Source organism: Streptococcus ovuberis (assembly GCF_012396585.1).
In the GTDB taxonomy this organism is placed as follows: domain Bacteria; phylum Bacillota; class Bacilli; order Lactobacillales; family Streptococcaceae; genus Streptococcus; species Streptococcus ovuberis.
In genome coordinates this window covers 115,344-173,014 of the sequence record NZ_JAAXPR010000002.1, presented here as the reverse complement: position 1 = coordinate 173,014, position 57,671 = coordinate 115,344, and the positions used below count along the sequence as shown (strand labels likewise).

Below are 57,671 nucleotides of genomic sequence, written 5' to 3'. Positions count from 1 at the left end.
GTGATCGTCTTCTCGCCGGCTTGTCCACCTGTTTCTTGACGGTAGTCTGTGTACTGGTCTAACTCTTCAACCGTCTTGGTGTCAAAGGCAATCGCTTCAACCCGTGTCTTGGTCACTTCCCCCTCAAGAGGCTTGGTCCCAACCTTGACAACAGTGGAGATCGGCTCCTTAGTGACCACTTCTGAAACGGTCGGATTTGGCTGACGAACACCATCAAGCGTCTCGTAAATCTTGGTGATTTCCTTCTCACCGTCTACACCTTGTAAGGTATCGGTCTCTCCGACCCAAAGGCTTGCATCATCTTCTGTCACCTCTGGAGATGCAATAATAACTCTTTCAACCTCAACCTCTTGCCCAGCAACGGGGACGACTGCTTTTTTAGTCCCTCTTGCTACGATCCGTGGCACAGCTTCTCTGATTGTTATTTGAGAAATAAGCTCTCCATCCCTTACAGTCTTCTCAACCAAACCAGGAACCCCTGCTTGGAGTTCTCTTACCTGACCTTCTGGCAAGGTCTCATCCTCTTGGTAACGCGTTTCAAAAGGGATTTCGTCTTGAGTTGTCTGAGCTGGAACTTCGGTAGGCTTGGTGCCACGTTTGACAATCTTGACCACCGGTTCCTGAACTATCTGACTGGAGATTAATTGACCATCTAGTGTCACCAATTCCCGAACCCCTGGAAGCCCTTCTTGGACAATCACTTCTTCTCCTAATGGCAAGGTCTCGTCTGCAATCACTTCTATTTCGTAAGGGACTTCCTCTGTTGTCCGACTCTCAATTGGTTTAGCTAACTCATCTGGTGTCTCTGGAACGGCCGGCTCTGTCTGGACTAGACTGCCCTTCTTGATAAGACGGTTGACTGGCGCTTGTAGCAAACGACTGCCGACCAGCTGTCCATCCATATAGGTATTCTCACGCAGACCTGGAGCCCCCTCTTGAAGAATGACTTCCTCACCTAACGGCAAGGTCTCATCCATAAGCATTTCTGTTTCAAAGGCAACCGCTTCTGTGACGACTGATGTGACTGGTTTCGGCGATTCAGGAAGTGGAGACTCCTCTACTGGTTCACTCTTAGTCCCACGCGCAACAATCTGGGCCACAGGCTCAACTAAGATTTCCTGAGAAAGCAGAGTATCCCCTCGGTACTGAAGCCGTTGTTGACCCAATTGGCCAGCCCGAAGAACCACTTCCTGGCCAAGTTCAAGCGTCGGATCTTCTTGGTAAATCGTCTCAAAAGCTAGTTCTTGGACAACTGCTGTAATAGCAGGCGTACTTTCTTCCACGATCGAAACAGGCGACTCGTTAGTCGTTACGACCTCAACTGGTGCATCAATCGGATTGACAGCCTGTTGATCCTCGACTTTTTCTCGGTCATCTTTTGCACTGTCTTGAGGCAGAGAGTTTGATTCCTGCTCTTTTTCCGGTAACAAGTAACCGACAAATTCATGATTTGGGATATCAATCACTGTCTCTGGAAGCTCATCACCTAGACGCAAAGCATACGATTGATCATAAACAGATAGGTGACTCTCCCTTGGCAACGCCGAGACCGAAACAGCTCCTCCCAAACTCAAGAGAGTCATGCTGACCACAATACGCTTTTTCTTCCCCTTCAAGGCAACAAGCCCTAAAACCAGTAAACCAGCTCCCAAAGTTCCCAAAGCAAAATCTGTTTCTTGGCCCGTCTGTGGCAGCTGTGTTACAGGACGGTAAACCATGTAGTATGTCTCATAATCACCCAAGTCATGCTCAGGCAATTGTGAAACAATCCTCTCCTTTTCCTCAGCAGTCAATTCCGCTTCCAAGACATAACGGTAATTGACCGGCTGACTCACTGCAATTTGAGCACTCTCTTGTGCAGCGACTACTGGTGCCATAACCCCTAAACCAGCTAATCCTACAACAGTTGACGCCACAGCTACTTTTAATTTCCTAATAGCAAAGCGCAGTTGCTTCTGTCTCCAATTCATCTTTACATACTCCTAAATAATGATACCTGTGCCATTTTACCATAAAGGCATTATCCCTCAAAGTTTTTTGAATCACAAACTTTTTCCTTTTCACAAAAGACTAAATCTGGTAAACTTTCCAACGAAGACGACAGATTCAAAGGATAACAAGGCTGATATTGAGCTAGAAAATACGATGGTTTTACCCTTCTCAAGTCCAATATTTTTTGATTTTTAAAGGTCTCCTCACTTTCTATCCATGCCAAATCCATGAAGAAACTTGGGTTTTCAGAGAGCAAGATTTTAGAAAAATGTATGGCACAATGCCAATGATGAGGCAAATTTCCGACCAAGATCCAGTTATTTGGGTGATCTTTTCAAAAAAATGTCTGTAACTCGAAAATGCTTGCATGCAGGTACTTCATGCTTACATCATGACTTTTTGTCATTCTTTCATTGTCTTTTTCCCTCCAATAGGATATGATAGAATAAATTATTCTACTTTATAGAAAAGAGCCCTATGCCTAACCTTTTAGATTATCTTGAAACTAGCCAGCACGATAGTTTTTACGATCAACCGATTAATCGCTTGGATATCCTCGCCTTGACCGAATTGTCCTACTTGCCGTTTGATCATTTAGTCGCCTATCCCTTTAATCTAGAGCAGGCCTGTCGTCTAGATGAACTCGCTCGTGCCTTCAAAGAACGGTTCACAGAAGGCTATCCTCCACTTTCGTTGGTGACCAAAGAACGCCTCAAGCTCCTGGAAAGAATAAGTTCCAGCAAGCGATTCAAGCACATCAAGGCTTTTGGCTATATCAATGATTATAATGTTGAGCTCCAAAAACAATTTGCTGCAATCTGCTACCAGTTCCTCCCCCAGAAGTTTCTGACGGTTTTCCGAGGAACTGACGATACTCTGATTGGCTGGAAAGAGGACTTTTACATGTCTTTTATGCCTGAGATTCCTGCCCAACGTTCCGCTAGCCGATATCTCCAAAAATTGATAAAAACCCTTCCAGGGGAATATACGATTGCCGGTCACTCTAAGGGCGGAAATCTAGCTGTCTATGCTTCTAGCAAGCAAGAACACTTTCTTCAAGAACAGATAACTGCTGTGTATAGTTTTGACGCTCCAGGTCTCCATGAAAGCACGCTAGTATCTCCCGGATTTAACGCTATTCAAGATAAACTTTGCACCATTATTCCTCAAGGCTCTATTGTAGGACTCATGCTCGAACCTCCAAAAGAGGCTCAGATTGTTAAGAGTAACGCTATCGGCTTTCAGCAACATATTTGCTTCACTTGGGAAATTATTGGTAATGATTTCAAAATGGTTGATCAACTCACCGATGATAGCCTTCAGCTAGATCAAGCGCTTAAAAATTGGACCTCCAGCTTAACTTCTGAAGAACTCAGACAATTTTTCGACCTCTTTTTCGACACCTTTATCGAAGCAGGAATCTACCGTTTTAGTGATATTACAGTAAACACCTTAGATAAATTGCAAAAAATAAATAGCCTTCACAAAAAGCGTACCCCTACCGAACGCCAACTGATGGACCGAATCGTCCGCTTACTCATCGAGACCCGGTTCCAGATTTGGAAAGATAACCAATTACAATCAACTGTCCAACGCAAAGAAGAGTTCTTACATTTTCTAGAAAACCTCAGCTTAAAAAATCCCAAATCTGACTAATCAGACTTGGGATTTTTCTATGCAGTTCTTAGTTGTTAAAACTCTCTGTCAACCGAGGAACAACCTGCTTCTTACGTGACACAGCTCCTGGTAGAAAAGCATGATGATTTTCTAGCTTAAAGTTAAAGGCAGCTTCAACCTTGTCCATATTAGCTCCAAGAGCAAGGATTTCTGAGTTTGACTGAACAATATCCGTAATCATCAGCACAAAGTCAGAATAATTTTCAGTTCCCATCGCCTCTACCATAGCGGCCTCAATCTCTTCTTGACGCTCCAACACTTCTGCAATATCAACAGTATTGACCTGAGCCACGCGGACTGGATTACCATTGAGTTCAAATGTTTTAGCATCAATATCAATCAATTCTTCTGCTGATTTGCTAGCGAGATTGGTTCCCGCCTTCAAGAGAGCAAGGCCATATTCTTCTAAGTTGACGCCAGCAATTTCAGCCAATTCCTTAGCTACTTGAGGATCTGAAGCATGAGTGGTTGGCGATTTGAGCAAGAGGGTATCTGAAATCAACCCTGACAACAGAAGGCCTGCCACTTCACGAGGCAAATCCACCCCTGCCTCCTTGGAAGCACGGTAGACTATTGAACTAGCTGAGCCAACAGGTTCCAAACGCATGTAAAGAGGATTAGCTGTCTCAAAATTAGCCACTCGATGGTGGTCAACAACTGCAAGTACTTCTAAATCACGAATATCTGCAATGGACTGTTGAAACTCATTGTGGTCAGTCAAGATAACTTGATTAACTCCTTCTACAGTAGCATTCTCAACCACACGAGGAGCCTCGACTCCAAAATAATGCAAAGCAAAAGCGGTCTCTTCATTAGGCTCTCCTAAAAGAACAGCTTCAGCATCACGTCCCCAAGCAGTCCGCTCCAAATAAGCCCAGCCATAAGCAGAAGCGGTCGCATCCGTATCTGGATTCTGGTGTCCAAAAACTAAAATCTTTGACATGTCATCAAACCTCTTTTTCAAATATAAGTACCTTCATTTTACCATATTTTCTATGACTTGTGAATGTCAAATTGGAATCTAACCACGCCGTACGCATGAAAAACAACGTTTCAATAAATGCTTGAGAACCTGTATTCACAATAGGGATATTAAGTTAATTAGGCTAGTTTTTTGCCAACTGAGGACAATTTTTGCGGGAATAATAGCCGTATTACCAGAACATCTGATAGTGAGTCAGCTAAAATTAGCCCAATCTAGTCAGTGTTTCTATTGTGAATACAGCTTCTGAAATACAAAAATTTATTCTGAAAAGTTTGGGATTAAAGTACACTAGTTACCGAAAGCAATTTTTTAGGCACTATTGTATAGAACAGTAGACAACTATTTTTGCGTAAACTTTCTCGAATTGCCTAAAAACTAGGGGTTGATGGTTTCAAAACTTTTTCAACAATTGATTTCCTTCATGTGCTTGTCGTAGGAAGTCAAGGGGAGCCCCCTAAAACTATAAGCTTTCTGCTTAAAAGGCGTTCAAATAACCGAAAAGGCAGATAAAACAACCTATAAATAGATTGTTTCATGCCACATCTCATCACCACATAATGCAGTTATTACATATCTCCTATGACTAAACTATTTGCCCCTCCTATTTTATCGAAAGAAAAATCGCTATCTCAGCGCGTTATCCCTCGCTCTACTAATTCTCAAACATTGAAAAAAGATTTCTGAACCCCAAAATTTCCTGAGATTATCCTAGGTAGTTCAGATTAACTTTCAAGCGCTCTGTTTTAACCCTTCAGCCCCATTCGCTTCTTTAATTCCTTGACTTTACGGCGCGACACCAGGCAGTCCAAACCATTTGCAAAATAAAGGACATTGTTAACGGGATCTATTTCTTGAACCTTGATCGGATTGACTAAAAAAGCTTTGTGAGCCCTAAATAAACGGGGTTCTTTTTGCTCAATACTCTTGATGCTATCATAAAATTCCAACCGTTGCTTATCTGTGATGAGAACTAACTTATGAGGAATCTCCGTCGTTTCTATCAGGCAAATATCCTCAAAAGGGACGCGCACATGCCGTGTCTGTGTCTTTATTTCAAAGATATCTTCTTGAAGAAAAGCTTGACGTTTCATAATGGCCTGAACATAGTTAGCAATGTCTTTTGTCAATTCCTGGGTCTCTAGCTCTTTGTTCACAAAGCCTAGGGCAGACACTTGGTAAAAATAAGTGATCGCCGCAAATTCTGTATGAGTCGTCACAAAAATAATAATCGCCTCATCATCCTTTTCTCGAATCTGATGCGCCACCTCGAGCCCCTTCTTCTCCTGGCCCTTCAGTTCAATGTCCAAAAAATAAATCTGGTTTTTTCCAAAAGTTGTCATACTACTTAACAATTCCTCTGGTTTCCCTGTCACCAATTTAATATCCAGCTGAACACCAAATTGACGAGCAATTTCCTGCAACACTCCTTGCAAACGATTCTGATGATAAAGCTCATCTTCTAAAATATAAATATCCATTGCTCAATCCCCTATGTAAACAATCTGCGTAAAAAAAAGATCTGTCACCTCTGTTTCAATCGCGACTTTGCAATAGCGCTTGATAATTTGACTAACGGTAAACAGCCCCTCTCCTCTGCCCTTCCCCTTACTAGAATAGCCTTGCTTAAAAATCTGACTCACTGGAATAAGACTTGACTTGATGCTGTTTTTGATATGAATAATATAGCGTGTTCCCTGCCTGATAATAGCAAAAAAGACTTCTGGCTTCAGTGTTTCTTTAGCAGCCTCAATGGCATTGTCAACTAGAATAGATAGCACTCTTACAAAATCCAACAATTCCATCTGAAGCCCTGTCACTTCATCCTTAATTTCTAAATGAATCGTCACCCCCTCTTGGCGAGCCTGATTAAATTTATGATAGAGCAAACTCTTAAGAGCTGGACTTTCCAGACGGGACAAATCATCAATATTTTCCCCTTCCGACAAGCTAATATCAGCGGAGACGAGAATATTTTGATATAAATACCTCACATTCTCAATATCTCCTGTCTGAATACTGTCCCTCAAGGTGATCAACATATTTTTATAATCATGCTTAAAACCACGAACGGTCTGATAAAGGGTCTGAATCTCATTCGTATATAATTGCAAGCGCCGATACTGCTCCTCCTTCTCCCGCTGAAAAATCTCCTCCTGATAAGCTACAATTTTATTATTAAGCAGAATTAAGACACTGACAATCATGAAAAGATAGGCAAAAATCAGATATTTAGAATACTGAGAGACCGTGCCAAAATCAAAATACATTTCTAGGTAATGAACACCCAACAAAACTGAAACAGCAACTAGTAATGTCTTATTCAGCGGCTTAATAATCTTTAAACTTACAAACGGATCATCATCTTTTAAAGGGGTTGTATCTAACTTTATAATGTGAAAAATTAGACGATGCAAAAGGATAATCATTGAAAATGCAATTAACCAAAATGTTGTTATGTTTCGGTTAAACAGAGACTTATTTATGAATTCTTGAAATGCTAAATCAAAAAAGTTAAAAAAAGTAAATACAAAATAGAAAGTATATACAGCGTAGAAAAGTGATTTTTCCTTATCCTTATTTTTTAGGATCTTACGATCCAAAGTATATAATTCCACTGGTAGTAATAACAGAGACAATGCACCTCCCAAGAACAAACCTCTTAGAAGTTCCATAACTATAAATCTGATAATAATTTTTACATTCATCTTTTCACTCTTAATCCGTGAAAAAACATACATATAACTGAGATATTGAACTAGCAAAGCAATAGCTCCAATGATATTTCCGTAATTCATAATTAATACTTCTCCTTAAGGTTTTCGACCACCAAAGATAGGAAATAGTTTTCCCCAATCAAACATATCATCTCCTCCTTTCTTTTGAAAGAAGCGAATATTCTGAATGAAATAACTATACCATTTTTTGCTATTTAATTCAATATTTTTTCGCTTCTTATGGGATAATTTTACCTTTTTACCAAAAATTCCGGACACATATTTCATAAATGGTCATTTTTTCATCATAAACGGTTCTTTCCCCTTTAACAGCTATTCCTTAACACTCTGAAAAACTTAACCCTGATTCTCCTTGTTTCATTCCCCGCAGACAAAAAACCCCAGCTAGTTATCCATAGAACTCTAGCTGAGGATTTCTGATGTATCATAATAGGTTACAACGAACTAGGCAAATCTTGCTTCCACCCTATAAATAGGCTGACCTTTTTGAGAAAACTTTTCCTCATACTCTGTCATAACATTCCCTTCAAGATTTGCTGCATGTAAGTCCAGCCAGATACCTAATAAGGTCATCCCATACTGGGAAAAACTGACCAGACTATATTCAAAGAGGCCTCTGTTATCCGTCTTGAAATGAATCTCTCCTTGAGCAGGCAAAATCTGCTGATAGGTCTCCAAAAAAGACTTGTAGGTCAGACGTCTCTTTGCATGTTTTTTCTTGGGCCAAGGATCTGAAAAATTCAGATAAAGGCGATCAATTTCGGCATCCGCAAAATAGTTAGTCAAGCTAGAACCGTCCACTCGGAGCAGCTTGACATTTGGCAAGTCTTGCTCTAATACCCGATCCAGAGCATAACTTAGAACAGAGAGCTGAATATCAATCCCGATGTAGTTGATATCTGGATTGGCTGCTGCCATTCCTGTAATAAAACGCCCTTTGCCTGATCCTACTTCGATATGAATCGGGTTGTCATTGCCAAAGACCTGATGCCACTTGCCCTTGTACGCTTCAGGATCCAAAATCACATATTGAGGATTCTCCGCCAATAGGGCTTCTGCTCCCTTTCGTTTTCTAACTCTCATACTGCCCTCTTAATTCACGGAATCGACGAAGCGCATAGACTTCTTTGTTTACATTCTCAATATTATGGGTCTCAAAGCACTTGTTGATTTGATAAAGATAGGACAGTTGCCCGTACCATTCCACCTTGCTTAGGACCAATGCATTGTATTTATAACCATAACTTGTCAACCATTCCTTCCACTCTGAGCGAGGAATATAGTGGCTGAGGATATGGGCTACATCAAACATCCGATCTGTCAATCGGACCGTATCCCAATCTGTCAAGTAAACCATGCCTGATTTGGTCTCCAGCCAATTGGTATGATGGATGTCACCGTGTACAATCGTGGCATGTTCTTCATTAAATCGCGGCTGATCTTGTAAAAGTTCTTTAGCAATAGACTGCAGATAAGTATTTTCCCTCACCTGCAAAACAGATTCGGACTGCCAATAGCGAACCAGATCCGCTGGGGTCTCGTTTGTATGGCCTAGCTTGGTCAGCTGGTTAGCCAAGAGTTTAGACCGGTGAAGGCGCGTTAAAATGCTGATTATCTGCTTGCTCCCCATGTCCTGCTTGTCGAGGGTACGTCCGTCCAACCACTCTTGAGCACTCATAATCGAACCGGTCAATGTCCGCTTGCTCCATAAAAGCTTGGGAGCAATCTGCTCCTTAGCCAGAGCCGCTAAAATGGGCGTTGTATTCATCTTGATAAAGGCTTCGGTCCCATCAGGGTAAGTCCCCTTATAAGCTTGACCACTAAAGCCTGGAATAGGGGCCAAACTTAATCCATCATCTGTGTATTGCATGTTGCTCTCCTTAGAAATTCTCTACTATTTTACTAGTTTTAAGCGCCTTAGTCAATCAATTTCTCTATTTTATAAGGAAGATAACACACATTTAATACGATTTGTACCCCTATCAAGACAAGTAAGTAAACCCTGTCTTGGAAGAAAACAGCTGCCAAAGCAACTTGAATCGTTAATAAGAAGAAAAAGAAGCCGTTTAAAAAGAGTCTTAAGCTCCTTTTCTTCTCGCCACGTGTCACCGGAAAAAGACTGGTCATGTATTGATAGTCGTAATGGTTGTAGAGAGCCATGAGTTGAAAAAGAAGGAGGTAGTTAAACAAAATGGCTAGCACTGTCGCAACTAAGTCTTGACCAATAAGACTAAGACTGAAAAAACTGAGCAAGGCCAAACGAAGGCTCAGCCTTAAGTAATCACCCGATCTTAAAAAGGCTCGCGCAAAGAGATAAAGCCAAGTCCCTTGCTGAAAAAGAGTGAGGACAGGATCCAGAAAAGCTCTACGTCTAACGCTTTGAGAAATTCCCTTGACCTGTGTAAAAAGGGAAAAAAACTTGAGAACAGCTTGTTTTTGATGGCGATCATGGTTAATCGCTGCATCCCAAGAGACGCGTTGCTGACTGGTTAAAGCTACCAGTTTTCGGCGAAAATAGGCTACATTAATGACAATGGACAGGAGCACCAAAATCACGTAGGACACTAGAGAAAGTTGAGCAGCCAAGGCCAGGGGATAAAGAAAAACAGCCGTTACTAACTGGATGATCGTCCAAATAAGGAAACCTTTTCGATGAGCCCTTTCTATTTCTCGAGCAACATGGGCTTCCTTGCCTAAGAGAAACTGCTGATCCGGCCTCTCTAAATAAGCCGTAAAATCCCCCATAAAGCTAGCTCCCAATAACAAAACAATAACCACCATTCGTAAGACAAAAGTATCCTGAGGAGGGTGTTTAATCAATTGGCTGTATTGGACCATGACAAATCCCATACCAAGCAGCATAAATAGGATAAAGTGATCGTTCAAGACATATTTTAGGTACCTGGCGCATTGCTTATGAAACAGTTGGCGCCGTTTCAAAAATAAAGCTTTCATTCAGTCTCCTCCGTCAACCGTAGGTAGATGGCATTCAGATCAGCTTCTGGCATATCGAAAGCTTCTTGGAGATCCTCTAAACGCCCCTGAGCCTTGATTTCACCATGGTGAAGAATGATGAAGCGGTCGCACATTTTCTCTGCAGAATCCAGCACATGAGTGGACATCAAGATGGAGGTGCCTTTGGCCTTTTCTGCAACCAAAAGGTCTTTCAGGTCTTTTATAGCCAATGGATCCAGCCCCAAAAAGGGCTCATCCACAATCAAGAGACTCGGCTCAACAATCAAGGCACAGATGATCATAACCTTCTGTTTCATCCCTTTGGAAAAATTGACCGGAAACCAATCGAGACGCTGGTCTAGACGGAATAACTTCAAGAGGACTTCTGCCCTTTCCAAGGCCTTTTCAATGGGTATGTCATAAGCCAAAGCGACTACTTCCAAATGCTCTTTTAAGGTCAACTCTTCATAAAGGCTCGGCGTTTCAGGAATAAAGCCTATTTTTTTTCGATAATTCTCAGCATCCTGCTTTAGACTTAGGCCATCAATGGTAATCTCCCCCTTATAAGGCGTTAACAGGCCAATAATTTCATTGATTGTGGTAGACTTTCCTGCACCATTTAACCCAATGAGCCCCACCAACTCACCATCGGCAATCTCAAAGGAAATATTTCTAAGAACTGGGATATTGGCATAACCTCCCGTTACATTTTGGATGTTTAACATTCATTTCTCCGATTTTTTTGATATAATTTATTATAACAGATTCAAGAAAAGAGGTAAAACCATGACTGACTGTATTTTCTGTAAAATTGTCTCTGGCCAAATCCCATCCTCCAAAGTTTACGAAGATGATCAGGTCCTTGCCTTTCTGGACATTACCCAAGTAACCCCTGGCCATACTTTGGTTATTCCTAAAACGCATGTCGCAGATGTCTTTGACATGGACAGCGATACCGCAGGTTTGGTCTTTGCCCGCATTCCCAAAATTGCTCGCCAACTCAAGGAAAAACTGGGGGCCAAGGGATTAAATATCATCAACAATAACGGAGAAGCAGCTGGGCAAACAGTTTTCCATAGCCACATCCACCTCCTACCACGTTTAGATAAGGAAGATGGACTGGCGATTCAGTTTGAGACTCATGAACCCGATTTTACCCAACTCGCTCAACTCGCTCAAGAACTCTATTTGGAGGCATAACCTATGAAACTTAGAAGATTACTCTGGACAGGTACAGCTGCCTACCTTACTTATCAAGCTATTAAGCATCGTAAAACAATCAAACGTGAAGCACTTGAAACCAAGGAGTTAACCCAAGAAGCCAGTGGCCACCTCAAGGATATCCAATCACAGTTAGCCTTTATCCAAAGCCAGATTCCAAAAGTGACTGAGATGGCTAAAGACCTCAGTTATAAAGCTCAAGTCTTTCAAGGCGAAGTGGAAGCTCGAACCGAGCAAATGCCACTGTTGCAAAGAGATGCCCCCTCCAATCAAGTTGAGGTTGAACTGTAAACCAAAGGCATACCTGAATCTAGACAGGTATGCCTTTTACCATTCGTTTGGCATCAGAGAGTTTATTGGGCTGTTGCTCCCTCAGGGATCGTTTCTGTCCCAACTGGCTCCACAGCAGGTATTGCTTCTGTTACGGGTGAGAATTCCTGCACAGGTTCTAACTGAGGTTGAACCTGGGGTAGGTTTTGCGTCTCTCCACCCCAGACCTCAGTGCTACTGTATCCTGTCTCTTCCAGACTAGAACCATAGACCTCTTCGTAGAGAACCGCTGTCGTTTTCAGCTCTTTTCGAGCAGACTTTCCAAGTGATGTCTGTAAGGCATTTTGCATGTGAAGTAGGTGCTCAGAAGTTGCCACCTGATAGCTCACCTCACCGATCGTTGCATCTTCACCTGCCAATTGATAGGTTTGTATCTTTTTTAGAGCATCCCGATAGCCTAACCATTTAGGAATCGTTTCTCTGGTCAGCGCAATGTTTGTCCTAACATTCTTTGAAACAGCTTTTAAAATCGCCTTATACTTGCTAATGCTATTCATGCTCAGGAGCTTTTTGATAATCAACTGAATTACTTCGCGCTGGCGCTTCTGCCGGCCATAGTCTCCCTCAGGATCCTGATACCGCATGCGAGCATAGACCAGAGCTTGCTCACCGTTAACGGTCTGTTTGCCTGGTTCGATGGTTTGGGTGTACTCAGGCTCCTGTTCCTCAATGGAGATGGTAAATCCCAAGGTATTATTCACCGTAATTCCACCAACAGCATCTACTAGGTCAATCATCCCTTGCATATTGATCATAACATAACGGTCAATCGAAATGTTCATCATGTCCTCAACCGTTGCAATAGCCATTTCTGGACCGCCCATAGCATAAGCCGCATTTAATTTCGCTTCTGTGTCTGTCGGTTCACCTTCTTCGTCCGATAGTTTGACCAATATATCACGTTCTAGACTCATCATAGAGGTCGTCTTGGTTAGGGGATTCACTGTCACCAATAGCATGGAATCACTGTTCCCGACCCAATCATCTTCCCGCGATCCTGTTCCTGTATCTACCCCCATAAACAAGATAGTGAAAGGATCTGTCGCTTCAATAACGGAAAGTTCTTCTCCCTCATGGATAGGACGAAACGTTTTCCCTAACTCATCGGCTGTCGCTCCATACAAGGTGAAAAAATAGGCTCCTCCTGCCATCAGTGTTGTTGCTAAGATAGCGGCCAGCATGGCTGCTATTTTTTTTCCAATTGTCATTCGCCTTCTTCATCTATCAGTTTCCCCATCAGGTAAACGTCAAGAAACTCTCCATTCTCTGTCTTAGCACCTCTTTTTTGAGTGCCTTCAATCTCAAATCCAAATTGTTCATAAAGGGCAATCGCGCGTTGATTACAGACTTGAACTGTCAATTCCAAGCGTCTAATAATACCAGAATGAACCGCCCAGTCCACAGCCTCTTCCATCAGAATATGCCCGATGCCTTTTCCCCAGTAACTCTTTCGTACAGCGATAAAGACATCACCGATATGTTCTATGCGAAGTTGTCTACCGGCCCTGATATTAAGCATACCGATGACTTCTTCGTCCACAAGAGCGAGCAAGCACAGCTGGTTAATAAGCTTCAAACTGTCTTCTAAAGACTTAGCTAACGCAGTTTCTGTCCCTTTATAGCCATTGTCATCCATGATTAAATAGTCAGACTCTCGCCCGACATGATTAAAGAAGGCAATGATGCTTGCGGCATCTGCTTGACTAGCTTCTCTGAAAACAACTTCCTTCTTAAGCAATAGTTAAATCCTCCATTAGCTGCTTGGCCCTAGCCCCTTTAGCTTCTAAGGTCAGCTGTCTTCCCTCACCTGAGACAGCCAATTTAACCTCCAGATAGTCTTTTGGCAAAGACGACTCCAGCAGCCTGCCCCACTCTATCACCGTGACGCCTTCTCCAAAAAGAAATTCATCCAGATCAATCGAATCTGGATCATCACCAATCCGATAAACGTCAAGATGATAGAGAGGCAAATGTCCCTCATATTCACGAACGATGGTATAGGTTGGACTTTTAATCATTTGAGCAATCCCTAGGCCTTGGGCAATCCCCTTGGTCACAGTTGTCTTGCCAGTCCCTAAATCACCGGTTAGAACAATGACATCCTGGGCTTTCAACAATTCTCCTAACCGTTTTCCAAAAGCCACTAAGGCCGTCTCATTTTCGATATGCATGCTAGCATTATACCAAAAAGGACAGTCTCCTGTCCCCCACTAAGCTAACTGTTACCAAATTGTAACACAGTCAAAATCGGAATTTTGCATACCTAAATAGGCTGATACGACTGGGGTTAAATGCCCGCGATAGATTCCTCTAAAAGGCCAAGCGGTAGCTGACCATGCCAATGACTAATAGCAGATAGGTTATCCAAGCTAGATGGCGTTTATGAGACTCGAAGATAGTTTCTTCACCCTTAATCCGTAGAAAAATGGCACACAAAGCACCCCCAACAGCGCCACCCAGATGTCCAGCATGGCTGATCCCTGACGACATCCAGCCCAGCAATACATTCATGGCCAAGAGCATCAAGTAATTTTGTCCTAGCATGCGCAGGTAGGGATTCCTTGCCACATAGCGGAGCACCGCCATTGATGCCAAAAGACCAAAGATAGCTGTCGACGCACCCGCCGCCACAACTGTCGGTGTTAAAAAGAGAACAAACACATTCCCCATAATCCCTGACAACAGGTAAAATAAGGCAAATTTTAAGGAACCAAACAGCAATTCTAATTGATGACCCAAAAAGTAAATGGAGAGACTGTTTAAAAAAACATGCTCCCAGCCAATGTGGACAAAAATAGCTGTAACAAGCCGCCACAAGTTGCCAGGATTTTGCCGAATAGCCACTCCTAGCATGCCACCAAAGTCATAGACTGCTTGAGCGCTGGTCGCTTGGCTGAAACGCAGTATTTGCATGGCTAGAAAAACAAGCCAAGTGATCAACAAGATGCCACTTGTCACTGGGTAACGCTTATCAAATACGGTTTTTAACATCAACAATAACCTCCTTTACCGGCCAATCATGATGCTCCGGTACAAATTCCTGATACTGAAAATCATAACAAAGACTAACTGTTTCGCCTTGATAATTTGCCAGATAACGGTCATAAAAACCACCGCCAAAACCAATTCGATAGCCTTGGTGATTCCAAATGAGACCTGGTACCACTATCAAGTCAATCGCTTCTTTGAGCACTACTTCCTGATTGGTCGGCTCTAGCACCCCAAATGAAGAGCGTTCGAGATGGCCTGCTTGATAGGGTACGAAGACCATCTGTCCCCCCTTCAAAGTCTTTGGAACCAAGATTTGCTTGCCGTCTGCCCTCGCTGCCTTAATCAAGGAGGCCGTATTTACCTCAAAAGCTAAGGACAAGTATAGCGCCACTGTCGTGCTCTTTTGGTAACTAGAACTCGCCATTAAGCGCCTAATCAAGGCTTGGTCGCGTTCTTCTTTGACCAGCGGATCTTGGCCTTTTAACTGAGCCAATACTCTTTGGCGTAAAGCTGATTTAGACACTACTTGCTCCATTCAAACGGCTAGCTAGGAAATTGCCGACCTTTTCTACGGCAAATGGCAGAGCAGCTTCATCAGGCGACAGTTTAGGATTGTGGAGAGGATAGGGAGTGTCCACTCCCAGCCAAAACATAACTCCTGGTATCTTACTCAACAAGAACCCAAAATCCTCGCCTGTCATAGCCGGAAGGCAATCCAACATAGTCACCTCCGGATCATTTTCATAGAAAGCCATAAACTGGCCTGCCAACTCAGGATTATTTTCAACAGGCAGGTAACCGGCTTCAATCAAATCAATCGACACCGCCACACCAAAACTCGCTGCAATACCTTCTGCGACCGCTTTAACACGCTTCTGGACCAGCTGCCCCATCTCACGGGTCAAACTCCGAATAGTGCCATGCAAATGTGCCGTCTCTGCAATCACATTATTGGTGGTTCCAGCATGAAAACTGCCAAATGTCACAACAGCTCCTTCAATAGGGTCTACATTTCGGCTGACAATGGACTGCACCTGGGTGACAAAATAGCTAGCCGCGACAAGAGCATCATTGGCTGTGTGAGGGAAGGCCGCATGGCCGCCCTTGCCAGTGAAGGTAATCTTGACTTCACAGGTCCCTGCAAAAAGCGTACTTGTATTGGTCGCTAACGCTCCTACCTTGAGATCTGGACGGACATGCAGGGCGTAGAATTCATCTGGCTTACAATCCTCTAAGACCCCAGCTTCGTACATGAGCTTGCCACCCGCTAAATTTTCCTCAGCGGGTTGGAAAAGGATGAGGAAGTTGTTCTTGGGTTGCTGCTCTGCTATTTTTTCCAAAAGCCCTAGCGCGATGGTCATGTGAAAATCATGGCCACAGGCGTGCATCCGCCCCTCATGCTGGCTGGCAAAATCAAGCCCCGTCTCTTCAACGATGGGCAGGCCGTCAATATCAGTCCGCCAAGCTATGGTTTTTTCGGCAGCATAACCTGTCAAGGTCACTACGATACCCGTCCGCCATGTTTTGATGGACGCAAAGGAACAAGTGCTCAAAAGGCCCTCCAATTGTTGCAAAAGATAGGCCTGGGTCTTATATTCTTCCAGACCAATTTCAGGAATCTGATGGAGCTCTCGACGAATCGCAATTAAATTAAGTGTCATATCTATCCTCTATTAAAAGAGACCGACAAGCGGTCTTTCAGATTACAAATTACGCAAGGCTTCTTCCAAGGCTGTTTTTTGTTGGGTTTGAGCATCTATTTCCTTGATGATACGGGCCGGAACACCAGCAACAACCACGTTCTCAGGCACATCTTGAGTCACAATGGCACCGGCTGCGACAACTGACCCATTCCCGATTTGAACGCCTTCGATAACAACAGCATTAGCCCCAACCAAGACATTATCGCCCACGCGGACTGGCTCAGCAGAAGCAGGCTCGATAACACCGGCTAAGACAGCTCCTGCTCCGATATGACTGTTCTTGCCGACTGTCGCACGGCCACCCAGGATTGCACCCATATCAATCATGGTTCCTGCACCGATTTCTGCACCGATGTTGATGACAGCTCCCATCATGATAACAGCATTGTCACCGATAGCTACCTGGTCACGGATGATGGCACCTGGTTCAATACGGGCATTGATATTCTTTTTATCCAGCAATGGCACAGCTGAGTTGCGAGCATCATTCTCGATGACATAGTCCTTATTTTCCGTCAGTCCTGTGAGCAAAGGCGCCACATCCTTCCAGTCACCGAAAAGGACATTCCCTAACTTGGTCACAGATTCTGGAACTGGAGTAGCCAACTCCCCCTCAAAGGTGACCTTGACAGCTGTTTTCTTGACAGCATTTCCGATAAAAGCGATGATTTCTTGGGCAGACATTTTTGTAGCAGTCATAAGATTCTCCCTGATAAATAGATTATTATGCCTTATCACTTAGAAGAAGGTTCAATGATGGTCCTAAACCAAGCTCCTGCTGATTTAACCTATGATCCCCTTTTAAAGATTGATACAAGCGTCTCCACTATTATAGCAAACATTCAGACTATTTGACAGAAAAAAGACCCCCGAAAGCGAGGTTCCTCGGCTTAGTTTACAGGAGTAACGACCAAACGCGCTTCGTCTGTTGGTTTTTCAAAATCATAAGAGTTTGAGAAGTCTGTTGAAATAATCTCTCCTTCTTCCAATTGGATTGCCACATCAGAGTTGGAACCATTAAGCGTCTGACTTCTTCTGTCCTTCGTAGCCATGTTGATTATTTCAATGCGCCATTCCACATACTCTTTATCCAGAGAAACGTTACTACTTGAGTTCTAGGAGATAGTTGTTTCTCCGGGCGCTTGCCTGACTGCTGGGGTTAAGTAGCTCTGCTATTATCTTCAGGGATAGTTTGAATTAATAAAGTATCTAGCAGTCGCATCAAAGCTTCATCATCATAAAGTCGAAAGCCAATATCGAGGGTATAATAAGTCTTGTGCGTTTTCCACACAGCTCTAAAACTTTTACATCAATTCTTTCTAATTGCAGCCCCTCCTGTTAAGCGACAACTTCAAAAAAGAGTTTAGCTCCCCTACCTTTCAAAGTGTGCTATTTTCATAAGGGGTATTAGAGTAAAGACGGTCATAGCAGTTTGAATAGCCTGCTTAGCAATAACAAGCCAAGCAACCTGTGAGAGCACTAGCAATGAAGCAAGCGTTCTTACTAGATAGGAAATATGGCAGCTCTTTTTAAAACGAAATAACTATGAAAACCTTATCAAGAACATTGATCCCAAGACTTTGTATCAGTGATATTATCCTTCTCAAACCTAACTTTCGTCCAAGCTCCTAGCCCACTACTTCCCTTCCTGAAGTCTATCCCAAATAATAACTTGTTTTTGAGATAAAGAGGCTGGCACATCAATAATCCGCTGATTGGAGGACCCCCTAAATTGTAACATGAGGTTCTTTTTGGTACGGTCAAAACGACCATCAACCAGTATGTCAAGATAGCTCAACAGCTCCAACTTGTCCTTGGTCTCCAGCATCAGCTCTTCCCAGGTATAACCCGTCCAGGACCAGATGTCCTTATCAGGCAACTCCTGTCTCACCCGCTTGACCAAGGGTAAGAGAATACCCGTATTCAGAAAAGGTTCGCCACCAAGAAGCGTCAAGCCTTGAACATAAGGCTGTGCCAAATCTGTCATAATTTGCTCCTCCAACTCCTTGGTATAAGGCATGCCTGCTCGGAAGTTCCATGTGGCAACATTGTAGCAGCCCTCGCAGTGAAACAGACAGCCCGACACATACAGGCTACACCTGACCCCTTCGCCATCAACCATGTTAAAAGCCTTGTAGTCCATAATCCGACCTTGGCTCAGCTCCTCGCTCTTCCATTCTTGAGGTTTGGGATGGTTCATCGAAGACCTCCCATTCGGGCGACGACATACCTACCACACATCAGGGCAATCAAGCAACAAAATACACTCCCAAAACTGTAAACCAGGGCTAGCCCATACTCTTGTCTGTCCACGAAGCGAACTGTCTCAAGGGAAAAACTGGAAAAGGTCGTAAACCCACCACAGACACCCACCTTCCAAAAAAGGGTGGCGTTAGGTGATAAAAGTTTCATTTCTTCGGACAAACCGACTACTAACCCCATTACAAAAGCACCTGCAATATTGGTCAAAAAAGTGGCAAAAGGAAACGAGGAAGATACGGGCAAAAAGCTCAACCCATACCGACAGACTGCTCCCAGAGCACCTCCCAAAGCAACTAGAATAAGATTCATACAATTACACCTCCACCCAATACCGCTCTGTGCTCTCACGCACGTCTTCCAACACGCCGCCGTTGGCTAAAATCATCTGCCGACTTGGCTTGTTATCAGCGTCACAGACAAGCATTAGTCGTTTCAAACCGAATTGTTTGAGCTCAAGTAGCCCAAGCCTCAGCTGGATCGTCCCATAACCCTTGCCACGTTGAGATGGGCGAATCGAGTAGCCGATATGCCCATACATGTCAACAATTGCTGGGGTGGTATCCTTACTAAAGGAGAAAATACCGAGTAAGTCTCCGCTGTCACTGAAACTAAGCAAATGCACAAATCGCCCAATGCCCCTGTCTAAGACATCTGCTTGTTCCTGCTCTTGTATCAGCTGAAGCCAAGCTTCGAAATTTCCTTTTGCTGCAGTCCAGCTGCTAATCGCTCCGACAAATGGGCTATTGGCAGCTTCAAACTCTGCTAACATCTCTAAAAAAGCCGATTTATCCGCCAGACATGGTCGTCTCAGATACATCTCAACTCTCCACCCAATACCGCTCTGTGCCTTCACGCACGTCTTCCAACAGGCCGCCGTTGGCTAAAATCGTCGCTCGGCTGGCTGGATTTTCCATGGAGCACGTGATCAACACGCGGTGAATATTTTTCTGTGGGCACTCTAAAAGACCCAATCGCAACTGCTCCTTAGCGTACCCCTTACCCCGCTCGCTCGGTCTGATGGAATAGCCAATGTGCCCACCTTGTTGTAGCAGGAAGTCATTGAGTCGCAGACGAAGATGAAGAAAACCCAAAGCTCGTCCAGCCTCATCAAAAGAGACAAACTGGATCGCTGGTACCCAGCCATCAGGAATATTCAGCCCCATTTCTGCGTCCGCATTGCCAACAAGCCATTCTTCATAATCGAAGTTTTCCCCATTCCAAAAACCACCATCATGAGCTGAGCCAGCCTCCTCAAACTCACGCATCATATCGAAAACAGCTTCTCTATCAGCTATGGTCGGCCGGCGCAATTCCATAAAATGCCTCCAAATCTAGTATCCCATAAGGGGTTTCTGAACGGTTCATCTGGTCACAAACCCAGTGACTTAATAGACTCGACTCAAGTGAGACTGGATTGTTTCCCGTTTCAATCGCCTCAAGAAAGGCCTGAATAATGGTCTCAAAACCACGTTTATACAGGGTCGTATCCCAGGAACCAAAATTCTCACGTGTCTGATCAACACCAGTGATAATGGTCAGTTCATCCAAATTTTCCAAATGATAGGTCGCCTCGGGGGTTTGCACTTCCATGATTTCCCGACGACTACCTGACTGCAAATTCATACTGGCTACCAGACTTTCTGACGCTGTATGCAAGGTCACAGAGACCTGAGTCAACATACCATCCTCAAGCTGATAATGAAAATGACCACCCAAGAGCTTGCCATCCATTAGATAAAGCGCAGTATCCAATGGATGAATGAAGAAATCAAACAGCTTATATTGCAATTCTCCCTTGCTGTTGACATCATTTTTCTCTACTAAAATCCTTCGTTTGTGCTTGGCCTCTGCCAACACTTTCACCTTCGGTGCAAAGCGACGGTTAAACCCTGCCATCAAAAACGTGCCATTAGCTACTGCCAGATCATACAGTGCCTTGGTCTCTTCAAAATCCTCTGTCACCGGCTTGTCCATATAGACAGGAATGCCCTTTTTCAAAAACTGAGCAGCAATCTCCGGATGCGCCACTGTCGCCGCATGGATAAAGACCCCGTCTAAATCAGCATCTAGCAAGGTTGTCAGACTGTCATAGGATACTGCTTGACCAAATAAAGCAACCACTTCTTCGCGCACCTCTTCCTTACGAGTAAAGACGTGCCATTCAATGCCAGATAATTGCCGCATATAGGGCAAATATGCCTTCTGGGAAATCCCTCCGATTCCCACAATTCCGATTTTTTTCATCCATTTCCCTTCTAAAAACAGGTGACGCTTTTCACGCCACCTGCCTCTTTCGAGCCGGTTTATTTCTTCTTACCAGCTTTTTTCAAGAGCGCCTGCACGCGCGCCTTCTTATCATCTTTCACATTGGAATGCTTCTCATGGAATTTTTCCACTAATTGCATGCCTTTATAGTCTAATTGATATTTACCCATTAGTTTCTCCTTCATACCCATTAAATGACAGCAAAATAGGATCTTTCGCCGATAGTTTAGTATACCATACTATTTCCCCGGTGTCTTGATGGTGGAGCCATTCATGTGTTTGACACGGGCAGAGATTTCTTTGTGGCGGCCATTAACCATCGGTCTGGCCTGAGGATTGCCCAGGTAGCCACAAGTGCGTTTGACCACATCCACTGTCTTGGGATCACTATTGCCACAGTTTGGGCACTTAAAGCCGCGTTCTGTCGGCTCAAAATCCCCTTCATAACCACAAGCATAGCACTTATCAATCGGTGTATTGGTCCCCAAATACCCCACTCGGTCATAGGCATAATCCCAAACAGCTTCTAAAGCTTTTGGATTTTGTTGGAGCACAGGGTATTCACAATAATGGATAAAGCCCCCGCTAGCCCCTGATTCTGGGTAAATTTTTTCAAATTCTAACTTCTCAAAAGGTGTCGGATGTTTTCGAACATCATAATGGAAGGAATTCGTATAATATTCTTTATCTGTGATGTCCTTAACTTGCCCAAATTTCTCAGTATCCAAACGGCAAAATCGGTCTGTCAAACTTTCAGAAGGTGTCGAATAGACGGAGAAATGATAGCCATACTCATCCGACCATGCCTCACACAATGCCTTCATGGCTTTCACAATCTCAACGGTAAAAGCCTTTGCTTCAGGTTGCTTTTCCCATTCGCCACCATAAAAAGCTGTCGCTACCTCATAAAGACCGATATAGCCCAGCGAAATAGTAGCCCTACGGTTTTTAAAAAGGTCGTCGACATTGCCATCTCTGCTCAGCCTTTTCCCAAAAGCACCATACTGATACAAAATCGGTGCATTGGCAGGACTGGCTTCTTTGACACGATTGATCCGATAAACGAGAGCATCCTTGGCAATCCCCATCCGCTCACTAAAAATCTGCCAAAAGCGCTCTTGGCTCCCTTCCGATTCCAAGGCAATCCGTGGCAGATTGACGGTCACCACACCCAGGTTCATCCGACCGGAAGTGATATCTTGCCCTTCTGCATCCGTCCAGCCCTGTAAGAAAGAACGGCACCCCATAGGTACCTTGAAAGACCCCGTCAATTCAACAATCTTGTCATAAGACAGAATATCTGGGTACATCCGCTTGGTTGCACATTCCAAGGCCAATTGCTTGATGTCATAATTCGGGGAATCCGCTTCTAGATTGACCCCACGCTTGAGAGTGAAAATCAATTTTGGAAAAATGGCCGTCCGCCCTTCTTTTCCTAAACCGTTGATGCGGATTGTTAAGATGGCCTTTTGGATTTCCCGCTCAAACCAGTCCGTTCCCAAGCCAAAACCAAGTGAGGTAAACGGCGTTTGTCCGTTTGAAGTAAAGAGGGTATTGATCTCATACTCCAAGGATTGCATGGCATCATAGATGTCTTTTTGGGTTTTTTGGCGAGCATAATTCTCCCACTTGCCTTCAACCACCCACTGCTTAGCTTCTTTTAGGTGCTTGGCATAATTGAGCCTAGCATAAGGAGCCAAAACCTCATCGATCCGATCTGCCGAGCAACCTCCATATTGACTTGACGCCACATTAGCAATGATTTGAGACATTTGGGCAGTCGCTGTTTGAATTGACTTAGGGCTCTCCACATCCGCATTGCCAATCTTAAAGCCATTTGCCAGCATTCCTTTAAAATCAATCAAGCAACAGTTGGTCATCGGCGTATAGGGGCTATAGTCTAGGTCATGGTAGTGGATCTCCCCTTTTTGGTGACTGTTAGCCACGTGGGCAGGTAACATCTTCAAGCCAATACTTTTACCGACAATGCCTGCTGTCAAATCACGCTGGGTATTAAAAACATCACTGTCTTTATTGGCATTCTCATTGACCACTGCCTGATCCTTTTGGACGAGTTTCTCAATGGAATAATTGATATCCGTCGCTTGATGGCGCTCAAAATCTCGTTTCTTACGATAATTGATATACTCGTCTGCTAAGTCATAAACCTTACTTTCTAGCAATTCCTGCTCAACAATAGCTTGAATCTCATAAATTTTGATGTCTTTTTGGAAACGGCTAAAAATCTCAGCAACCACACGATCAGCTACCTTTTCTAAGACCTGCTCCAAGAGCGGTGTCATTTCTGTTCGAGCCTGAGCCGCTTTCCACAAAGCCTGTTCGATTTTCAAGCGATCAAAGGGAACCAGCCGCCCATCGCGCTTCCATACCAAAAGTTCCTGTGTCTGACTCATCTTTCTTGCCTCGCGTCTCTTTGATACTTACATTGTCTATTTTATCACTTATTCAAACAAAAAACAATATATTGTGGAATAAAATTTTAAAACCACAATATATTGTATTTATTTTAACTGATATACCTTAAACTGTTTTGCCTCCAAAGACATTTCTTGGTAATTTTCTTCCAAGTGATGGGCTACCGTCTCTGGCAAATCTAGGTCTTGATTAACCACCACAATTTTAGCACGATCATACCCTAAAGCCAAAGCCAGTGCTTTTTGTTGGTCCTCCGTTACCTTGTAAGTATCTGGCGTAATGATTTCTGCCGAGGCAAACCGTTGGCTCATGAGATAAATGGAAGCACTGTTGTCCCAGGCGTAAATCAAATCTGTCTTAGTCGTCTCTTCAGCAATCTTGCTAGCTACAGTCGCACGTTCTGCCTGAACAGCACCTTGATCAAACCAGAGCCAAGCAGGATAGGCAATGAGATAGAGCGAAGCCAAGATCGGTAAAAAAGCATTTAAAGCCCAGTAAGACGTCACAGGCTCTGCATTTCCAAGCCATTCCTCTGCCGTCTCTTCCCCTTCTAAATCGTTGGGTTGGCTAACGATTGACCGCTCTGCGATGTAACTAGCTGTCAAGGCGAGCCCATAAGGCAGGACTAGTAAAAGATGTGACGGCGAAAAGTGAGGGGTCAACAAGACAAGGGCTACCGCCACAAGCATCGTTAGATAAAGTAAGACCTTACTGGCACGATTTTCAGGTCTGATGAGACTAAACCCACCGTAGACCAAACTAGTCAACAACCCTGTCCCCAAGAGATAAACAGCTAACAAAAAGAAGAAAAACATGGGCTCTTCCTGCCAGTGCCCAAGTGATTGCAGAGGAACCAGCACTGTCTGCTCAATGGCTGCACCGACATTCTGATACAAAATGGTGTAGTACCCCACTGTATACAGGATTAAACTAAAGCCAAAGACGGTCCCTAAGAATTGGTAAACTCCTCTTGCCTTTCGCTCTTGTTTGATATTATAACCCACTAATACTAAACCGGCTATCAGCCACAAAAGACTACTTTTAGGATCAATCAAGAAGACCAGAGCCCCATTAATGCCATAAAGAACGAAGCCTTCATCCCTTGCCTCACCCGCAAAATACTCCAGTAAAAAAAGCAAACCATATAATACAAATGGCAAAGCAAAGAGTGGGGCATAAAGGCCTCCCCAAGCCAAAATTCCCAAACAAAGGTAAAAGACCAAGAGCATCTGGCGACTGAGCACATCTAGTCCTGTCAATCGAAAAAGACACTTGTAAAACGCAACACCTGCCACCAGGACCAGTACAAATTGGACTAACATAAGTGCAAGAGGATTGCCTAAGATACTTCCCAATAGGAGAAGAAAATGGTAAACCAAACCTCCTGAACTGTAGAAGTCCATGTAGGGCACTCGGCCTGCTAAAAAGGCTTGCCCGGTATAGAGAGCTTGAGTTTGAAGGCTATCTGCAAAGCTTATTAACAAGGGATTAGCCACGCTCAGTAGGCTCATCAACGCGCTCAGACCCAAGAGCAAGAACCACGGTAGTTTGACCCTCAGTTGTCTAAGCGAAGGCCTTCTTCCTTCTGGGTGATTTAAATGCTTGCCTTGATGCCGCAAGCGATTGGTACGACTGTAACTCATTTCACTTCTCCTTACTCGATACCCTCCTAGTATATCAAAAAGTAGAGACCGTGTCATGAACTTCCTGTCGCCTAAATCGGCTCTCTGTGTCTCCTTGCCTAGCTAAATCCTCCAATTCCCTAAATGTTCTAAAAACAAAGGACCTCTCTTCAATCTTCTTTTCGTCTCCCATCCTAAACCTCCTCCTACCTCTTTATCCGTAGTCCCTTTCTATTTTTTCGAATTTTTGCTATACTTTAGGTATGAAAAAGCTTTATACCCACCTTTATCGATTTGGTTTTTACCTGTTTTGTGCCTTGGCCATCTTAATTGAAATACTAGCCATTATCCTCTTTTTTATCTTCTTAGCGGATAAGGCACCTTTTTTATGGACACTTGTCGGTCTCATTTACATCGGATCCATCCTGTCCATTATCAACCGCAATACCGCACCTGAAAACAAGGTGACCTGGCTAGTCATCATCTTTGTCCTGCCCGGTGTTGGAAGCCTTTTTTATCTCATGTTTTTTGAACGACGAATTGATAAAACAGAGCGGCAGCATTTTAAAAAAATCGAAAATAGAGCCCTTCGACATGTGCTTCCGCCTCAAGAACACCCCATTCTGGCCAAATTGCAACAAACAGATCCTACAACCTACAACCACCTTCACGCCCTTCTGACTATCGATCCATCCGCTCAACCCTACCAGGAAACTCAAGCTTCCTATTTTGCCCTCGGCGAAGACCTGTGGCAACAATTATTACAAGACCTCAGAACAGCCAAGCACTTTATCTTCATGGAATATTACATCGTAGAACTTGGTCAAATGTGGGATGCCATTTTAGCAATCCTTCTTGAAAAGGTAGCAGAAGGGGTTGAAGTCCGTTTTCTCTACGACGATATTGGGTGCATGGTAACCCTGCCCAATGATTACGATAACCACTTGCGACAATTAGGTATCACGGCAGCCAAATTTAATCGCATGTCCCCTAGAGCTTCTGTCGTCTACAACAACCGAAGCCACCGCAAAATGACCATCATCGACGGCCAAATTGGCTATACTGGAGGCATCAACCTAGCTGATGAATATATCAATGCCATCGAACGCTTTGGACACTGGAAAGACGGTGGCATGCGCCTGGAAGGTCAAGCCGTGCAAGGGCTAACCAAGCTCTTCTTGCTCAATTGGGACATCAATTCCATTGAAGTGTCAGACTTTAACCACTATCAAAACATGACGCAACCCGTTGATAGCGACGGAGCCATCTATGTCCCTTATGGCTCGGGGCCTAAGCCTATCTACCCGCGTCCCGTCGGTAAAATTGTCTATCTCAATCTCCTCAAGCTGGCCAAGCACTATGTCTACATCACCACGCCTTATCTCATCATCGACTATGATTTGACAGAAGACTTGAAAAATGCGGCTCTCCGTGGCGTTGAAGTCATCATTCTCATGCCCTTTATCGCAGACAAGCCGCTTATTCAGATTGTTAACCGTTCGGCCTACGACGAGCTTAGAGGAGCTGGTGTTCGCATTTTTGAATATACCCCAGGCTTTATTCACAGTAAAAACTTTGTGGTTGATGATATCTATGGAGTTATCGGCACCATCAATCTAGACTACCGTAGTCTCGTTCACCACTATGAAAATGCCGTATTTATGTACAATTCTCCAGTGATTTTGGACAGCAAAAAAGACTTCCTAGAAGCCCTTTCGGTATCTCAAGAAATCTTTGATGATACTCTAAAAATCAGCAAACGCCACAAACTGATCAAGGGCATTGTCGAAGTCTTCGCACCTATGCTTTAGCAGTATCGAAAAAATAACTTGCCTTTTCCACCAAAATCGTGTATGATATTACTATCCCTTGCGGAGGTGGTGGAACGGCAGACACGCATGCTTCAGGCGCATGTGCCCGTACGGGTGTGAGGGTTCAAATCCCTTCCTCCGCATAAATCAAGAAACCCAGTTATCTCTGGCCCTATTGCGCTTGAGATAACTGGGTTTTTAGTTTGTCAACTCTTTCCAATGACAGTGACTTACTGTCACCTATATATAATGATCAGCATGCATCCCCTCAATGGACTTGTCCTATGCAATCTTGCAGCATTTTCAAAAATACTCTTTTTTACGGCTATGTAAGGAGGTTCTGAGAAAGATTATCTATCTAAACAATCCGTTAGGCTAGTATTCCCTCAAAAGAGCAACAGGCACTTGTCTTTTTAGCAACCTGTTGCTCTTTTTAGGATCAATTATAAGTTATGGTAACGATTATAGACTTCTTGTCTGGTCAGACCGGTCTGTTTGGCAACGCCTTTAATCGCCTGATTGGTCTTCTGTCCCTGGTCCACCAAGGCCTGGACAGCAGCAACGATATCCACAGGTTCTTCAGCCTCAGAACTTTCTTCTGAACCATCCCAGCCTGCCACAATTAACAAACACTCTCCCTTAAGCGGCTTTTCTGCCACATACTCTAAGACCTCAGAGATGCTTCCTCGCAAGAATTCCTCATAGAGCTTAGTCAACTCTCTGACAAGAACTACCTGGCGTTCCCCATAAACAGCTAACAGATTGGTCAGAGTATCTGCGATGCGGTAAGGAGATTCATAAAAAATCTGGGTCTCTGGATAGTTTTTTTTAGCCTCAAAAAATTGCTTTTGTTGGCCTGACTTACGGGGCAAAAAACCATAAAACACATGAGGTTGTGGTGCTAAACCTGAAGCAATCAGAGCAGTAATGCCCGCAGAAGCCCCCGGCAGAGCCACCACCTTGATCTCTTCTGCCAAAGCCGCACAGACCAAATCATGCCCCGGATCTGAGATTGATGGCAAGCCCGCATCCGATACTTGAGCTAGGCTCTTCCCCTGCTTTAAGTGGGCAATAAGCTCAGGAATCTTGCCGTAGGCATTGTGTTCATGAAAGGAGGTTTGCCGAGTCTCTATTTCAAAATGTTTCAATAAAATCCCTGTATTGCGCGTATCTTCTGCTGCAATCAAATCCACTGACTTCAGAATTTCGATGGCCCTGAAAGTCATATCTCCTAAGTTCCCTATCGGTGTCGGAACCAGATAAAGGACGCCTGATTCGGTTGGGTTGCGAAATGATTCTTGTCTGTGCATCTTAATCCCTATAAAGCAATTCTAAACACCAGGCACAATCTTCTCCATCATGCCTACGCTGACCATAAAACACATTACACACATGGAAGTCATCTTCATAGATTTTTTGAAGATTACTGATCCCTTGATTTCTTGGCTTGACCTCTGCTGGCGATTGGAGCTGATCGAGACGCTCTCTTAGCTTATCATTTTCCAATCGCAGAGCTGTATTTTCTTCCATCAGATCCTGTAAATATTTTTTAAGGTTTTCAACCTCAGCTAGGGTTGAAAACAAATCCTTTGAAAGGTTTTCTAAAGCCTCAAAATGGCTTCTTTTTTCCATACATTCCTCATTCTAACTTACTATCATAAACTCTAGTGCATTTTGAAAGGACACATTGGCCTGCCACATGGTTTTCGCTTTTAGTAAAGCCACCAAGGCCTCTTGAGCAGACTTAGCCGGTAATTCTTTTGCCAGAAGCAACGTCAACAAGTCAAAGACTTGCCCCTGTTCAGATTTGTCCTGGACCAGGTAGGCCATTTTAGCCACCGTTAAATAAGCCTTCGCCTGTCCCTCTAGCACCTGCATGGTCCATTGCTCACAAACCTTTAGCAGGTCTTGAAAATGAGTGCTCTTGCCAAGAGCCACAGCGTCTTCAACGGTTGGACACAAATCACTCAAGAGCTGGGCTTGTGTCTTCAGCAAACCCTCTTTTTCTAAATCTTCAATCATGACCGCTCGATTTTTCGGAAAATGAAAAACCTGACACCGGCTCCTAATGGTAGGCAAGATACTGTCCTCCCGATCTGTCAGGAGAAAAACCCTGATGTTGCTCTGAGGTTCCTCAATAAATTTCAAAAGGCTGTTAGCACCATTGAGGTGAAGCTTATCCGCTTCTTGAATGATCAAGACTTGGTGATCTGTTTCAAAACCTGACTGAGCAAATTCCTGCAAAATTTCCCTTACGAGGTCGGTTTTGATGATTTGATTGGTCGGCGCTAGCAGTCTAACATCCGAAAATTCTCCCTGAGCGATTAAGCGACAGGGCCTGCAGGTCTCACAAGGCAAGCCCGCCTCTGGCGTCTCACAGTACTGGGACTGGGCCAAAAACAAGGCCATCTCCAGCTGACCAGAAGCCCCAGCAAAGAGATACGCATGCCCCATTCGACCAGACTGCACCAAGTGACTAAAGGCTTTATATAACTGAGGCTGCCAGCGCTTCAAGTCTGCCCTAGTCATTTAAACGCTCCCCTAAGGTAGACTCAATCACTGACCAGGCATCTGCAATGACAGTTTCCAAAGGTTGTGAAGCATCTATCTTAACTAGGCGTTCAGGATTTTCCTCTAAAATAGCCAAATACCCCTCCCGTACACGTTCGTGGAGACTGACGCTCTCTAAGTCGAGACGGTTGACCTCATGCCCTCTAAACCGAGCAATTCTCGATAAGCCCTCTCGCACATCAATATCAAAATACAAGGTCAAGTCAGGCACCAGCCCATCTGTTGCAAAGCGATTGAGCCAGTGGACATCGGATGGGGCAAGGCCGCGACCGTAACCCTGATAGGCAACCGACGAATCAATGAAGCGATCAACTAAAATAATCTGGCCCTCCTCAAGGGCAGGTAGGATACGCTCTTTGAGGTGCTGGCGTCTGGCAGCGACATAAAGCAGGAGCTCTGTTTTGTCATCCATCGTCGTATGTTCAGGATTCAGGATAACCTCTCGAATTTTTTCTGCAATCGGCACACCTCCAGGCTCTCTGGTCGTCAAGACCTCCCCATAAGCCTCAAGCCTCGGCAACAAGGCCTTGACAACGCTGGTTTTTCCAGCTCCTTCTGGTCCTTCTACTGAAATCACGATCCCCTTTGCCATCTTGTCTCCTTCCATTCGTCTCTCCATTTTAACAAAATTTCACCAAAAAAGCATGTCTCTAGTGACTATTGCCGACCATATTTGTTTGTCAAATAAACAGCAAGCACTCCTTTCCCAGTGTAGGGTAGGTCTGTAGATGTGGTATAATAGTCTCACAGAGAGGAGTCCTATGATTTGCTTTAAACCTTTCACCTACGCGCAAGAAACACTGGCTATTCGACAGCTTTACGAAAGTGTCAGCTGGACCAACTATCTCGGCAATGATGAAGCCTTGGAGAGAGCATTTGAAAATTCGCTCTACCTTTTAGGAGCATTTAAAGAACAGACCCTGGTCGGCTTTATCCGCTGTATTGGCGATGGTGAACCTATTGTAGTGATTCAAGATTTGTTGGTTCATCCAGACCATCAGAAACAAGGTATCGGTCGGACGCTTCTAAAAAAGATCTGGGACCACTACAGCCATGTTCGGCAACTCCAACTCAACACCGACCTAAACGACGCGACTGCAAATCAATTTTACCGAAATTTAGGCATGAAATCATTGCAAGAAGGACAACTGATTGCCTATTTTCGCCAATCCAATAACAGAGGCAACTGACACCAATAAAAAGGAGAGCTTTATGAGCCTATACAGTGGTTTTCATAAGAAAACACGCCAAGAAAGAATCCATATACTCACTACAACGAAAACATTAACCCCTGACTCCATCGAGACCCTAACCATTGACCGTAACCTTCCTGAAGACATTGCTGGACAGATAGCGGAGAACCACATCGGAACCTTTGCCCTGCCGATGAGTGTTGTCCCAGAGATCGTCGTCAATGGTCGGACGTATACCCTGCCCCTAGTCACAGAGGAACCTTCTGTGGTCGCGGCCCTAAACTATGCCAGCCAGATTATCGGGAAATCTGGTGGTTTTACCACTAATAGCCACGAGCGCCTCATGATTGGCCAAGTTGCCCTTTATGATCTCCCTGATTTAGAAAAGGCTAAGGTTGCTATCCGCCAGCACCAAACAGAAATCCTGGATTTAGCTAATGCTTCGCACCCGTCTATTTTAAAACGCGGAGGAGGGGCTAGGGCTATTCGCTTAGATACCAAAGAAGATTTTTTAATCGTCTACCTGCTAGCTGATGTCAAAGAAGCTATGGGCGCTAATATGATTAACAATATGTTGGAAGGCATCAAACCCTATTTAGTAGAGCTATCTAACGGCCAAGCCCTCATGGCCATCTTGTCCAATTATGCTACCGAATCTCTCGTTACCGCCACTTGTCGAATCGCCTTTGATCAGATTCCAGGTGGACAGGAAACCGCCCGAAAAATGGCCCTAGCCAGCCGTCTTGCCCAAATTGACCCCTATCGGGCTGCCACTCACAATAAGGGAATCTTCAACGGCATTGACGCCCTAGTTCTGGCTACCGGCAATGACTGGCGAGCTATCGAAGCAGGTTGTCACGCTTATGCTTGCCAAGACGGTCAATACAGAGGCCTTTCCAACTGGACCATTGAGGATACAGAGCTGGTAGGCAATTTAACCGTCCCCATGCCAATTGCGACAGTCGGTGGCTCTATCGGTCTAAATCCCAAAGTCAAACTCGCCTTTGATCTTCTTCAACATCCTGATGCCAAGACTCTGGCAGGCCTAATTGCCGCTGTCGGCTTAGCGCAAAACTTTGCCGCTCTTAGAGCCCTCGTTACCACCGGCATTCAAGCTGGACACATGAAATTACAAGCCAAATCTCTCGCCTTATTAGCAGGCGCCAAAGGGACTGAGGTTGAAGCTATCGCTCAAAAACTAAGAGACAGTCAGCACACTAATCTAGAACAAGCGAAAACTCTCTTAGAAGAACTGAGAGCCTCCTACTCCGACTAGCACCATTTTTTAATCGGAAAATACCGAAAAAGCCTATTGCACAACGTAGAAACGTTGATACAATAGGCTTTTTAATGCTAAATTATTTAACAGCGTCTTTAAGAGCTTTACCAGCTTTGAATGCAGGAACTTTAGAAGCTGCGATTTCGATTTCTTTACCAGTTTGTGGGTTGCGACCTTTACGGGCAGCACGCTCACGCACTTCAAAGTTACCAAAACCGATCAATTGAACTTTTTCACCAGCTGCAAGGTAATCTGCTACTGAAGCAAATACTGCATCTACTGCTGCTGAAGAGTCTTTTTTAGTCAAACCTGTAGCTTCTGCTACCTTTGCGATCAAATCTTGTTTGTTAGCCATTGTGCTAATTCCTCCAAAAATTTTTGATGAGCTCTTGCTCTAACAGATACTATCATATCCTAAAATACCTATCAGGTCAAGTATTTAAAGCTGTTTTTCCTTTTTTAATTGGTTTTTCTAAAGACTTCGAAAATAAAGTGATCATTATAAAGATCAATGGTTTTAGCTGTCACAACAATGCCGAACTTATTGGTCAGATGGGGTAGATCGACAATGATCCGCCCTTCCTTGGCTGAAATTTGGATAAAATCTGGGAAGGGATAAGCTTTTTTGATATATTTCAAAACCTCAGACTTAGGCAAGGTCAAGGTCCCTGCCGACACCTCTGCTACATCCAGTACTACTGCACCATTCTCATCTTTGTAAGGCGTAAAATAAATATAAAGTGGAATCTTGGCTCCTAAAATTTCATAAGTTCCTTCAAAAACCACTTCTCTTTCCGTTACAAAGACCTCATAGGTAAAGGTTTTGGACTGATAAGCTCCAAGATAGGCCTTCAAGGTCTGATTGAGTTGATCCCTATTGGTTGTAAAGGTACCCATCTGAAGCTGGGCTTGATTATCAGAAGATACTAGCGTCAAGTCCTCTCGTTTAGCTTGTATCCGTTGCCAGACGACACGGACAAAAGCCAGCTGAGCTCCTAAATACAGGATAAAGAGCCATTTCCACCAATTAATCTTCTTTTTTTCTTTGCCAACTCTCACTTGTTTCATTCATTTTCTCCATTATTGCTGCCTTCATAATCTGATACCCATTATTATTCGGATGGAAATGATCCTCTTCAAAGAGCGCATCGTTGACCACCCTGAACTGTCCAGTCACATTCTCCGTCAGAGCCTGCTCGCCATTGATCCCTTTGTAAAGTTTGTCATTAATCGGGACAAAGTAAACCTGTTTATAATGCATCACCGTTTCTTCAGTAGTCTGGTTCCAATTATCGACAACTGTCTGCATTTCAGTCAATTCAGGAAAATTAAGGTAGAAAGGATTATAGATCCCCAGGACATAGATTGGTAGGTCCGGATTCTCCTGTCTGGCCAAATCAATTATTTTTCTTAAGCGCTCACTATATTCTTTAGCAGGTTTTTGAAAGGTTTTAACGGTTAATTTATCCAAGTTTTTACGAATAACATGCAGAATATCGTTACCTCCGACGGTCAACGTTAACAGGTCGGCCTCTTGAAGACTTTGCTTAATGGTCTTATCTTTTCTCATGCGTTTCAAGATCTGCTTACTCGTATTGCCAGCCACGCCATAATTGGCCATTGCCACCTCATAGCCCTGCTCATGGTAAATTTGCTGGGCTAGCAGAGGGACAAACCCGCCTTGCCCAGTCGAATCGCCGACCCCTTCGGTTAACGAATCACCAATTGCAACCAAGTGAAATGGCGGAGCCACAGCGCTCTGCAGAGAGGCTTTCGCTAATCTAGGAGTGGCCATCGGTATCACTGCTTGAAAAAAAGATGAGAAAACCAGAAAACTGATAAAAATACCCATTACGCCGCTTATAAAAGGCCATTTTTTCATAAAATTCTCCTCTCATCACATTATCACTCGTCATTTTCCTGTTGATGAGATTATTATACCAAAACCGAAGGAATTTGGCAGGCTAATGGCATTTTCTTGACAATCTACAAACGCAAAGAACCAGTTTTCATATAAGCGACTTAGTCCTAAATCATTACAACTTTTAGCCTAAAGAGGCACTTTTCACGACCACCAGAATTAGCCATGAAAAGGCAACTCTTTTCTGTACAATTTTTATAAAGCATTTTTGGTTAAGCGATGATTTGCTTATCCATTGCTCTTTGGTAGTTTAGACCGATTTGTATACACTTTCTGTTTTTAATCAATTCCCGCTACTCATCCGTTAGATGATTAACAGACTTGAAGAAACTATTTGTTTTGGCTGGTCTCCTCCTCTTTCAAAGGTCAATGGTGTTAACTCGTATTCCTTTATCAGCGCGCTTCGTTTTATACCGACATTGTGCAGATCAATGGTTCGTTGCTTAACGTTCGCGGTCAAGTAAGTGGCGACGTATTTTTTAGTCTAGAACACTTTATAAAATCTGTCTAGATTAGTGTAACCGATTCACTATCTGATGTGTATCATTCGATGTACCCTGATAAGAAATAGTTGGTTTCAAACGGTGTAGGGATAGTCGAGTATTTAGGTAGAGGAGAAAAACGCAATGTCGGTACTTAAAAAATTATGGCTTAGGACTTTTTGTACTCATTGTAACTATTTTTGGCTTTGTTTTGAAAAGGCAACACTTTAAGACGCTTGATGAGGTCATTGATAAGCGACAAGAGGTGATCCAAAGCCTGCATTGGTCTGTGTTGAAAACTATTGTTCATAGAAATTGGTTGTTTTCAGATTTTGATGTTGAATGCGTATTAGTGAACCATTCTATTTTACCAAGACTACCGCAACCATGCAAAAAGCAACGGCAAATCCGTTGCTTTTTTGGGTTAGTCAGGGAGACTATTGTCTCAAGCTCCTTCTTTTTCTGACTAAGGAGTCTACACTACCATCACTGAATAAGATTTTTTAATCCAAATCCTCTCCATTTGATGCGATAACTTTTTTATACCAATAGAAGGAATCTTTTGGAGTGCGGTCAAACGTTCCATTGCCAGCATCGTCCTTGTCAACATAGATAAAGCCATAGCGCTTGCGCATTTCACCTGTCCCTGCTGAAACGAGGTCAATACAGCCCCATGTCGTATAAGCAATCAAATCCACCCCATTGTCAATGGCAGCACCCATGGCTTTGATATGCGCTCTATGGTAGTCAATCCGATAATCATCGTGAATAGAACCATCTTCTTCGACCGTGTCAAATGCACCTAAGCCATTTTCAACAACCATCATTGGAATTTCATAGCGATCGTACATCTTTTCAAGGTAATATTGCAAACCAGATGGATCATGTGCCCATCCCCAATCCGAATAAGTCAAGTAAGGATTTTTGGTACCATGCGAGAAGTTTCCGCCTACTGTCTCATTACCGGTATGCGTTGTCACATTATTCGACATGTAGTAAGAGAAGGTGTACATATCTACCTTACCTTCACGTAGGTCAATTAGATCTTGCTCTGTAATATCTAGCTCAACATTGCGTTCTTTCCAAAGACGTTTCGCAAAGGTTGGGTATTTTCCTTTAGCTTGAACATCCCCACAATAGTAGATATTTTGCTGCCACTTATGTTCGTTGAGCAAGATATCGGCTGGGTCACAGGTAGCTGGATAATACGTAATACCACAAATCATATTTCCCACTTTATAGTCAGGATCGATTTCATGGGCTAATTTTACTGCACGGGCACTGGCTACAAATTGATAGTGAAGGTGCTGATAGGCATCTTGATAGGCCTTATCTGGAACATTGTCCCCACCAAACTCCATAAACATAATTGTTCCGTTGATTTCGTTAAAGGTGAGCCAGTATTTCACAAGACCTTTATACTCTTTGAAAATAGTCTCCGCATATCGTACATAAAAATCAATCAATTTACGATTGGTCCAGCCACCATAGCGCTCTTCAAGCGATAATGGCGTATCAAAATGCCAGATAGAAACGAGCGGCTCAATTCCATATTTGCGACATTCTTCAAAAACAGAACGATAGAAATCAAGACCTGCCTGATTTGGCTCAGCATCATCACCATTTGGGAAAATACGAGCCCAAGAGATGGACAAGCGAAAGACACTGTAGCCCATTTCGGCAAAGAGTTTAATGTCTTCTTTGTAACGGTGATAAAAATCAACACCATCATGATTTGGATAATAATAATCCTCTAAAACCGCAAATTTAGCTCCTTCAGGAATGTGCCCCATATGTCCCATGGAAGCTACTTTCCCTGGTTTGCCATCTTTATCAATAAAGGTAGTATAACGCGGAGTGTTGACCGAACCTCCTGTCGTTACATCGGTCTGAACGAGACCACGACCGTCAACGTTGTAAGCTCCTTCAGCTTGGTTAGCAGCGATAGCACCGCCCCATAAAAAGTTTTTGGGAAATTTAGACATCTTTTTCTCCTTTTTTCTTATGCTTCAATAGTCCTAATGATTTTAGCCGGTATACCCGCTACGATAGTGTTATCAGGCACATCTTTGGTCACGACAGCCCCTGCGCTGACGATGGCATTTTTACCGACAGTCACACCGGGTAGAATAGTTGCCCCTGCTCCAATCCAAGCGTTCTCCTTGAGATGAACCTTCTGAAGGAGTAGTCCTCTACGCTCCTTGGGAGAAACAGGATGATTGACTGACAAAATCTTAACAAAAGGGGCAATCAGGACATGGTCCTCAATCTCGATCCCCCCTAAATCCGTTAACATGACGCCAGTATTAATAAAAACATGCTTGCCCAAACGAATGTTTGCCCCATAATCGGTATACAAAGGGAGGTTAATGGCAACACTACTGTCAAGTGCTTGACCAGTCATGGTTAGAAAAACCTCTTCTACCTGTGAACGACTGGTATTCGCATCTTGCAAGATGGCAAAATAGGGGCGATTCGCTTCCACCTGTTCATGAATGGCGGCAAAACGCTGATCGCCTTGAGGGATAAATTCCCCTTTCCTCGTCTCCGTCATTTCTACTCCTTTTCATTAACGCAGGGCTAGCCACCCCAAATAGCCTTGGAAAATAGCTTGGCCACGCAAAATCAGTGACAGAGAATAGCCTGTTTCAGATTTATCAATCACTATTCTACTGAACTACTTCTAGTATAAGCCACGGCCGTTATTTTTTCTTGACTTATTCTCCTAAAAACTGATACTATTATCTTAACTAGAAGAAGAGGGAGGGTTTAAATGGCCATTCACGAATTTCTCCATGACTACCGTCAAGCTGTTCAGCATCAAAATCGGCTCCTGCCAATCACCATCAAGCACATTGAAGTCATCGAAGGCATTCCAGATATTCTCTTTCATTGGCACCAGGAAATGGAAGTGATTCTGGTTCGGGAAGGGAGCGCCAATTTCCACATTGACTACGACCGTTTTGTCAGTCAACAAGATGATATTATCCTCATCCGCCCCAATGGCCTTCATTCTATCCACCCGATTGCCGATAGCAGTCACATTACCGATAATCTCATCTTTCATCTAGATCTCTTAGGCGCTGCGCAAATGGACCAAGCCAGTATCCATTTTTTACATCCTTTGCAACATGCTCAGTCTAAGTTCGTTATGAGAATCCAGCCTAATGATCCTGGTTATACTGAATTACGACAAACCATTGAACAAGTTATTGTTCTAGAGAGAGAGAAGCCTGCCTTTTATGAACTAGAACTCAAGTCCCAGCTCAGCCATTTCATCTATACCCTCTATCGACACAACTATGTTCGCCAAAAATCAACAGAGGACTCCTATCGCAAAAACGACAAGATTCGAGCTGTCATCGAATTTATTCAGATTAATTACCACCGCCATCTGACTATCAAAGATCTGGCTGATTTTGCCGGCTATAGCGAAACGCACTTTATGACTTTTTTTAAGCAACAAACAGGTACCTCAGCCATGGACTTTATCATCCGCTACCGGCTACTGGTCGCCACCAGAGAATTAAAGGACACCGTCAAATCTGTCCTAAGAATCGCCGAGGAAGTCGGGTTTAACAACCTTTCCAACTTCAATCGTCAATTCCGCAACTATTATCACCAGACCCCAAGCCAATACCGAAAGGCTAATCAACTAAAAACCCCTTAGGTCACTATCTATCTGGACATACAGGACAAAAACACGATAACGAACATTTGGCGCCAGCTGTTCTCTTCTGAACTGTCAGAAAAGCACAACTAGCGCCATTTAAACACTTTTTAAGTTTTAAGTCGTGTGGAGCAACAACGATTGAAAGGCTTTATTAGGAACGAGAAGCGTTCAACTCTTAATGCGCTTTTAAGTAAGCCTTCACTTCTCCTATAGTGGCAGCGACCTTAGGATCATCAAATGATTGTTCTATGGTCCTACCCGTCCAATCCTGTCTCTTAGATACAGTATAACGGCCATCAATTGAGGTCAAAAATCCTCCCGATGAATCAGCGATGATTTTTTGATCATCATCAAACGCTTGAAAGTAAGCATCAACCTCTTCTTCGCTAGCGTCTCCAAGTTTTTCAGCCATGATCCGAATGGTTTGATTATCTGGAATAGTGTCTCCAGCCATTGCATTCGTAGAGCCTTGAACTTTTGATTGGAACATGATTACCCCTAAAAGAGTGATCCCAATCAGAGAGACGACCGTTACAATTCGATTTTTGTTCATTTTACCCTCCAGTCTTTGTGCCTTTCACACCTATAGGTAACGATATTAAATGGGATTAGAAACAATATCGTATGACCCATTAGCAGGATTATAGGTTTTGAAATATGTCCCGTTTTTACTATGGATCGCGAGGTAAGCACCGTCACCGATTGGAGCCGTAAACCCGTTACCATCTACACCATTTCCACTATCGCTAATGGCTTGCCAATAGAGAAAGCCTGCTGTTCCGGAAAATAGGAGTGCCCGTCTATGGTTGTAATACCACATCATCGAGACCTGAAGCAACTGGTTCAACCTTGCGCTGCGCGCCCGTAGACAATAGATTTAATCGCTTAAATGTTATTTTTTTCTAAAACATCTAAGCGCAAAAATTAACATAAAGCCTTTCAACACTCTTATTATACCGCCAATTGTATTTTGTTGCAAATAAAGACAATACAAAAACCCTCTTGTCTCTTATAAACATTCAAACCATTCATTTCAATGTCGTCCATTTGGGCAATCTCCTCACTGTCCAAGTCAGACAAACCGTAACTTAAGGGGTCATCCCTGTTTGGTCCTCCCAGTTCAGACCCACTAGGGCATTCATTTCCGCATAAGCCGTATCAATACGCGCTTGAGTATCAGGAGTCACTATCTCACGATGTGGCCCCCCTGAAATAAAGTCTTCCAGAATCAATGTCTTATAATCATAAAGCGCAAACCCTTCTGGGGAATAGCTTCCATTTTCAACACGGCTCACCCAAGTCGGATGGGCCTTTGCTGTCTTAATCCGCGTCCGATCTCCGACTTTCTCTAGTGTCACATCCATTAAGACTCCGCGCTCTGTCCATTGAGCATTTGGCGTCTCGCCCATAGTCTCAATCCTTTGGTTAGAAATAAAATTCCCCATAGAGTAAATAATCAGCTTTTGCTCCCCATCTTTTTCAAGGACTTCAGCGGGTTCAACCACATGAGGGTGTCCTCCAAAGACGATATCTGCCCCCCACTCCACCATCTGGTGATAAAGTTCCTCTTGCTCTTGCGTCGGTTCTAGGCTATACTCCACCCCCATCTGAGGCATGACAATGGTCACATCTGCGAGCTCTTCTGCAGCTTGAATCTCCTGTTGCATCTGCTCTAGAGATAGGTCCGAGAGATAGGCTGCTTGCTCTTCAAGTGTAAGATTGGCTTCCATGCCATTAAAGCCATAGGCATAAGCCAAAATTGCTACCTTAATCCCATTGACCTCCTTAATCAAGAGAGGTGCTGCCTCACGGTTTCCCTCTGGATAAACCCCTACAGTTGCAATCCCTAAGTCATTAAAGAGCTTAGCCGTTGAAATAAGCCCTGATAGATAAGAATCCAAAATATGGTTGTGAGCCAGGTCAAGCACATCATAACCAGCAGCTTTGATAGCTGTTGCGACACTAGCTGGGGCATTAAACAGCGGGTAGCCGGCTAAAGGAAGGTCAGGAGCAATCGTTCCCTCAAAATCCCCAATGACCAAATCAGCTTGGTCGAACCACGGTTTGACATATTCAAAATTCCCCGAAAAATCATAGCTGCCATCGGTTTGCAGGGCTGACATATAGAGAATATCATGATAAAGCAAGTCTCCGTGAGCCATGATACGCGCTGTTTGAGCAGTCTTCTCATCTTTGGTAGCTTGATTGCTACTCCCCTCCTGCTTTGATAGAGGATTAGGGCTGTCCTTTTGCCATTGGTGAAATAAAAAGCCATAGCCTAGGATAAGAACTGTGAGCATCCCTAAAGCCAGTCCCAAAATCCCCTTATCTTTTATCACATTCTTAGAGCGTCTTGAACTTTCCATAACGGCCTCCTTTTTCCCCTATTGTACCAAAAATCCAGAGATTTGTAAGCAAGAAATAGGGCCTAGAAAAGTCAAAAAGAGAATATCAAACGCCTAATAGCTGTCTCTTTGATACTTCTGCCATCTCCTTTAAACTCTGACCAAACTAGCGAAAGATCAGCCAGCGCGACGCTGACAACGTCACCTTTTTTCTAACTTCAAAAGATCCAACGGACCTTTTGAACAACGTAACGCTAGGTATGCAAGCCTTAATTTCGGTCTCATCGTGCTTCCTGTCAGACTGCTAACTAGCGAAGTACCATCAAAACGAAAACAACTCCTCAAATGGCAATGGTAACGATAGTTTTCTGAAAGGCTATGACTTTCTAAGCTCTTTATTCTAAAATCGTTAAAGCGGCTGGACCTACCGTCCAACCGCTTTAATTTGCGACTAAACAATGAAAGAATGTAAACTAACCTCTACCAATGATTCAACCATTAAGATTTACCTTCTTTTCCTAATCATTAGAAGTGGCTTCATCCAAAACTCGGCTAAACCATCGACCATTAAGAACTTGTTCATTGAGAACCTTTTTCTGCTCTGCGGTCAAGGTCTCATCTGCTTCCATCCGCGCCAGCACGTCCTCTGCTGTCTCTGTATCGCTCGTTAGGGCAATCATTGCTTTTTCTTTATCGGCATCAATCATGAGCACCTCTTGTCCTGCCTTGGTCCAAGCCTTCCAATCCTGACCTGGTTTAGCTGTAGCAATAAAATCTTTGAGATAGCCTTTAAAGGCCTTTGCCAGAGCCGCCTGCCCATCATTGTAAAAATCTTCTCCAATCAAAGTAGCATAATTAGATGGTGACTGCAAGAATGGTTCAAAGATGCCGTGATAAGCCGATAAGCCATTTGCTAAGGTCGGTGTCACCTCTGGATTGGCACCATATTGAATTTCCCCAATATAAATCGGTGATTGGTAGTGATCTGCTAATATCCTTGCACTCTCTACCCCGTTAGCTAAACGGTAAAAGTCCCCGCCGTAATTTCTTGCATAAAGAAATTCAGCCATCTTATCCGCGTTTTTAAAAAGATTACCACTAGTAAAATCTTCCATAAAATACTTATCAAAAGCTGTAAAAAGGGAAAACTCGCTGGTTCCTGTCACCAGTAACAGGGGAACATCATTTATCTTGGATGTTTCAAAACCCTCTTTTGGCAGGACAACACCATCTTTGTAAAGATGGGGGAAAACAGACATCCGAATACCGGCATTGCCCATTAGTGGCGCTAATCGCTCACCTTCTATCTGATGAAGGTAATCAGCGACAGCCTTGTCATCGGATAAGAGCCAAGTGATAGCCTCTTCTTCTGTTTCTTTCATCTTATCTTCAATCACTAATGGCGCAAACGCCTTAGCAAAGATTTCTTGACTATCCGTTTCATCTGCTAAAGTAATCCCTCCGCTAAAGGAAATCGCCTTATCATATTTATCTTTAAAAAGAGGGGAAATCAAGGTCGCCATCACATCACGACCACCAGCCGAGAAGCCTACAAGCGTCACATTGTCCGCATCTCCTCCGAAGGTTTCAATATTTTCCTTGACCCAGTCAAGACCAGCCGCCAAGTCAAGCAAGGTATAGTTCCCTGAATTCTCCTCATCCGTCCCTGTTTTAAGAGCTGGCAATGGGTTAAAGCCAAGAACCCCCAGACGGTAATTGAGCGAGACGTAAACAGCATTGACATCATTAACAAAGGTGTTTCCTTTGATTTCCTGCGCTAGTCCTGTCTGGTTATTGCCCCCATGGACAAAGACAATCACAGGCAGGTCCTTTGCAGCAGTGTCTGGCCTTACAATGTCAAGATTTAAGGCATCTTCGACACCCTTAATTTCACCGTTAGACAACTGGAGAGCAGGTTCTCCAGCCTTGGTCGCATCAAGTTGCTTTTTCCAGGATTCGACAGGCTTGGGAGCCGTCCACCGCTCGCTAACCGTTGCATAAGGAACACCTAACCATTGAAGCACCTTATTGTCTTCATCCTTTTGCCCCTTAATCGGACCACTTTTAATGGTTTGCTCGACCTCTTGGTTAAAAGCGTTGTCCTGTTTTGTTGCCGTACAGCCACCTAGGAACACTGTAGCCATTCCTAGTACTGTCGCCCATTTTCTAAGTATTTTTTTCATCTCTTTCTCCTATTTACTTTGTGCATTCATCCATTCAAAGATATTGCGATGAGTCGCTTGACTGCTACCACCAAAACTGGCATTGCTCGGTTGGTAAGCAGAAGCCATATCTGTTGCTGTTGTTACAGTCTCTCTATCCTGAACACCTGTTACCTGGTCATTGAAGAAATAAATCCAAGACCAGTGCCCCATGTATTGATTTTCGGGGATGTCTTTGCCTTTAACCGTTTCATAATAAGACAACCAAGCATTCTCTGCACCTGCCTGCAAAAGCGCCTGATATGTCGGCAAGACATAACGGTCCGGCATGACCACTTCGTCATCTGCTGACATGACAAACCAGATTGGTAAGTTTTTTAGAGCAGTTAATTTATCTTCCGTGACAAAAACTTGACCGTTTGGCATAAAGCTAGCCGTCGTCCCATCACTAGCTTCTTCCTTAGCATATGTTCCGTCTAGGTTTCTCTGATAATCATAAAAAGAGTAGGCTTCTGCTAGTGGGTAGGCTGCTGCAAAGTAGTCCGGGTATTCGATAGCCATGTTCATAGTCATATAACCACCGTTGGAGCACCCCCCTAGATAGATACGGTTTGGATCCACATCCGGATTGCTGGCCACATAGGCCTCAATCGTCGCCATCAAAGCTTCCGTGTAGCGTGATTTTCCAGCCCCAGCGCCGTTGGTGCCATCTCCTTCGTCCATCCAATAAGTCGGCGTCTGAACAGCAAGTACATAAGCCCCTTTTTCGGTTTCATGACCTGTTGCCTTGTAATAACTCTGGATATCCTCTCGGGTTAGGGCTGTCACTTCATTTCCCAGAAGAGTGATATCAATGTCTGTTCCGCCTTCTCCTTGACCATGGAGCCAAATAACCAATGGACTTTTCGCCTCAGTCGCTTTTAAATGCTCTGGTTCATAGGCGGCATACTGGAGGGTTACTTCTTCTGAATTTCCTGTCAGCGGATTGTCATAATGCCCTTGGTGCTGCCCTCTTATATTAAAAGCAGCTGTATCGTTCATGATCCTTTTATTGATGGCATCCGTACGGTAATCCAGAGCACTTCCAGCAATGGTAAGACCTGATATCTCGATAGGGTATTCTGTAGCCCATTCGTTCATCATGGTACTTAAATTAAAGGTGAAAGGTGACGCATTGTCTGGCGATGCAAAGGCATAGGTCACTTCTAGGTCCAAAGTGACATAGTTACTAGAACCGTCAACCTTTTGCCCCTTTTCATCTGATAGGTAAGCCGCAGAGACCTTACGGTCTACCCCCATGGTTTTAACCGAAATGTCTGCTGCCGCCAATTCTGACACCTCTTGATCCAGCTCAACCACCAGAGCTGAGACAGACGGCCCCCATTCGTATCCAGAAACCTCGACTTTAGCGTCTTTAATGGTCGCTTTCCCAGTCTCTTTTTTACTAGTCTGACTACAAGCTACTAGCCCTAAAATGGCTGTCGCCGCTAACAAATATTTCAACGTCTTTTTCATAAAACCTCCAATTATCAGTAATCGCTTACATTGTTTGGCAAAGGAAAAGGTAGACCGTTGCCGGCATACCTTTATGAAGTTGTTATTTTAAAATTTCAAGCAAATCATCTCCAGCTTGAACTGCTCCTGCCGTTGTTGCAGTCACGCTGGCAAAGTCTGCTGTATTTGTGACAATAACTGGCGTGGTCACTGGGTAACCAGCAGCCTTAATAGCTTCAATGTCAAATGATACCAATTTTTGACCAAGACTGACACGATCCCCTTGTTGCACATGAGCCGTAAAGCCTTTACCTTCTAACTCAACCGTATCCATCCCAATATGGATAAGGAGTTCTGCACCATTGTCCAATTGAAGACCGATCGCATGATTAGTCGGGAAAAGCAGGCTAACGGTCGCATTAGCTGGTGCAAGCACTTGACCAATACTTGGCTCAATAGCAATACCTTGTCCCATAGCACCTGATGAAAAGACGGGGTCTTTCACATCAGCAAGAGCTACCACCTCACCAGTCAATGGACTTGCCAAGATTGGTGATTCTGTAATTGTTGAAGACGCCTCCACAGCTGCTACTGGAGCAACTGCTTCAGCACTAGGCTTTTTTACAGGAGCCTCCGCTGGAGCTTGTCCGTAAAGAGTTGGGACTGGAGCAACCATTTGGATAACAAAGGAGATAACGACTGCTGCTACCGCCAAACCAACCATGATCCACATTGGTGTCAAACCAGTTTCTGCACCGACATACCCTGGGAATTGGAAGATACCAAGAGCACCAAATGCATAGTTTTTAATATCAAAGAATGAAATAGCTCCACCAATTAGCGCAGAAACTGCACATGAGATATAGAATGGAATTTTCATTGGAAGAGTTACACCATAGATGGCTGGCTCGGTAACCCCAAAGATAGATGAAATGAAGGCAGGCATAGCCACTGATTTAACTTTTTGTTCCTTAGTCTTAAGTAAGATAGCAAGCAAAACACCAGTTTGGGTAAAGTTTGGCAAACTAGCTGCAAGAAGAATGTCTGTCCAACCATTTTGACCGTACTGCAAGATAGCAAGAGGTACAAGAGCCCAATGCAGACCAAACATAACCAAAATCTGCCATAGGCCACCTAACAAGATACCGTAGAGTAGTGGACTAAAGTTCATAACTGCGGTAAAGCCATTGGAAAGAAGATCAGAAGCAAAGTTAGCTACAGGACCAACGACTAAGAATGTCAATGGCACAGTTACCAAAATAACCACAAATGGTACCACGAAGACCTTCACCACATCTGGTGTGATTTTCTTCATGAACTTCTCAATAAGAGAGGCTATCCAAACAGCTAAAATAACAGGCATAACTGTTGAGAGATAACTACCTGATGAAGGCAACACAAATGGAATCCCTAAAACATTTGAAACACCTGCTTCGGTTAAAGCTGTAACGGAACCTGGTAGAGTTGGATAAACCAAGGCCGCCGCAATCGCTGCTGCAGTAAATTCATTCATTCGGAACTTACGAGCCGCTGTGAAGGCAATCATAATAGGCAAGAATTGGAAGAAACCATCACCGGCTGCTTCTAAGATAGTGTAAAGAGCATTTGTACCCGTTGACCAGCCAAAGCTAACCGCTAAAATAGCCACAATCCCTTTAACGATACCCGCTGCAGCCAATGGACCAAGGTAAGGTTGGAAGATCCCAGAAATCAAAGCTACAAAGCGATCAAAGAGATTCCCTTTTGGTACATCTCCCTCATCAATATCCAAGCTACCGCCACCTGCAAGGCCTGCAACCTGAACCACTTCTGCATAAACGTCTGGTACATGGTTCCCAATAACAACTTGGTACTGACCACCGGCTTTAACGACAGTCACCACACCATCACGCGCTTTAAGATAGTCCGTATCAGCCTTTGACTCGTCCTTCAAATAAAAACGCAAGCGTGTGACACAGTGCTTGAGGTCAGTGATATTTTCTTTACCACCAACGTGTGCAACAATATCTTGTGCTAATTCAGTATACTTACCCATACTGTTAGCTCCTCCTTAAAAAATAATTCCAGATTTAGTCTATACAATAGAAAAAACCTAAATAAATGTCAAACAATACACCTTTTGAGACACCTCAAAAAGTTGGGTATTATTTCACATTTACTTAGGTTTTGCCTGCATGACCAGTAACAATCCATGCATTTATTTTACCACATCTTTTAAAAAATGCAAGCGCTTTTTAATTTTTTTTTTGTTTTTATTCCTTTAGATATTGAGTTATTCTAGTAAAACCACTTCTCCTAAGCTTTTCGAAGAAGTAAATGGAACGCGGAGCAACTATCAATCATTCGCTAGAATTCGATTTCTCTTCACCTCACTAATGTTTAGGATTTGGACTGAACCAGCCCTCTAGCCCCTTTTTAGCACTTGCTTTGCAAGCTTCATTTCCTAATAAAAAGGTCTCACAGACCTTTTAAACCCACCCCGGCATAGTTCAAAAGGTTTGGGAAGCCTTCTGAGGTTGGAGATTTGAGAGTGGGACAGCCTAACACCAGGCTGTCCAAGCTCCCAACCACTGCGACTTATCTTATTTCATTAGCAATTAGATTATAAAAGGAAGAAGCTAGGGGTTTTGTCCTAGCTTCTTCTCATTCTTATTCAATTGTTCTAAAGCCGTTAACATAAAAGTTCGTTTGATGTGATTAATAGATCTCACAAGGAGATGTCACTTTCTTAAACATTCTTTCATAGTAGCTTATCTACAACTCTTAGTTCAAACCGCTATTCTCTACAGATAATAGACAAACGTAGTAGCTACCTCTAATGGCTATTCATAATCTTATTGATAATCGTACTACCTCCGTCGTAGTCCCTATCGACTACTGCTTTTGGTAAGAGAAAATATCTAGATATCAAGGTCAATGGTTTAGTTATTCTAACAGGTGAACGACAATATTAACGAAAATGGCTAATAGTCACCGTTCTTGTACCGACTCATATTCATCTTAAGCATAGAAACACCTCCAATAAATACGACTGCATAAAGTCCAGTTGGCTGTACAAATAACCGTCGTCACTGAACACTCTTCCAACTCAACTCTAAAACTACATAGCTTGCCTAGGCTAGATAAAGACATCGTGTACTTAAATGACCTTATCTTTTTTACAATTCTATTATAACGCAAGCGTTTACAAATTGCAAGCGTTTTTATCTTTTTTTTTTAATTTTTTTGCCACGTCTTGTTATGAGAAGGATTGGCTATTTTTAATAATTTTCAGAAAATTATGTCTCTTCCTTGACAAGGTGTATGCTTTATGGTATAGTGTAACACATAGTTTATCACAGCTATTTTCTGAAAAAAGTGTGCAAACGAACAATCGCACATTTCTTATCTTTTGAAGATTATAGTGCTGTGATTTGATTATAAAAGAAGGAGTTTCAAAATGACCACTGCAAAACAATACATTGCACAAGCCTTTGAAAGTGTCAAGGCTCGCAACCCTCATGAAACTGAATTTCTCCAAGCTGTTGAAGAGTTATTCAACACCTTAGAACCTGTGATTGAAAAACATCCTGAATATATTGAAGAAAATATTCTTGAACGCATCGTTGAACCTGAACGCATCATCAGCTTCCGTGTTCCTTGGCTGGACAGAGAAGGCAAGGTTCAAGTCAACCGCGGCTACCGTGTTCAGTTTAACTCAGCTGTCGGTCCTTATAAGGGAGGCTTACGCTTTCATCCAACAGTTAACCAATCCATCCTCAAATTCCTAGGGTTTGAGCAAATCTACAAAAACGTTTTAACCGGACTACCAATCGGTGGTGGTAAAGGTGGATCTGACTTCGATCCTAAAGGTAAGACTGATCGAGAAGTGATGAACTTTGTCCAAAGCTTTATGACGGAGTTGCAAAAGCATATCGGGCCTTCTCTGGACGTACCTGCTGGTGACATCGGTGTCGGCGGTCGTGAGATTGGTTACATGTTTGGCCAGTACAAACGCCTCAATCAATTTGATGCTGGTGTTTTGACTGGTAAACCAATCGGTTTCGGAGGGTCTCTCATCCGGCCTGAAGCGACTGGTTATGGCCTGGTTTACTTCACCGACGAGATGCTTAAAGCCAATGGAAAATCATTCGATGGTCAAACCGTTGTTATCTCAGGTTCAGGTAACGTCGCTCAATATGCCGTCCAAAAAGCAACGGAACTCGGTGCCAACGTCATTGCTGTCTCTGATTCAAACGGTTATATCATTGATGAAACTGGGATTGATTTCGATCTTTTGGTAGATATCAAGGAAAGACGCCGTGCCCGCTTGACCGAGTATGCAGCTGAGAAAGCAACGGCAAAATACGTTGAAGGCTCTGTCTGGGACTACGAGGGACCATTTGACATTGCTCTGCCATGCGCTACCCAAAACGAAATCAATGCCCAAGCTGCTGAACGCTTGGTTAAAAACGGGGTATATGCTGTTGCTGAGGGGGCCAACATGCCTTCTGACCTAGACGCCATCAAGGTTTACCACCAAAATGGTATCCTCTACGGACCTGCTAAAGCTGCTAACGCTGGCGGTGTAGCGGTATCTGCTTTGGAAATGAGCCAAAATAGCCTACGATTGTCATGGAGCTCTGAGGAAGTTGATCAACGCTTGAAAGATATTATGACTAATATTTTTGAAACAGCTAAGACAACCGCTGAGACCTATGGCCTTGGAACAGACTACCTGGCGGGTGCCAATATCGCAGCCTTTGAAAAAGTAGCTAATACAATGATTGCTCAAGGATTGGTTTAAACAAACTAAACAGGATTGTTAGACAGACGTTAACAGTCCTTTTTCTTACCATTCTACAGGCAACTGTTTCTCGAAAATATACCTTACATTGCTGAGTTTTCAAGTAAAACACCACTTCTTCATACTCTTTTTCCATGATAGAAAAAGAAGGTTTTTTTCATTTGGCTCACAGTAAGGTAAAATATAAAAAGCGAGAGTTTGAAAACCAATTTCGCAAGAAACGCTTTCCTCACAAGTCGTCAGGCCCCTCTTATCGTATTCTGACGGATAAGAGAGCGCTTCAACCCTTCAGCTGAAGAGTGAACGGGCCTACGATTGCCTAGATGATGAATCTCCCCCCTTTCCCACAGACCAAGCTTTGCTTGGGAGGAAAGAGGAGCCTTTCGTTTTCTAGACAGGATTAGTCCTTCTGGCGGTTTTTCTTAAAATAAGGACCTGCCAAAATTGCACTTATCATAGCTCCTATCAAGGTTAGGAAGCGACTGGAAGCGTTTCCGGTCTTAGGCAGAGCATTTCCTTTATGCGGACTTGCTCCGAGACTGGCCAGTTTCAGAACATCAGCCTCTTGCGTCAAGTAGGTCACTGGGACAGAGGCTTTTTGATGGCTTCCTGCATTGACAACTTGAACGACTTCAGGCTCTTTGGCAGGAGGTCTCTTCGGAAGCTCAATAATGCCACGATTAGGCTCGTAAGCCAGTAAGCTCGCCACTTCCCCTCGGAAAATGGCATTGCTGACCCAGCGATAGAAGTAAATACTGTTTAGCTTGTTAACCGGGTCGCCCGCAAAGATAAAGATAGGCTGGTCGCCATAAACCCCATCAATGGCCAAAAGCTTATCAGCAACTTTTTCATGACCCGGCCACCAACCAGCCACAAAATAATCACCATCCGCCACCTTCAAAAGTTGCTTGAAGTTTTCTGGCAGGGTATTTATCCAGCTTCCAGAATTACTATAAAAGTAATCGTTTGGCAAGTAGCCACTTGTCAAGACATGGGTCGAATCCAACAAGGCTTTCAGTAGCCCTTCATGAGATCTACCGGTTCGTTCTGCATCGAACCCAGGAATCAAGCCAAGTTCTTCAAGACGATGCATGGCATCACCACCGATGATGATGGTTGGTTTCTTGCCGAGGTCTTCTGCCTTAAACTGATTGCTGTCTAAAACAACCACATCTGCGTCTTCTAGATTCTCAACCATTTCAAAGCCCATTTGCTTGGAGGCCTGATAGACCTCGCTCTTCGATGGGATACTCAAGCCGATATTAGGATTACCTGGGGCGTAAACCTTCATGGCCTTGAGGCTTTCTCCCACTGGCTTTTTGTTGTAAATCGGTGTTCCATATAGAGCGTAAGTATCCAAGGCGTTTGAAAAATCTTTGGTCGACATGATGTAGCCATCATCGGTCAGATAGACACGACCGCCATTTTGCAAGACAGCATTGACCGCCTGGATAGCGCTGAGTGAATTGTTGTGTACCTTATAATAGCTAGCCTTTGGATCCACAACTGTTCTCGGAGCTTCCTTGTGGGAAACTGGTCCCAAAATATGTTTGAAATAGTCCTCTTCGAAGATGGGGATAGCTTCAAATCCTCTCATGACCGGTCTGTTCATGACTACTTCAGCGTACATGTCAGACCAGGCTGACTCGTTGCTTCCTTTGTAAAGGACGTGGTTCGCATAACCGCGCTTGGCCTGTGCCATGTCGATAATTAAATCACCTGCTTTGAACTCGCCTCTGTCAACCAATAACTCTCCCACTTCAATCCCATTGCGACGGAAATAGGAAATCATATCAAAAGCTTCTTGGCTATCACGATTCTTGGACAGTCCCATGGGAATCACATAGTAATCAGGGAAGAATTTTTCACGACCTTCCTTAGGCCGACCTACTACCGACCCATCTGGGGCAACCAGTTGATCATTGGCTTTTGGATCTTCGATCTTATGGATACCACGCGCATAGTAGTTGAGGCGATTAGCCATCAGCTGGTCCTTTTGATCAAGGACATATCGAATTCCTCCAAGAACTGCAAAATACCCCGCCTTAAAGGACTCCTCATTCATCTCTGGAATCTCCAAGGTATGCCCCAAAACAGCGTGATGCATTGAATAAACAGCTGTGTAACCTGAGAAGGCATCATCCCAACCTTCTCCCCAGTCTATTTTAGGAATAATATACCCCTTGTCCGGATTGGTTTCCTTATACTTGGAGTTAGCTACCCCTGCCCGTCCCATGTGGTGTGCATGCTCCAGCATGCTATCGGATAACAAATCATACTCAAAGTTTGGATCATGTGGTGGTGTTGCAGGCTCAATCAGAAATTCTTTCACAAAGCCATGAATATCATAGAGAGCCAGTGGATTCCACTTGGTAATTTGGGCGACAGTCGCTTTAGCTTCTGGACTGGTCTGGAAACCAGCATCTCGGTTAATATCAAGTCCATTTGGAAGGCCTCTGAAGTTGTGAACAGCTCCATCAGGGTTCTCAGTAAAGTTAAAGAGGAAAAACGCCTGTTTCAATAAGTCCTTAACAGGAAGTGTGATACTCTGGGACTGCCCTTGGCCATCTGTCGTTACAAAGCGGAACTCATTTTGCTGGGCAAAGTTTTGGAACAGCTTAGAGACAACATCAATACCTGGTTGCTCATCCGCATGGGTATTGTGGATCATAATCGGAACCTTATAGGTTAGATTGCCCGATTGAAGTTCCTTCAAAAGCGTTTCAGGACGTTTCAGCATCACAGGACTGATACCTTCTAGGTAATCCTTTAAATCTTGGGCTGTCTCAGCCACGATTCCCATCCGAATCGGTCTTCCTTCTGCACTAGTCCCAATCGTCTCTACCGTCGCATAGCGATCAGGCGCATGATTCTGCGCAGCGGCATTTGTCGCAGCGACCATCTCCTCATAAGTTTCATAGCTCGGATAAGGTCTCAAATGCAACAACTTACTCGCAATTAGATTACCTGTTGCATTGCGCCCCTCAAGGGTATAACTTCCGATAAAATTTCGATAGGTCCGGCGGATATTGGTGGTGCTTCTCAGGCTCAAATCCTCGCCAAATAAAGCTTCTAAATCAATCTTCGCCTTGTAAACTGATCCATTAGATTCCTCCTCAGCCACTGTGACCAGTTCTGGTCCAATATAGGGATTGGCCAGATAGCTAGGGTCATTGCGCCTTGGGTCGTTACTTGCTAGATGGTTACGATGGATATAGGTCTTCTCTGGCAAATCTGGAATCGACCAATTAAGACTGGTTTCTGGAGTATCCAAAGCAATCTCCAAGCGAACCTTCTCAGACATATAGACTTCCTGCTCATCTAGCACGATAGGAGCCTCAGCACTAGGCGTAGATGCATTGCGCAAGGCCGTTGCCGCTACTGGTTGTGGCGCAGACTGGCCTGTTGCAACTGGCTGCTCACCGCTTGTTTCAGATCCAGTTTCTAGAGCGGGTGGTTGTGAATGTTCAACAGTCCCGCTAGTTGGTTCTGCCCCAGCTGTTGCCGAAGTGGACGCTGATGGGGCTAGCAAAGCCTCTGTGTCAGCTACTGGTTCTTCTTGAGGTGCAGGGACAAGTTCTCCCCCACTTCCGTCAACTACACTGACGGTAGCATTGGGGTCTAAATCATCCGCATGAACAACCGGAGTAATCACTCCTTCGGCCATCAAGGCCAGTAAAAATGAAGCTGATAAGCCAACTATTTTCTTAGAAAACTTACCTTTTTCCATAAAAGCCTCCATATTTATTGTTTGTTTACATCTCTATTATATCTATGCAAGAAAGCGGTTTCTGTTAGATATTTCACAGTTTTTAATAAATCTGTAATTTTTTTAAAGGAAGTCTTTCGCATAATATAATCATCAGATTATTACGCTTTTATTCACTCCTATCAAAAATACGTGGTAAAACACCTATCACAATAAAAATTAAGCTCTGCGGAATAAATAACATTCCGTTAATAAAGAAGGATAATAAAGAAAGACAATCACACTTGGCGATTGTCTTGGAGATAACTAAAGATTAGGGTGAATAAAACGAACACCTGCCTCATTAAGTGCCTCTTGGTATTTACGATAAAGGAGTTGGTATGCCTCTGTTTGTTTACCGTTCTCAACAAAGCAATGAACTCGGATAACGTATTGCCCATTACTCAGTGTCTGAGGCCCAATGATCGTTGGTGGTTGGGTAATGATCTGCGTTTGGGGAGTCAGTTCTGCATTAACCTTTTCAAGCACCTTGTAAACCTTATCCAAATTAGCTCCGAGAGGAAGTGGCAGGTCTAGTTGAACACGCATGTCTCCTCGGGATTGATTGCTAACGACTAGAATATTTCGGTTGGGAATAAAGTGCAAGGTACCATCGGAATCCCTGACCTGAGTCGTTCGTACCCCAACGCTGTAGATTTTACCTGAAAGCTTGATTGGCCCATTGGTCAATACAACCGAATCACCAACGTCAAATTGGTGTTCTAAGAGAATGAAAAACCCATTGACCAAATCCGATAGAAAGCCCTGAGCTCCCAGACCAATAGCCACCCCAGCGATCCCTGCTCCTGCCAGCAAACTCGAAACTGGTAAACCAATCAGACTCAAAACCCAGTAAGCCATGAAAAAATAAAGCACATAGCTCAGGCTATTTTCAATCAAACGAGCCAGGGTACGCTGCCGGTTGAGGTCATTATTCGCTAATTTCAAAGATGGCTTAATGATCCCTTGAACCACTGCGTGGAGTGTTTTTTTCAAGATATAAAAGACCAACAATAATAGGAAGAGAGAAAGCAACTTGGTCAATCCTTCATTAACCAGCTCCTCTAGGTCAAAACGTGATAGGTATTTTTCTAAAAATGCCAAAAGGAAACTCCTTTTCATGATAAAGTACTTATCCTTTATTATACCAAAAGTCCCTCTAACTGACCTGTTCAACCTCTGTTTTTAGTACTCAAAAAGGCCAGTTCCCTAGCCTTCTTGATAAGTTTATCCATTAACACGCCTCTGTTTGAGGCCTCTTGCTAGCCGATTTGTGCAATGATTGCTTTAATCTGGTCCTTGGTATGAACCCCAGCTACCTGCTTGACGACTTGACCGTCCTTTTTAAAGAGAAGGGTTGGGATACTCATAATGCCAAATTCACGGGCTGTTGCTGGGTTTTCATCTACATCCATCTTAAGGATTTTAAGGTCTGACTCGTCAAACTCTTGGGATAATTGTTCCAAGATTGGTGCCTGCATGCGACAAGGGCCACACCAAGTTGCCCAAAAGTCAATTAAGACCAATCCTTCAGCGGTTTCTTGTGCAAATGTTGCATCTGTTACTGCTTGTACCATAATGTTGTCTCCTTTAGCTTTAGTCTACTGCCATTCTACACTAAATTAACCCATTTGTCTCAATTCTGCTACGAGATTAGGCAAAAAGGAGATAGGGCTTAGATTTCGGAGCGATTAGCCTCTACATAGGCCTTCATGTCTTGCCAAAGCTTCTGCTCCCCTGCAACCTCTAAGAGCCTTAACCCTTGCTCCACCAAAGCCTTATCATGCTGGCAAAGTCCCGAGTAAATATAACCCTTAGCAAGGTAGTCATAACATTTTTTCTTCCTCGCTTCCGCAATCAAAAGCTGGCCAAATCGCTGACACTGTTCAGCATTAGCATATTCCAAAAGCAAGTAGGTCAAGCGGGATAGGATTCCTAGGTGCCTGCCGTAACACACCAGAAACCCAAAAACCTTCTTTGGAAACAAAGACCGCTCAAAACACTACAGAAACTCGTACATCTAGTCAAGCCAACACAAGCAAGGAAACACCTAAGTCCATGACGACCACTTCAACTAAGTTAGAAACTGGGCAGACTCCTAAAGTTGAACCCAAAAGCGAGCCTAATAACCCACCAACTGCTGAGATTGCTAGTACTGTCCCAGAAAAGGTAGGAACCACAACTACAGCCGCCTATACAAGCGTTCAAAGCCAATCGTCTATCAGCAGTGAGGCCATAGTAAACGGTGAATTTAATAGCATTGGGGGGAATTGGCAGAATGACTTAGGAGAGCCTGTTGTATTTAACAACGGTGGATGACTATCCGCTAAAGTCATCTTCACCTTTGAGCGAGTGGACAAGAGACGAATCGTAGGTCATTTGGGCCAACCCAATTCAGTAATCGGCGGGGACTTCCTAATGATTCTCCCTGCGGACCACTCAGGTTCAGAAGAAACTACCTTCTAGCTAGATGGTATCATAGCAGGTCAAGGAGAAGATGCTAACTTCCACCCGTATGATTGTCAATAACTCGTAGGTTTTGCCAATGCTTTTGGAAAATTTTAGAATAGTTCTCCCGGTGATGGAAGAATCTAGTCAGCGAAAGACTTTTTAGAATTTTGCGTTCACTATTTATTTTATTCCCAGCTGATTAACAGAAAAAAGAAAGCCACGTCCCCATTGTATCAACAAATTAAGCGTTTACATTAATGTTTGACTTTTGTTCTAACAAGAAGTATACTGGACTTGAGGAGATACTTCCCCTAAAGACTCTCTGAACGCTAGCAAACTGCTCCCATTAAATCCCACCAAGGCCATCTAGTCTTTGGAAAGTTCCTCTGTCTCAGCTATTGCCACGCACCTCTTCTCAAAAGAAAGGAGATTCCTCATGACACTTGGAAATCTGGTCGACTTAGCCTACTTGCTCCAACTACTCATTTTCATTGGCGTGGTTGCCTTGGTCGTTTTCTTTGTCCGATCCATCAAGAAAATCATTGCTCTGCTGGAAGAAATCGCCAGTAAGCTCTAATGAGCCCCTTTCTCTCTAAACCTTTCCAATCAGCAAGCAGGCTCCGTTTCTACTTGCTGATTCCTTTTTTGGTTGCGGTTATGCCTGAAAAAGTCTATAATGGGGGTATGTCTTTAAGCTATGGAAAAAAGGATTTTCCCAGTTAAATATGGATGAGAAGGTAATCTTATGTTTAAAATGCTTCGCCAAACAGTCACGTTATTGAGCGCCTTATTACTCTTGAGCGCTTGTGCCCAAAAGGCCTCCGAGCCAGTAAAAAGCACTAAGTCTAGCGCTGAAAAAGTAGCTGAGAAACAACACCAATCAAGCACGACAACCAGCCATTCAACAGTAGCTGAAAACTCAACCAGTAGCTCAACTACAAAAACTCAAACAGCTCCTACGAAGCCTTCAGCAACAGATAAGTCTGCAAGTGCCTCTAATCTCGATCCCCAGGCCATCAGCCAAGGTGACTACACTAGCCTTGCAGGGACTTGGACAAACGACTTAGGAGAAACCTTGGTGTTTTCTCCTACTGCCTTGTTAACTGAAAACATGACAATTACCTACCAATCCCTCAAAGATAACCTTATCTCTTTCAGTATTAATCCGACTAATGCGCCAACAGGTGGGGGCGTACTAACCATTATCCCTGCGGGGACTAAAAGCCCTGGTGGCCTAACCTTCCAAGAAGATGTTATGACTGCTGGGCAAAGCCTATCTGCTGAAAGCCATCCTTTCTCCCGCATTTCTGATGATCAAGCCCCACTCCCCTTCTTCCCAGAAGAGGATAAAGAAAGTGTCGAAGTCACCAGCGGTTATTTAAATCTCACTAAAGACACACCTGTCTTTGCCAAACCTGATAAATCAATGGAGCCTGTCATGACTTATCCAAAAGGGGAAAGTGTCTTTTGGGATAAGTATTTCAGCGAAAATGGGGAATTTTGGTACAGTTATGTCACCTATGACGGTGTTCGATACTACATTTCCTATACGGATGTTAGCCAATAAGACTCACCGTTTAGGATGACTGATTAAAACACGCCTAAAAAGCAACTGAAGTGGCTCAAGGTTTAGCCACTTCAGTTGCTTTTTTTGATGAAACAATCCTCAAAACCTATTTAAAGATCGCAATAGTGCAACCTGACCCTCCAGCATTCTGCGGTGCATAGCCGAAGCTTTTCACGTGTTTGTTGGCACGAAGATATTTAGTAACTGCTTCGCGGATAACGCCTGTTCCAATTCCATGGACAATATCGACTTGAGCGAGATTGTTGAGAAGCGCCTGATCAATAAACTCATCCAGTTCTTGCACGGCTTCTTCGTAACGTTTTCCTCTCAGGTCTAAACGAGCTGAAGGCCCCTTGGTATGGCTACGTTTGACCACATTGATCGGCTTAGCCATAGGCTGCAAATCAGCGTCTTTTTTAACCAAGTCAAACTCATCCTTCTTAAGCGTCATCTTAATAAGTCCGACTTGAGCTTCAAAGCGACCATCTTTTAATTCCTTAGTCAAGGTCCCTCTTTGGCCATAGGCCAGAACGACAATATCGTCTCCTACCTTGGCTGCACGACTCTTCTTGGCTTTTTTCAAGACCTTATTTTGCGCTAAGCGTACCTCTTCTGGCACCAATTTCTTGAGCTGGGCCTTAGCTTCGATGATTTGGTGAGGTTTAAGTTTAGCTTGGTCATGGAGATTTTTGAGAATCTGTTCACTCTCTGTTAAGGCTAACTCTACCAATTCTTGCGCTTCAGCCCTAGCCTTAGCCAGTTCATTGTCCTTTTCCCGACTAAACTCTTGGTAAAGTTTTTTCAGGGCACGGTTGAACTTCAAATTCTCCTGCTCAACTTCTCGGATGCGCTCTAGACGTCTTTGAGTCTCTGTTGTTTGAGATTCTAATTTTTCGATAATCGTATTAACATCGCTATCGCCCTGACTTTGAGCCTGTGCTTCTTTGACGATGACATCAGATAAACCTAAGCGCCTTGCGATGTCAAAAGCATTAGAACGCCCAGGAACACCTT

At 43.7% G+C, this 57,671-nt stretch carries 56 protein-coding genes, 1 tRNA gene and 1 pseudogene (2 of these 58 cut by a window edge); 13 read left to right on the top strand and 45 right to left on the bottom strand.

Annotated elements, in window-relative coordinates; all coding sequences use genetic code 11:
* Positions 1-1,970, bottom strand: partial view of a ZmpA/ZmpB/ZmpC family metallo-endopeptidase gene (locus HF992_RS01970; protein ID WP_168548384.1) — the 5' portion only. Its footprint begins 4,723 nt before the window's first position; only the first 1,970 of its 6,693 coding nucleotides appear in the window; the start codon lies at positions 1,968-1,970; its stop codon lies beyond the left edge, outside the window.
* Positions 1,971-2,469: 499 nt separating this feature from the next.
* Here HF992_RS01970 and HF992_RS01965 point away from each other — a divergent pair, with 499 nt between their 5' ends.
* Positions 2,470-3,648, top strand: a complete 1,179-nt coding sequence (locus tag HF992_RS01965; protein ID WP_168548383.1) for a DUF2974 domain-containing protein — start codon at positions 2,470-2,472, stop codon at positions 3,646-3,648.
* Between the two features lie 28 nt (positions 3,649-3,676).
* Here HF992_RS01965 and HF992_RS01960 read toward each other — a convergent pair whose 3' ends face one another.
* From HF992_RS01960 to HF992_RS01930, 7 genes are all read right to left on the bottom strand, one after another.
* Positions 3,677-4,612: a manganese-dependent inorganic pyrophosphatase gene (locus tag HF992_RS01960; RefSeq protein ID WP_168548382.1), complete on the bottom strand. Its 936-nt coding sequence runs from the start codon at positions 4,610-4,612 to the stop codon at positions 3,677-3,679.
* Between the two features lie 785 nt (positions 4,613-5,397).
* Positions 5,398-6,132, bottom strand: coding sequence for a LytR/AlgR family response regulator transcription factor (locus HF992_RS01955; RefSeq protein ID WP_168548381.1), 735 nt, complete (start codon positions 6,130-6,132; stop codon positions 5,398-5,400).
* 3 nt (positions 6,133-6,135) lie between these two features.
* Positions 6,136-6,921 (bottom strand): sensor histidine kinase, encoded by a 786-nt coding sequence (locus tag HF992_RS01950; protein WP_168548380.1) that lies wholly within the window; start codon positions 6,919-6,921, stop codon positions 6,136-6,138.
* A 912-nt stretch (positions 6,922-7,833) separates the two neighbouring features.
* On the bottom strand, positions 7,834-8,472 hold the full coding sequence (gene trmB, locus HF992_RS01945; RefSeq protein ID WP_168548379.1) for a tRNA (guanosine(46)-N7)-methyltransferase TrmB: 639 nt from the start codon (positions 8,470-8,472) through the stop codon (positions 7,834-7,836).
* Positions 8,462-9,259, bottom strand: a complete 798-nt coding sequence (ccrZ, locus tag HF992_RS01940) for a cell cycle regulator CcrZ (RefSeq protein ID WP_168548378.1) — start codon at positions 9,257-9,259, stop codon at positions 8,462-8,464. The genes trmB and ccrZ overlap by 11 nt, the downstream gene beginning before the upstream one ends.
* 47 nt (positions 9,260-9,306) lie before the next feature.
* The gene (locus HF992_RS01935; RefSeq protein ID WP_168548377.1) at positions 9,307-10,344 is read right to left on the bottom strand and encodes an ABC transporter permease; all 1,038 of its coding nucleotides are present in this window, start codon (positions 10,342-10,344) and stop codon (positions 9,307-9,309) included.
* Positions 10,341-11,069, bottom strand: a complete 729-nt coding sequence (locus HF992_RS01930) for an ABC transporter ATP-binding protein (RefSeq protein WP_168548376.1) — start codon at positions 11,067-11,069, stop codon at positions 10,341-10,343. The genes HF992_RS01935 and HF992_RS01930 overlap by 4 nt, the downstream gene beginning before the upstream one ends.
* A gap of 61 nt (positions 11,070-11,130) precedes the next feature.
* Here HF992_RS01930 and HF992_RS01925 point away from each other — a divergent pair, with 61 nt between their 5' ends.
* The gene (locus HF992_RS01925) at positions 11,131-11,544 is read left to right on the top strand and encodes an HIT family protein (protein WP_168548375.1); all 414 of its coding nucleotides are present in this window, start codon (positions 11,131-11,133) and stop codon (positions 11,542-11,544) included.
* A 3-nt stretch (positions 11,545-11,547) separates the two neighbouring features.
* Complete coding sequence (locus HF992_RS01920) at positions 11,548-11,856, top strand: hypothetical protein (protein ID WP_168548374.1); 309 nt, start codon at positions 11,548-11,550, stop codon at positions 11,854-11,856.
* A gap of 62 nt (positions 11,857-11,918) precedes the next feature.
* Here the strand turns inward: HF992_RS01920 and lytR are convergent, their stop codons facing one another.
* The 17 genes from lytR to HF992_RS01840 all read right to left on the bottom strand — a co-directional run bounded on the left by lytR (position 11,919) and on the right by HF992_RS01840 (position 25,367).
* Entirely contained in the window at positions 11,919-13,097 is a 1,179-nt protein-coding gene (gene lytR / locus HF992_RS01915; RefSeq protein ID WP_425505584.1) for a glycopolymer--peptidoglycan transferase LytR, read from the bottom strand.
* Between the two features lie 2 nt (positions 13,098-13,099).
* On the bottom strand, positions 13,100-13,633 hold the full coding sequence (locus tag HF992_RS01910; RefSeq protein ID WP_168548372.1) for a GNAT family N-acetyltransferase: 534 nt from the start codon (positions 13,631-13,633) through the stop codon (positions 13,100-13,102).
* On the bottom strand, positions 13,626-14,066 hold the full coding sequence (gene tsaE, locus HF992_RS01905; protein WP_168548371.1) for a tRNA (adenosine(37)-N6)-threonylcarbamoyltransferase complex ATPase subunit type 1 TsaE: 441 nt from the start codon (positions 14,064-14,066) through the stop codon (positions 13,626-13,628). Before tsaE ends, HF992_RS01910 begins: the two co-directional genes overlap by 8 nt.
* A 139-nt stretch (positions 14,067-14,205) precedes the next feature.
* Positions 14,206-14,886, bottom strand: a complete 681-nt coding sequence (locus HF992_RS01900; RefSeq protein WP_168548370.1) for a rhomboid family intramembrane serine protease — start codon at positions 14,884-14,886, stop codon at positions 14,206-14,208.
* On the bottom strand, positions 14,867-15,409 hold the full coding sequence (locus tag HF992_RS01895; protein ID WP_343032937.1) for a 5-formyltetrahydrofolate cyclo-ligase: 543 nt from the start codon (positions 15,407-15,409) through the stop codon (positions 14,867-14,869). Before HF992_RS01895 ends, HF992_RS01900 begins: the two co-directional genes overlap by 20 nt.
* Complete coding sequence (locus HF992_RS01890; RefSeq protein WP_168548368.1) at positions 15,402-16,547, bottom strand: N-acetyldiaminopimelate deacetylase; 1,146 nt, start codon at positions 16,545-16,547, stop codon at positions 15,402-15,404. Before HF992_RS01890 ends, HF992_RS01895 begins: the two co-directional genes overlap by 8 nt.
* A gap of 42 nt (positions 16,548-16,589) precedes the next feature.
* Positions 16,590-17,288, bottom strand: a complete 699-nt coding sequence (gene dapD / locus HF992_RS01885; RefSeq protein WP_168548367.1) for a 2,3,4,5-tetrahydropyridine-2,6-dicarboxylate N-acetyltransferase — start codon at positions 17,286-17,288, stop codon at positions 16,590-16,592.
* Positions 17,289-17,479: 191 nt separating this feature from the next.
* Positions 17,480-17,641: a hypothetical protein gene (locus tag HF992_RS01880; RefSeq protein WP_168548366.1), complete on the bottom strand. Its 162-nt coding sequence runs from the start codon at positions 17,639-17,641 to the stop codon at positions 17,480-17,482.
* Between the two features lie 584 nt (positions 17,642-18,225).
* Positions 18,226-18,789 (bottom strand): anaerobic ribonucleoside-triphosphate reductase activating protein, encoded by a 564-nt coding sequence (gene nrdG / locus HF992_RS01875; protein WP_168548365.1) that lies wholly within the window; start codon positions 18,787-18,789, stop codon positions 18,226-18,228.
* Complete coding sequence (crcB, locus tag HF992_RS01870) at positions 18,786-19,160, bottom strand: fluoride efflux transporter CrcB (RefSeq protein ID WP_168548364.1); 375 nt, start codon at positions 19,158-19,160, stop codon at positions 18,786-18,788. Before crcB ends, nrdG begins: the two co-directional genes overlap by 4 nt.
* Positions 19,161-19,164: 4 nt before the next feature.
* Entirely contained in the window at positions 19,165-19,668 is a 504-nt protein-coding gene (locus tag HF992_RS01865) for a GNAT family N-acetyltransferase (protein WP_168548363.1), read from the bottom strand.
* Between the two features lies 1 nt (position 19,669).
* Positions 19,670-20,167, bottom strand: a complete 498-nt coding sequence (locus HF992_RS01860; protein WP_168548362.1) for a GNAT family N-acetyltransferase — start codon at positions 20,165-20,167, stop codon at positions 19,670-19,672.
* The gene (locus HF992_RS01855) at positions 20,139-21,095 is read right to left on the bottom strand and encodes a Gfo/Idh/MocA family protein (RefSeq protein WP_168548361.1); all 957 of its coding nucleotides are present in this window, start codon (positions 21,093-21,095) and stop codon (positions 20,139-20,141) included. Before HF992_RS01855 ends, HF992_RS01860 begins: the two co-directional genes overlap by 29 nt.
* 59 nt (positions 21,096-21,154) lie before the next feature.
* The gene (locus tag HF992_RS12150) at positions 21,155-21,286 is read right to left on the bottom strand and encodes a hypothetical protein (RefSeq protein WP_018377538.1); all 132 of its coding nucleotides are present in this window, start codon (positions 21,284-21,286) and stop codon (positions 21,155-21,157) included.
* A gap of 69 nt (positions 21,287-21,355) precedes the next feature.
* Positions 21,356-23,530, bottom strand: coding sequence for an anaerobic ribonucleoside-triphosphate reductase (nrdD, locus tag HF992_RS01850; protein ID WP_168548360.1), 2,175 nt, complete (start codon positions 23,528-23,530; stop codon positions 21,356-21,358).
* A 108-nt stretch (positions 23,531-23,638) separates the two neighbouring features.
* Entirely contained in the window at positions 23,639-25,195 is a 1,557-nt protein-coding gene (locus HF992_RS01845; RefSeq protein WP_168548359.1) for a hypothetical protein, read from the bottom strand.
* A gap of 34 nt (positions 25,196-25,229) precedes the next feature.
* Entirely contained in the window at positions 25,230-25,367 is a 138-nt protein-coding gene (locus HF992_RS01840) for a hypothetical protein (protein ID WP_168548358.1), read from the bottom strand.
* A gap of 70 nt (positions 25,368-25,437) precedes the next feature.
* Here HF992_RS01840 and cls point away from each other — a divergent pair, with 70 nt between their 5' ends.
* Positions 25,438-26,985 carry a cardiolipin synthase gene (gene cls / locus HF992_RS01835; protein WP_168548357.1) on the top strand — a complete coding sequence of 516 codons (1,548 nt, stop codon included), beginning with the start codon at positions 25,438-25,440 and terminating at the stop codon, positions 26,983-26,985.
* Between the two features lie 60 nt (positions 26,986-27,045).
* A tRNA-Leu gene (locus HF992_RS01830) sits at positions 27,046-27,128 on the top strand.
* 300 nt (positions 27,129-27,428) lie between these two features.
* Here the strand turns inward: HF992_RS01830 and rsmI are convergent.
* The 4 genes from rsmI to tmk are packed head-to-tail and all read right to left on the bottom strand — an operon-like array spanning position 27,429 to position 30,148.
* Entirely contained in the window at positions 27,429-28,295 is an 867-nt protein-coding gene (gene rsmI / locus HF992_RS01825; RefSeq protein ID WP_168548356.1) for a 16S rRNA (cytidine(1402)-2'-O)-methyltransferase, read from the bottom strand.
* Position 28,296: 1 nt separating this feature from the next.
* Positions 28,297-28,617: a DNA replication initiation control protein YabA gene (yabA, locus tag HF992_RS01820; RefSeq protein WP_168548355.1), complete on the bottom strand. Its 321-nt coding sequence runs from the start codon at positions 28,615-28,617 to the stop codon at positions 28,297-28,299.
* Between the two features lie 12 nt (positions 28,618-28,629).
* A complete protein-coding gene (locus HF992_RS01815; RefSeq protein ID WP_168548354.1) occupies positions 28,630-29,514 on the bottom strand; it encodes a DNA polymerase III subunit delta' in 885 nt (294 codons plus the stop codon).
* Positions 29,507-30,148 (bottom strand): dTMP kinase, encoded by a 642-nt coding sequence (gene tmk / locus HF992_RS01810; protein ID WP_168548353.1) that lies wholly within the window; start codon positions 30,146-30,148, stop codon positions 29,507-29,509. The genes HF992_RS01815 and tmk overlap by 8 nt, the downstream gene beginning before the upstream one ends.
* A 169-nt stretch (positions 30,149-30,317) precedes the next feature.
* Between tmk and HF992_RS01805 the strand changes: the two genes are divergently transcribed.
* Positions 30,318-30,746 carry a GNAT family N-acetyltransferase gene (locus HF992_RS01805; RefSeq protein WP_168548352.1) on the top strand — a complete coding sequence of 143 codons (429 nt, stop codon included), beginning with the start codon at positions 30,318-30,320 and terminating at the stop codon, positions 30,744-30,746.
* Between the two features lie 22 nt (positions 30,747-30,768).
* Complete coding sequence (locus tag HF992_RS01800; protein WP_168548351.1) at positions 30,769-32,025, top strand: hydroxymethylglutaryl-CoA reductase, degradative; 1,257 nt, start codon at positions 30,769-30,771, stop codon at positions 32,023-32,025.
* A gap of 82 nt (positions 32,026-32,107) precedes the next feature.
* Here HF992_RS01800 and HF992_RS01795 read toward each other — a convergent pair whose 3' ends face one another.
* The 3 genes from HF992_RS01795 to HF992_RS01785 all read right to left on the bottom strand — a co-directional run bounded on the left by HF992_RS01795 (position 32,108) and on the right by HF992_RS01785 (position 33,910).
* Positions 32,108-32,383 (bottom strand): HU family DNA-binding protein, encoded by a 276-nt coding sequence (locus HF992_RS01795; protein ID WP_168548350.1) that lies wholly within the window; start codon positions 32,381-32,383, stop codon positions 32,108-32,110.
* A gap of 104 nt (positions 32,384-32,487) precedes the next feature.
* On the bottom strand, positions 32,488-33,096 hold the full coding sequence (locus HF992_RS01790; protein WP_168548349.1) for a YpmS family protein: 609 nt from the start codon (positions 33,094-33,096) through the stop codon (positions 32,488-32,490).
* The gene (locus HF992_RS01785) at positions 33,056-33,910 is read right to left on the bottom strand and encodes an SGNH/GDSL hydrolase family protein (protein ID WP_168548348.1); all 855 of its coding nucleotides are present in this window, start codon (positions 33,908-33,910) and stop codon (positions 33,056-33,058) included. Before HF992_RS01785 ends, HF992_RS01790 begins: the two co-directional genes overlap by 41 nt.
* A 735-nt stretch (positions 33,911-34,645) precedes the next feature.
* Between HF992_RS01785 and HF992_RS12325 the strand changes: the two are divergent.
* A pseudogene (locus HF992_RS12325) lies at positions 34,646-34,768 on the top strand (IS630 family transposase); the annotation flags it as partial.
* 166 nt (positions 34,769-34,934) lie between these two features.
* Here HF992_RS12325 and HF992_RS01780 read toward each other — a convergent pair.
* Together HF992_RS01780 and HF992_RS01775 are read right to left on the bottom strand one after the other, a co-directional pair.
* Positions 34,935-36,416 carry a family 1 glycosylhydrolase gene (locus HF992_RS01780; RefSeq protein WP_168548347.1) on the bottom strand — a complete coding sequence of 494 codons (1,482 nt, stop codon included), beginning with the start codon at positions 36,414-36,416 and terminating at the stop codon, positions 34,935-34,937.
* A 17-nt stretch (positions 36,417-36,433) separates the two neighbouring features.
* Entirely contained in the window at positions 36,434-36,985 is a 552-nt protein-coding gene (locus tag HF992_RS01775; RefSeq protein ID WP_168548346.1) for a DapH/DapD/GlmU-related protein, read from the bottom strand.
* Between the two features lie 219 nt (positions 36,986-37,204).
* Between HF992_RS01775 and HF992_RS01770 the strand changes: the two genes are divergently transcribed.
* Entirely contained in the window at positions 37,205-38,101 is an 897-nt protein-coding gene (locus HF992_RS01770) for a helix-turn-helix transcriptional regulator (RefSeq protein ID WP_168548345.1), read from the top strand.
* 178 nt (positions 38,102-38,279) lie between these two features.
* On the opposite strand, the gene HF992_RS01765 is transcribed toward HF992_RS01770, so the two are convergent.
* The 6 genes from HF992_RS01765 to HF992_RS01740 all read right to left on the bottom strand — a co-directional run bounded on the left by HF992_RS01765 (position 38,280) and on the right by HF992_RS01740 (position 46,140).
* Positions 38,280-38,657, bottom strand: a complete 378-nt coding sequence (locus tag HF992_RS01765) for a hypothetical protein (protein WP_168548344.1) — start codon at positions 38,655-38,657, stop codon at positions 38,280-38,282.
* A gap of 45 nt (positions 38,658-38,702) precedes the next feature.
* A complete protein-coding gene (locus tag HF992_RS01760; protein WP_168548343.1) occupies positions 38,703-38,927 on the bottom strand; it encodes a hypothetical protein in 225 nt (74 codons plus the stop codon).
* Between the two features lie 265 nt (positions 38,928-39,192).
* Positions 39,193-40,470, bottom strand: a complete 1,278-nt coding sequence (locus HF992_RS01755) for a CapA family protein (RefSeq protein WP_246201200.1) — start codon at positions 40,468-40,470, stop codon at positions 39,193-39,195.
* A gap of 497 nt (positions 40,471-40,967) precedes the next feature.
* On the bottom strand, positions 40,968-42,632 hold the full coding sequence (locus HF992_RS01750; RefSeq protein WP_168548342.1) for a carboxylesterase family protein: 1,665 nt from the start codon (positions 42,630-42,632) through the stop codon (positions 40,968-40,970).
* A 9-nt stretch (positions 42,633-42,641) separates the two neighbouring features.
* Positions 42,642-44,126 carry a prolyl oligopeptidase family serine peptidase gene (locus tag HF992_RS01745; RefSeq protein WP_168548341.1) on the bottom strand — a complete coding sequence of 495 codons (1,485 nt, stop codon included), beginning with the start codon at positions 44,124-44,126 and terminating at the stop codon, positions 42,642-42,644.
* Positions 44,127-44,208: 82 nt separating this feature from the next.
* On the bottom strand, positions 44,209-46,140 hold the full coding sequence (locus HF992_RS01740) for a beta-glucoside-specific PTS transporter subunit IIABC (protein WP_168548340.1): 1,932 nt from the start codon (positions 46,138-46,140) through the stop codon (positions 44,209-44,211).
* Between the two features lie 1,404 nt (positions 46,141-47,544).
* On the opposite strand from HF992_RS01740, the gene gdhA reads away from it, so the two are divergent.
* Positions 47,545-48,891 (top strand): NADP-specific glutamate dehydrogenase, encoded by a 1,347-nt coding sequence (gdhA, locus tag HF992_RS01735; protein ID WP_168548339.1) that lies wholly within the window; start codon positions 47,545-47,547, stop codon positions 48,889-48,891.
* A 400-nt stretch (positions 48,892-49,291) separates the two neighbouring features.
* Here gdhA and HF992_RS01730 read toward each other — a convergent pair whose 3' ends face one another.
* From HF992_RS01730 to HF992_RS01715, 4 genes are all read right to left on the bottom strand, one after another.
* On the bottom strand, positions 49,292-52,621 hold the full coding sequence (locus HF992_RS01730; protein ID WP_168548338.1) for a M14 family zinc carboxypeptidase: 3,330 nt from the start codon (positions 52,619-52,621) through the stop codon (positions 49,292-49,294).
* Positions 52,622-52,906: 285 nt separating this feature from the next.
* Positions 52,907-53,761 carry a mechanosensitive ion channel family protein gene (locus HF992_RS01725; RefSeq protein ID WP_168548337.1) on the bottom strand — a complete coding sequence of 285 codons (855 nt, stop codon included), beginning with the start codon at positions 53,759-53,761 and terminating at the stop codon, positions 52,907-52,909.
* Positions 53,762-53,901: 140 nt separating this feature from the next.
* Positions 53,902-54,216 carry a thioredoxin gene (gene trxA, locus HF992_RS01720; RefSeq protein WP_168548336.1) on the bottom strand — a complete coding sequence of 105 codons (315 nt, stop codon included), beginning with the start codon at positions 54,214-54,216 and terminating at the stop codon, positions 53,902-53,904.
* Between the two features lie 98 nt (positions 54,217-54,314).
* A complete protein-coding gene (locus HF992_RS01715; RefSeq protein WP_168548335.1) occupies positions 54,315-54,596 on the bottom strand; it encodes a hypothetical protein in 282 nt (93 codons plus the stop codon).
* 20 nt (positions 54,597-54,616) lie between these two features.
* On the opposite strand from HF992_RS01715, the gene HF992_RS01710 reads away from it, so the two are divergent.
* The 3 genes from HF992_RS01710 (at position 54,617) to HF992_RS11885 (ending at position 56,657) form a co-directional block, all read left to right on the top strand.
* Complete coding sequence (locus tag HF992_RS01710) at positions 54,617-54,958, top strand: DUF6287 domain-containing protein (RefSeq protein WP_168548334.1); 342 nt, start codon at positions 54,617-54,619, stop codon at positions 54,956-54,958.
* Positions 54,959-55,526: 568 nt separating this feature from the next.
* The gene (locus HF992_RS01705; protein ID WP_168548333.1) at positions 55,527-55,667 is read left to right on the top strand and encodes a hypothetical protein; all 141 of its coding nucleotides are present in this window, start codon (positions 55,527-55,529) and stop codon (positions 55,665-55,667) included.
* Between the two features lie 168 nt (positions 55,668-55,835).
* Entirely contained in the window at positions 55,836-56,657 is an 822-nt protein-coding gene (locus HF992_RS11885; protein WP_246201199.1) for a DUF6287 domain-containing protein, read from the top strand.
* 106 nt (positions 56,658-56,763) lie between these two features.
* Here the strand turns inward: HF992_RS11885 and HF992_RS01695 are convergent, their stop codons facing one another.
* On the bottom strand, positions 56,764-57,671 hold the 3' portion of the coding sequence (locus tag HF992_RS01695; protein ID WP_168548332.1) for an endonuclease MutS2. Its footprint extends 1,426 nt past the window's final position; only the last 908 of its 2,334 coding nucleotides appear in the window; its start codon lies beyond the right edge, outside the window — the gene reads right to left on this strand; its stop codon occupies positions 56,764-56,766.

Coding starts and splice junctions, on each gene's coding strand:
- HF992_RS01965 (WP_168548383.1), top strand. CDS start 2,470: ATGCCTAACCTTTTAGATTATCTTGAAACTAGCCAGCACGATAGTTTT.
- HF992_RS01960 (WP_168548382.1), bottom strand. CDS start 4,612: ATGTCAAAGATTTTAGTTTTTGGACACCAGAATCCAGATACGGATGCG.
- HF992_RS01955 (WP_168548381.1), bottom strand. CDS start 6,132: ATGGATATTTATATTTTAGAAGATGAGCTTTATCATCAGAATCGTTTG.
- HF992_RS01950 (WP_168548380.1), bottom strand. CDS start 6,921: ATGTATTTTGATTTTGGCACGGTCTCTCAGTATTCTAAATATCTGATT.
- trmB (WP_168548379.1), bottom strand. CDS start 8,472: ATGAGAGTTAGAAAACGAAAGGGAGCAGAAGCCCTATTGGCGGAGAAT.
- ccrZ (WP_168548378.1), bottom strand. CDS start 9,259: ATGCAATACACAGATGATGGATTAAGTTTGGCCCCTATTCCAGGCTTT.
- HF992_RS01935 (WP_168548377.1), bottom strand. CDS start 10,344: ATGAAAGCTTTATTTTTGAAACGGCGCCAACTGTTTCATAAGCAATGC.
- HF992_RS01930 (WP_168548376.1), bottom strand. CDS start 11,069: ATGTTAAACATCCAAAATGTAACGGGAGGTTATGCCAATATCCCAGTT.
- HF992_RS01925 (WP_168548375.1), top strand. CDS start 11,131: ATGACTGACTGTATTTTCTGTAAAATTGTCTCTGGCCAAATCCCATCC.
- HF992_RS01920 (WP_168548374.1), top strand. CDS start 11,548: ATGAAACTTAGAAGATTACTCTGGACAGGTACAGCTGCCTACCTTACT.
- tsaE (WP_168548371.1), bottom strand. CDS start 14,066: ATGCATATCGAAAATGAGACGGCCTTAGTGGCTTTTGGAAAACGGTTA.
- HF992_RS01900 (WP_168548370.1), bottom strand. CDS start 14,886: ATGTTAAAAACCGTATTTGATAAGCGTTACCCAGTGACAAGTGGCATC.
- HF992_RS01890 (WP_168548368.1), bottom strand. CDS start 16,547: ATGACACTTAATTTAATTGCGATTCGTCGAGAGCTCCATCAGATTCCT.
- dapD (WP_168548367.1), bottom strand. CDS start 17,288: ATGACTGCTACAAAAATGTCTGCCCAAGAAATCATCGCTTTTATCGGA.
- HF992_RS01880 (WP_168548366.1), bottom strand. CDS start 17,641: ATGGCTACGAAGGACAGAAGAAGTCAGACGCTTAATGGTTCCAACTCT.
- nrdG (WP_168548365.1), bottom strand. CDS start 18,789: ATGAACCATCCCAAACCTCAAGAATGGAAGAGCGAGGAGCTGAGCCAA.
- crcB (WP_168548364.1), bottom strand. CDS start 19,160: ATGAATCTTATTCTAGTTGCTTTGGGAGGTGCTCTGGGAGCAGTCTGT.
- HF992_RS01865 (WP_168548363.1), bottom strand. CDS start 19,668: ATGTATCTGAGACGACCATGTCTGGCGGATAAATCGGCTTTTTTAGAG.
- HF992_RS01860 (WP_168548362.1), bottom strand. CDS start 20,167: ATGGAATTGCGCCGGCCGACCATAGCTGATAGAGAAGCTGTTTTCGAT.
- HF992_RS01855 (WP_168548361.1), bottom strand. CDS start 21,095: ATGAAAAAAATCGGAATTGTGGGAATCGGAGGGATTTCCCAGAAGGCA.
- HF992_RS12150 (WP_018377538.1), bottom strand. CDS start 21,286: ATGGGTAAATATCAATTAGACTATAAAGGCATGCAATTAGTGGAAAAA.
- nrdD (WP_168548360.1), bottom strand. CDS start 23,530: ATGAGTCAGACACAGGAACTTTTGGTATGGAAGCGCGATGGGCGGCTG.
- HF992_RS01845 (WP_168548359.1), bottom strand. CDS start 25,195: ATGAGTTACAGTCGTACCAATCGCTTGCGGCATCAAGGCAAGCATTTA.
- HF992_RS01840 (WP_168548358.1), bottom strand. CDS start 25,367: ATGGGAGACGAAAAGAAGATTGAAGAGAGGTCCTTTGTTTTTAGAACA.
- cls (WP_168548357.1), top strand. CDS start 25,438: ATGAAAAAGCTTTATACCCACCTTTATCGATTTGGTTTTTACCTGTTT.
- rsmI (WP_168548356.1), bottom strand. CDS start 28,295: ATGCACAGACAAGAATCATTTCGCAACCCAACCGAATCAGGCGTCCTT.
- yabA (WP_168548355.1), bottom strand. CDS start 28,617: ATGGAAAAAAGAAGCCATTTTGAGGCTTTAGAAAACCTTTCAAAGGAT.
- HF992_RS01815 (WP_168548354.1), bottom strand. CDS start 29,514: ATGACTAGGGCAGACTTGAAGCGCTGGCAGCCTCAGTTATATAAAGCC.
- tmk (WP_168548353.1), bottom strand. CDS start 30,148: ATGGCAAAGGGGATCGTGATTTCAGTAGAAGGACCAGAAGGAGCTGGA.
- HF992_RS01805 (WP_168548352.1), top strand. CDS start 30,318: ATGATTTGCTTTAAACCTTTCACCTACGCGCAAGAAACACTGGCTATT.
- HF992_RS01800 (WP_168548351.1), top strand. CDS start 30,769: ATGAGCCTATACAGTGGTTTTCATAAGAAAACACGCCAAGAAAGAATC.
- HF992_RS01795 (WP_168548350.1), bottom strand. CDS start 32,383: ATGGCTAACAAACAAGATTTGATCGCAAAGGTAGCAGAAGCTACAGGT.
- HF992_RS01790 (WP_168548349.1), bottom strand. CDS start 33,096: ATGAAACAAGTGAGAGTTGGCAAAGAAAAAAAGAAGATTAATTGGTGG.
- HF992_RS01785 (WP_168548348.1), bottom strand. CDS start 33,910: ATGAAAAAATGGCCTTTTATAAGCGGCGTAATGGGTATTTTTATCAGT.
- HF992_RS01780 (WP_168548347.1), bottom strand. CDS start 36,416: ATGTCTAAATTTCCCAAAAACTTTTTATGGGGCGGTGCTATCGCTGCT.
- HF992_RS01775 (WP_168548346.1), bottom strand. CDS start 36,985: ATGACGGAGACGAGGAAAGGGGAATTTATCCCTCAAGGCGATCAGCGT.
- HF992_RS01770 (WP_168548345.1), top strand. CDS start 37,205: ATGGCCATTCACGAATTTCTCCATGACTACCGTCAAGCTGTTCAGCAT.
- HF992_RS01765 (WP_168548344.1), bottom strand. CDS start 38,657: ATGAACAAAAATCGAATTGTAACGGTCGTCTCTCTGATTGGGATCACT.
- HF992_RS01760 (WP_168548343.1), bottom strand. CDS start 38,927: ATGATGTGGTATTACAACCATAGACGGGCACTCCTATTTTCCGGAACA.
- HF992_RS01755 (WP_246201200.1), bottom strand. CDS start 40,470: ATGGAAAGTTCAAGACGCTCTAAGAATGTGATAAAAGATAAGGGGATT.
- HF992_RS01750 (WP_168548342.1), bottom strand. CDS start 42,632: ATGAAAAAAATACTTAGAAAATGGGCGACAGTACTAGGAATGGCTACA.
- HF992_RS01745 (WP_168548341.1), bottom strand. CDS start 44,126: ATGAAAAAGACGTTGAAATATTTGTTAGCGGCGACAGCCATTTTAGGG.
- HF992_RS01740 (WP_168548340.1), bottom strand. CDS start 46,140: ATGGGTAAGTATACTGAATTAGCACAAGATATTGTTGCACACGTTGGT.
- gdhA (WP_168548339.1), top strand. CDS start 47,545: ATGACCACTGCAAAACAATACATTGCACAAGCCTTTGAAAGTGTCAAG.
- HF992_RS01730 (WP_168548338.1), bottom strand. CDS start 52,621: ATGGAAAAAGGTAAGTTTTCTAAGAAAATAGTTGGCTTATCAGCTTCA.
- HF992_RS01725 (WP_168548337.1), bottom strand. CDS start 53,761: ATGAAAAGGAGTTTCCTTTTGGCATTTTTAGAAAAATACCTATCACGT.
- trxA (WP_168548336.1), bottom strand. CDS start 54,216: ATGGTACAAGCAGTAACAGATGCAACATTTGCACAAGAAACCGCTGAA.
- HF992_RS01705 (WP_168548333.1), top strand. CDS start 55,527: ATGACACTTGGAAATCTGGTCGACTTAGCCTACTTGCTCCAACTACTC.
- HF992_RS11885 (WP_246201199.1), top strand. CDS start 55,836: ATGTTTAAAATGCTTCGCCAAACAGTCACGTTATTGAGCGCCTTATTA.